The sequence below is a fragment of the Pseudomonas sp. GL-R-19 genome (assembly GCF_019956375.1).
Taxonomy (GTDB): domain Bacteria; phylum Pseudomonadota; class Gammaproteobacteria; order Pseudomonadales; family Pseudomonadaceae; genus Aquipseudomonas.
In genome coordinates this window covers 57,672-115,342 of the sequence record NZ_JAHBDJ010000001.1, presented here as the reverse complement: position 1 = coordinate 115,342, position 57,671 = coordinate 57,672, and the positions used below count along the sequence as shown (strand labels likewise).

Annotated in this window: 47 protein-coding genes and 1 pseudogene (1 of these 48 only partly in view); 26 read left to right on the top strand and 22 right to left on the bottom strand. The window is 56.2% G+C overall.

Annotated features, from left to right (window positions below; genetic code table 11):
- Window positions 1–147 precede the first annotated feature (147 nt).
- The 11 genes and pseudogenes from KGA83_RS00455 to adeC all read left to right on the top strand — a co-directional run bounded on the left by KGA83_RS00455 (window position 148) and on the right by adeC (window position 13,792).
- Window positions 148–1,197: an NAD(P)-dependent alcohol dehydrogenase gene (locus tag KGA83_RS00455; RefSeq protein WP_223527567.1), complete on the top strand. Its 1,050-nt coding sequence runs from the start codon at window positions 148–150 to the stop codon at window positions 1,195–1,197.
- 131 nt (window positions 1,198–1,328) lie between these two features.
- Window positions 1,329–2,525, top strand: a complete 1,197-nt coding sequence (locus KGA83_RS00450; protein WP_223527660.1) for an MFS transporter — start codon at window positions 1,329–1,331, stop codon at window positions 2,523–2,525.
- A gap of 23 nt (window positions 2,526–2,548) precedes the next feature.
- Window positions 2,549–3,085 (top strand): annotated as a pseudogene (locus KGA83_RS00445) (cyclophilin-like fold protein).
- A gap of 588 nt (window positions 3,086–3,673) precedes the next feature.
- Window positions 3,674–4,171 carry a hypothetical protein gene (locus KGA83_RS00440; protein WP_223527565.1) on the top strand — a complete coding sequence of 166 codons (498 nt, stop codon included), beginning with the start codon at window positions 3,674–3,676 and terminating at the stop codon, window positions 4,169–4,171.
- 38 nt (window positions 4,172–4,209) lie between these two features.
- Entirely contained in the window at window positions 4,210–4,914 is a 705-nt protein-coding gene (locus KGA83_RS00435) for a DUF4405 domain-containing protein (RefSeq protein WP_223527563.1), read from the top strand.
- Between the two features lie 124 nt (window positions 4,915–5,038).
- Window positions 5,039–5,392, top strand: a complete 354-nt coding sequence (locus KGA83_RS00430; protein ID WP_223527561.1) for a cyclophilin-like fold protein — start codon at window positions 5,039–5,041, stop codon at window positions 5,390–5,392.
- Between the two features lie 105 nt (window positions 5,393–5,497).
- Window positions 5,498–6,403, top strand: a complete 906-nt coding sequence (locus KGA83_RS00425) for a LysR family transcriptional regulator (RefSeq protein WP_223527560.1) — start codon at window positions 5,498–5,500, stop codon at window positions 6,401–6,403.
- A 51-nt stretch (window positions 6,404–6,454) separates the two neighbouring features.
- On the top strand, window positions 6,455–7,633 hold the full coding sequence (locus KGA83_RS00420) for an XdhC family protein (RefSeq protein ID WP_223527558.1): 1,179 nt from the start codon (window positions 6,455–6,457) through the stop codon (window positions 7,631–7,633).
- Window positions 7,634–8,063: 430 nt separating this feature from the next.
- Entirely contained in the window at window positions 8,064–9,212 is a 1,149-nt protein-coding gene (locus tag KGA83_RS00415) for an efflux RND transporter periplasmic adaptor subunit (protein ID WP_223527659.1), read from the top strand.
- Between the two features lie 3 nt (window positions 9,213–9,215).
- On the top strand, window positions 9,216–12,371 hold the full coding sequence (locus tag KGA83_RS00410; RefSeq protein WP_223527556.1) for an efflux RND transporter permease subunit: 3,156 nt from the start codon (window positions 9,216–9,218) through the stop codon (window positions 12,369–12,371).
- Window positions 12,368–13,792 carry an AdeC/AdeK/OprM family multidrug efflux complex outer membrane factor gene (gene adeC, locus KGA83_RS00405; protein ID WP_223527554.1) on the top strand — a complete coding sequence of 475 codons (1,425 nt, stop codon included), beginning with the start codon at window positions 12,368–12,370 and terminating at the stop codon, window positions 13,790–13,792. The genes KGA83_RS00410 and adeC overlap by 4 nt, the downstream gene beginning before the upstream one ends.
- Before the next feature lie 124 nt (window positions 13,793–13,916).
- Here adeC and KGA83_RS00400 read toward each other — a convergent pair whose 3' ends face one another.
- From KGA83_RS00400 to KGA83_RS00345, 12 genes are all read right to left on the bottom strand, one after another.
- The gene (locus tag KGA83_RS00400; RefSeq protein ID WP_223527552.1) at window positions 13,917–14,312 is read right to left on the bottom strand and encodes a hypothetical protein; all 396 of its coding nucleotides are present in this window, start codon (window positions 14,310–14,312) and stop codon (window positions 13,917–13,919) included.
- A 411-nt stretch (window positions 14,313–14,723) separates the two neighbouring features.
- Complete coding sequence (gene pqqE / locus KGA83_RS00395) at window positions 14,724–15,896, bottom strand: pyrroloquinoline quinone biosynthesis protein PqqE (RefSeq protein WP_223527550.1); 1,173 nt, start codon at window positions 15,894–15,896, stop codon at window positions 14,724–14,726.
- Entirely contained in the window at window positions 15,868–16,143 is a 276-nt protein-coding gene (pqqD, locus tag KGA83_RS00390; RefSeq protein ID WP_223527549.1) for a pyrroloquinoline quinone biosynthesis peptide chaperone PqqD, read from the bottom strand. The genes pqqE and pqqD overlap by 29 nt, the downstream gene beginning before the upstream one ends.
- On the bottom strand, window positions 16,140–16,892 hold the full coding sequence (gene pqqC, locus KGA83_RS00385) for a pyrroloquinoline-quinone synthase PqqC (RefSeq protein ID WP_223527547.1): 753 nt from the start codon (window positions 16,890–16,892) through the stop codon (window positions 16,140–16,142). Before pqqC ends, pqqD begins: the two co-directional genes overlap by 4 nt.
- 83 nt (window positions 16,893–16,975) lie before the next feature.
- A complete protein-coding gene (gene pqqB, locus KGA83_RS00380) occupies window positions 16,976–17,887 on the bottom strand; it encodes a pyrroloquinoline quinone biosynthesis protein PqqB (protein ID WP_223527545.1) in 912 nt (303 codons plus the stop codon).
- A 72-nt stretch (window positions 17,888–17,959) separates the two neighbouring features.
- A complete protein-coding gene (pqqA, locus tag KGA83_RS00375) occupies window positions 17,960–18,034 on the bottom strand; it encodes a pyrroloquinoline quinone precursor peptide PqqA (RefSeq protein ID WP_020295432.1) in 75 nt (24 codons plus the stop codon).
- A gap of 337 nt (window positions 18,035–18,371) precedes the next feature.
- Complete coding sequence (locus KGA83_RS00370; protein ID WP_317850577.1) at window positions 18,372–19,703, bottom strand: carbohydrate porin; 1,332 nt, start codon at window positions 19,701–19,703, stop codon at window positions 18,372–18,374.
- Between the two features lie 384 nt (window positions 19,704–20,087).
- On the bottom strand, window positions 20,088–21,245 hold the full coding sequence (gene tcuB, locus KGA83_RS00365; RefSeq protein WP_223527543.1) for a tricarballylate utilization 4Fe-4S protein TcuB: 1,158 nt from the start codon (window positions 21,243–21,245) through the stop codon (window positions 20,088–20,090).
- Window positions 21,232–22,686: an FAD-dependent tricarballylate dehydrogenase TcuA gene (gene tcuA / locus KGA83_RS00360; protein ID WP_223527541.1), complete on the bottom strand. Its 1,455-nt coding sequence runs from the start codon at window positions 22,684–22,686 to the stop codon at window positions 21,232–21,234. Before tcuA ends, tcuB begins: the two co-directional genes overlap by 14 nt.
- Before the next feature lie 323 nt (window positions 22,687–23,009).
- Window positions 23,010–25,445, bottom strand: a complete 2,436-nt coding sequence (locus tag KGA83_RS00355) for a pyrroloquinoline quinone-dependent dehydrogenase (RefSeq protein WP_223527539.1) — start codon at window positions 25,443–25,445, stop codon at window positions 23,010–23,012.
- Between the two features lie 58 nt (window positions 25,446–25,503).
- Complete coding sequence (locus tag KGA83_RS00350) at window positions 25,504–26,745, bottom strand: SMP-30/gluconolactonase/LRE family protein (RefSeq protein WP_223527537.1); 1,242 nt, start codon at window positions 26,743–26,745, stop codon at window positions 25,504–25,506.
- Window positions 26,746–26,890: 145 nt separating this feature from the next.
- Entirely contained in the window at window positions 26,891–27,448 is a 558-nt protein-coding gene (locus KGA83_RS00345; protein ID WP_223527535.1) for a hypothetical protein, read from the bottom strand.
- Window positions 27,449–28,003: 555 nt separating this feature from the next.
- Between KGA83_RS00345 and KGA83_RS00340 the strand changes: the two genes are divergently transcribed.
- From KGA83_RS00340 to KGA83_RS00315, 6 genes are all read left to right on the top strand, one after another.
- Window positions 28,004–30,118, top strand: coding sequence for an acetate--CoA ligase family protein (locus KGA83_RS00340; RefSeq protein WP_223527533.1), 2,115 nt, complete (start codon window positions 28,004–28,006; stop codon window positions 30,116–30,118).
- A gap of 68 nt (window positions 30,119–30,186) precedes the next feature.
- Window positions 30,187–31,227: a CDP-6-deoxy-delta-3,4-glucoseen reductase gene (locus KGA83_RS00335; protein ID WP_223527531.1), complete on the top strand. Its 1,041-nt coding sequence runs from the start codon at window positions 30,187–30,189 to the stop codon at window positions 31,225–31,227.
- 57 nt (window positions 31,228–31,284) lie between these two features.
- The gene (locus KGA83_RS00330) at window positions 31,285–32,016 is read left to right on the top strand and encodes an enoyl-CoA hydratase/isomerase family protein (RefSeq protein ID WP_223527529.1); all 732 of its coding nucleotides are present in this window, start codon (window positions 31,285–31,287) and stop codon (window positions 32,014–32,016) included.
- 64 nt (window positions 32,017–32,080) lie between these two features.
- A complete protein-coding gene (locus tag KGA83_RS00325) occupies window positions 32,081–32,875 on the top strand; it encodes an enoyl-CoA hydratase/isomerase family protein (protein ID WP_223527527.1) in 795 nt (264 codons plus the stop codon).
- 55 nt (window positions 32,876–32,930) lie between these two features.
- Window positions 32,931–33,863: a LysR substrate-binding domain-containing protein gene (locus KGA83_RS00320; protein WP_223527525.1), complete on the top strand. Its 933-nt coding sequence runs from the start codon at window positions 32,931–32,933 to the stop codon at window positions 33,861–33,863.
- Between the two features lie 193 nt (window positions 33,864–34,056).
- On the top strand, window positions 34,057–34,809 hold the full coding sequence (locus KGA83_RS00315) for an IclR family transcriptional regulator (protein WP_263292449.1): 753 nt from the start codon (window positions 34,057–34,059) through the stop codon (window positions 34,807–34,809).
- A gap of 121 nt (window positions 34,810–34,930) precedes the next feature.
- Here KGA83_RS00315 and KGA83_RS00310 read toward each other — a convergent pair whose 3' ends face one another.
- From KGA83_RS00310 to KGA83_RS00290, 5 genes are all read right to left on the bottom strand, one after another.
- Window positions 34,931–36,883, bottom strand: a complete 1,953-nt coding sequence (locus KGA83_RS00310; RefSeq protein ID WP_223527522.1) for a methyl-accepting chemotaxis protein — start codon at window positions 36,881–36,883, stop codon at window positions 34,931–34,933.
- A 172-nt stretch (window positions 36,884–37,055) separates the two neighbouring features.
- Window positions 37,056–38,426, bottom strand: a complete 1,371-nt coding sequence (locus KGA83_RS00305; protein ID WP_223527520.1) for an MFS transporter — start codon at window positions 38,424–38,426, stop codon at window positions 37,056–37,058.
- A 566-nt stretch (window positions 38,427–38,992) separates the two neighbouring features.
- Window positions 38,993–40,333 (bottom strand): NAD(P)-dependent oxidoreductase, encoded by a 1,341-nt coding sequence (locus KGA83_RS00300; protein WP_223527518.1) that lies wholly within the window; start codon window positions 40,331–40,333, stop codon window positions 38,993–38,995.
- 109 nt (window positions 40,334–40,442) lie between these two features.
- Entirely contained in the window at window positions 40,443–41,219 is a 777-nt protein-coding gene (locus tag KGA83_RS00295; RefSeq protein WP_223527516.1) for an SDR family oxidoreductase, read from the bottom strand.
- Window positions 41,220–41,222: 3 nt separating this feature from the next.
- On the bottom strand, window positions 41,223–42,338 hold the full coding sequence (locus KGA83_RS00290; RefSeq protein ID WP_223527514.1) for a CapA family protein: 1,116 nt from the start codon (window positions 42,336–42,338) through the stop codon (window positions 41,223–41,225).
- Between the two features lie 362 nt (window positions 42,339–42,700).
- Between KGA83_RS00290 and KGA83_RS00285 the strand changes: the two genes are divergently transcribed.
- The gene (locus KGA83_RS00285; protein ID WP_223527512.1) at window positions 42,701–43,540 is read left to right on the top strand and encodes an SDR family NAD(P)-dependent oxidoreductase; all 840 of its coding nucleotides are present in this window, start codon (window positions 42,701–42,703) and stop codon (window positions 43,538–43,540) included.
- A 51-nt stretch (window positions 43,541–43,591) separates the two neighbouring features.
- Here KGA83_RS00285 and KGA83_RS00280 read toward each other — a convergent pair whose 3' ends face one another.
- From KGA83_RS00280 to KGA83_RS00270, 3 genes are read right to left on the bottom strand one after another with little or no spacing between them, the layout of a single operon-like run.
- Window positions 43,592–44,764, bottom strand: coding sequence for a lactonase family protein (locus KGA83_RS00280; RefSeq protein WP_223527511.1), 1,173 nt, complete (start codon window positions 44,762–44,764; stop codon window positions 43,592–43,594).
- Window positions 44,765–45,178, bottom strand: coding sequence for a Zn-ribbon domain-containing OB-fold protein (locus KGA83_RS00275; RefSeq protein ID WP_223527510.1), 414 nt, complete (start codon window positions 45,176–45,178; stop codon window positions 44,765–44,767).
- A 4-nt stretch (window positions 45,179–45,182) separates the two neighbouring features.
- Entirely contained in the window at window positions 45,183–46,352 is a 1,170-nt protein-coding gene (locus KGA83_RS00270) for a thiolase domain-containing protein (protein WP_223527509.1), read from the bottom strand.
- A gap of 283 nt (window positions 46,353–46,635) precedes the next feature.
- Between KGA83_RS00270 and KGA83_RS00265 the strand changes: the two genes are divergently transcribed.
- The 7 genes from KGA83_RS00265 to KGA83_RS00235 all read left to right on the top strand — a co-directional run bounded on the left by KGA83_RS00265 (window position 46,636) and on the right by KGA83_RS00235 (window position 54,708).
- The gene (locus tag KGA83_RS00265; RefSeq protein WP_223527508.1) at window positions 46,636–48,747 is read left to right on the top strand and encodes a 3-hydroxyacyl-CoA dehydrogenase NAD-binding domain-containing protein; all 2,112 of its coding nucleotides are present in this window, start codon (window positions 46,636–46,638) and stop codon (window positions 48,745–48,747) included.
- A 188-nt stretch (window positions 48,748–48,935) separates the two neighbouring features.
- Window positions 48,936–49,115 carry a rubredoxin gene (locus KGA83_RS00260; RefSeq protein WP_343226763.1) on the top strand — a complete coding sequence of 60 codons (180 nt, stop codon included), beginning with the start codon at window positions 48,936–48,938 and terminating at the stop codon, window positions 49,113–49,115.
- A gap of 87 nt (window positions 49,116–49,202) precedes the next feature.
- Window positions 49,203–50,675, top strand: a complete 1,473-nt coding sequence (locus tag KGA83_RS00255) for an NAD-dependent succinate-semialdehyde dehydrogenase (protein WP_223527507.1) — start codon at window positions 49,203–49,205, stop codon at window positions 50,673–50,675.
- A gap of 275 nt (window positions 50,676–50,950) precedes the next feature.
- Complete coding sequence (locus KGA83_RS00250; RefSeq protein ID WP_223527657.1) at window positions 50,951–52,042, top strand: MFS transporter; 1,092 nt, start codon at window positions 50,951–50,953, stop codon at window positions 52,040–52,042.
- 554 nt (window positions 52,043–52,596) lie between these two features.
- Window positions 52,597–52,821: an antibiotic biosynthesis monooxygenase gene (locus KGA83_RS30010; protein ID WP_223527506.1), complete on the top strand. Its 225-nt coding sequence runs from the start codon at window positions 52,597–52,599 to the stop codon at window positions 52,819–52,821.
- Window positions 52,811–53,095: a LysR family transcriptional regulator gene (locus tag KGA83_RS00240; RefSeq protein WP_223527504.1), complete on the top strand. Its 285-nt coding sequence runs from the start codon at window positions 52,811–52,813 to the stop codon at window positions 53,093–53,095. Before KGA83_RS30010 ends, KGA83_RS00240 begins: the two co-directional genes overlap by 11 nt.
- 584 nt (window positions 53,096–53,679) lie before the next feature.
- On the top strand, window positions 53,680–54,708 hold the full coding sequence (locus KGA83_RS00235) for an alpha/beta hydrolase (RefSeq protein WP_223527502.1): 1,029 nt from the start codon (window positions 53,680–53,682) through the stop codon (window positions 54,706–54,708).
- A gap of 172 nt (window positions 54,709–54,880) precedes the next feature.
- On the opposite strand, the gene KGA83_RS00230 is transcribed toward KGA83_RS00235, so the two are convergent.
- Window positions 54,881–55,780, bottom strand: a complete 900-nt coding sequence (locus KGA83_RS00230; protein ID WP_223527500.1) for a LysR family transcriptional regulator — start codon at window positions 55,778–55,780, stop codon at window positions 54,881–54,883.
- 173 nt (window positions 55,781–55,953) lie between these two features.
- Window positions 55,954–57,036, bottom strand: a complete 1,083-nt coding sequence (locus KGA83_RS00225) for an AbrB family transcriptional regulator (protein WP_223527498.1) — start codon at window positions 57,034–57,036, stop codon at window positions 55,954–55,956.
- Between the two features lie 129 nt (window positions 57,037–57,165).
- Between KGA83_RS00225 and KGA83_RS00220 the strand changes: the two genes are divergently transcribed.
- On the top strand, window positions 57,166–57,671 hold the 5' portion of the coding sequence (locus KGA83_RS00220) for a LysR family transcriptional regulator (RefSeq protein WP_223527495.1). Its footprint extends 391 nt past the window's final position; only the first 506 of its 897 coding nucleotides appear in the window; the start codon lies at window positions 57,166–57,168; its stop codon lies off the right edge, out of view.

The window sequence follows — 57,671 nt, the reverse complement described above, 5'->3', positions numbered from 1 at the left end:
TATTGACCGAACTCTAATCCGCTGAACAGGCGTTTCCTATCCACCACCTTGCATCTCCATAGGATTAGGCAAGCATTCAAGCGGAATGCACTAGGGCAGAGGCGGATCGACCGGGAGAATGTGTCGAACTGTTACAGGAGAGCCTCAATGCAAGTCTTCGCTTATGGCGCCCATGCGGGCGACAAACCGCTTGAACCCCTGCGCATCACTCGTCGCGATCCCGGCCCGGAAGATGTGCAGATCGAGATTGCCTATTGCGGTATCTGCCACTCGGACCTGCACCAGGTGCGCGCCGAATGGGAGGGTACGAAATTTCCGTGTGTACCCGGTCACGAAATCGTCGGCCGTGTCGCAGCCGTAGGTCTGAAGGTCACCGGGTTTGCACCGGGTGATCTGGTCGGAGTGGGCTGCATCGTCGACAGCTGCAAGCATTGCGAAGAATGTGATGAAGGCCTTGAGAACTACTGCGACGGCATGATCGGCACCTACAACTTTCCGACTCCGGACGCACCCGGCTGGACACTCGGTGGCTACTCGCAAGCGATCGTTGTGCATCAGCGCTACGCACTGCGTATTCGCCACCCCGAGGCACAGCTGGCTGCCGTTGCGCCGCTGCTGTGCGCGGGCATCACCACCTGGTCGCCGCTGCGTCACTGGAACGCGGGCCCCGGGAAGAAAGTAGGCGTGGTGGGCATCGGTGGCCTGGGTCACATGGGCATCAAACTGGCCCATGCGCTGGGCGCGCATGTGGTGGCTTTCACCACGTCCGAATCGAAACGTGAGGCTGCCAAAAGCCTTGGCGCCGATGAAGTGGTGGTCTCAAGCGATGCGCAGCAAATGGCCGCGCACCTGAAAAGCTTCGACCTGATCATCAACACAGTCGCCGCCCCTCACGACCTGGACGCCTTGCTGGTACTGCTCAAGCGGGACGGCGCGATGACACTGGTGGGAGCGCCGGCCTCGCCGCATCCATCGCCCAACGTGTTCAACCTGATCATGAAACGTCGCACCCTGGCTGGATCGATGATCGGTGGCATCCCGCAAACCCAGGAGATGCTCGATTTCTGCGCGGAACACGGCATCGTTTCGGACATCGAGCTGATACGTGCAGAGCAAATCAATGAGGCTTACGAGCGGATGCTCCAGGGTGACGTCAAATACCGTTTCGTGATCGACAACGCGACACTGGCGGAGTGAACAACGGCACGTCCGGGCAATCGCCCGGACGTGTATCGACTTCGGCGGTTCGTGTAAACCGAAGCGATCGACTCATGCTTCATTTGACAGCACGCAACACCAACACGCTTTTCGCACCACAGGTAGATCCAATGACTTCTCGCTCTACAGAAAAACGCGGCTGGAGCGCCGTGCTGGCCATGTCGTTGGCCGCATTCGCCTTGGTCGCTTCAGAATTTATGCCCGTCAGCCTGCTAACCCCCATTGCGGCAGAGCTGCACATCACCGAAGGCCAGGCAGGCCAGAGTATTTCCGTGTCCGGTGCATTCGCACTGGTCACAAGCCTGGTCATTGCAGCGATCGCTGCTCGCGTAGAACGCAAGAAGCTGCTGCTGTGTCTGACCTTGCTGATGATCGTGTCAGGTACGGTCGTCGCGCTCGCGCCGGGCTACCCCTCATTCATGCTTGGGCGTGCCTTGATTGGCATCGCTATCGGCGGTTTCTGGTCATTGTCGGCGGCGACCGCAATGCGTCTGGTGCCGCCTGATCAAGTTTCCCGAGCGCTGGCCATTGTCAATGGTGGTAACGCTCTCGCTACGGTAATCGCAGCCCCGGCGGGCAGCTTCCTTGGCTCGTTGATAGGCTGGCGCGGTGCATTTTTCTGTGTTGTTCCTGTCGCAGTGCTGGCTGCCGTGTGGCTGCTGATAAGCCTTCCGTCCTTCAAGGCCGATCGCCACGTAGGTAGCGGCAACGCCCTGCGGCTGATGAAGCAGTTGCCAGTAGCATTGGGGATGGTAGCCGTCAGCGTATTTTTTATGGGGCAGTTCATGCTGTTCACTTACCTGCGTCCATTTCTTGAGGTCGTCACCGGCGTCAGCGTTTCAACATTGTCTTTCATGTTGCTGGGTCTGGGACTTGCAGGTTTCATCGGGACCTTTCTGATCGAAAGATTCATTGGCAATTGGCTCTACCGCACGCTGACGGTTATACCTCTGATAATGGCTGTCATAGCGCTGGCTCTAGTGGAGTTCGGCGCATCGCCTTTGCTGACTGCAGTGCTGCTCGGACTATGGGGGCTGGTCGCTACTGCTGCGCCCGTTGGATGGTGGACATGGCTGGCTCAAACGCTTCCCGATGATGCAGAAGCCGGAGGAGGCTTGCTCGTGGCCATTGTCCAACTGGCTATCGCAGGAGGGGCAGTCATCGGCGGCCTGGCATTTGATCTGAGCGGTTATAAAGCCACATTCGAGCTGAGCGCAATCGTATTGGTCGCGGCGTCTGGGCTCGCTTGGCTAGCTGGTCGCAGTGCCACTGAAGTTCATCTCCTCGAGTCGAACGCGACAGCCTGACGAGATCAGAAAACGCTCAGCGCATGAGGTATGGACATGAGAAAAATAACGCTCGATCCACTGTGTGGCTGAGCCTCTCTACGATTTTAATCTTTGCATCGATAAGCCCTGCTGCCATGGCCGAGCGCTCATCGTTGCACGAAAGCCCTGATCAGAAAGGTACGAGCAAAGAGGTGCCTATCATGCCAAACCGATCAACCTCGCTGACCAAGGTCAGACTCGAATTTGAAGGCCATGACGCGGTGGTGGAGCTGAATGACAACCCGGCCACCTGCGATCTTGTGTCCATGCTGCCGCTCACGTTGAAGTTCAGTGACTAAAACAATGTCGAGAAGATCGCTTATCCGCCTCGTAAGGTCTCAACCGATGCGGCTCCGTTCGGATTAAAGCCATCCGTGGGAGATTGTGCGCTCTATGCGCCATGGGGCAATTTGGTGGTGTATTACCGAAGCTTTCAGAGCTCCCGAGATCTGGTTCATTTGGGCCGTTTTATTTCAGGGATCGAGCAGCTTGCAGCGATGGAAGGGGAGTTCAGTGTCCGTTTAGAGGTGAGCGAGTAATTTGGGTATTGGCGTTTCGGCTTATTTATTGGGATTCAGAAGCGGTCAGTCCAATCGCCATATGCACTACCAAACGTCGCCGGCTCGCTGGCAGTGGAACGCTTCGCTTGGTTCGCCCATTCCACGGATCGAGCATCTGCTATGGGGTAAAACTTCCTAATTCCAGAGGGCATGAGCTGTAATCCCCATTCTGATCTGGTGCGGCCATGGCTATCGGCCGGGGCGTGCCGTGTATCTGCGCGCCTATGGGAGCTTTCAGGTCATTCAAAAAAGCCTTATGGCCTCTATCCGGATGGGCGTGGAACCTCTTGACGATAAGGCAGGGGACTGCGCAACCGTGGCGTGATTTTACGACAGGGATGACGAAGAGCTAGCTGCGTGACCGCATATAGCCATGAGCTGGATTGATGGCCGGGCGCGCCGCCGGTGAGATTGATAAGTCTCATTCATGGCTTCAATCGCTGCGACGTATTTCAGTTTTGCTGTCAGCTGATACCTTCTTGCTGGTAATCAATTTTGGCGACGTCAGCTTTGAAAGTAAGGCGGCTCGTGACGTCGACAGACGAAGTAAGCAAAGAGATCTGACGGATGAAAAGAGCGGTTTGGCAGTTGGGGTTCGGCACGCTGCTTCTAACCTTCGGGTTTTCCCCGGACGGAGCAGGCCCGATGTCGGCCCTGGCCGAACCGAATGCCGTGACGTTTCCACCACTTGATCAACTTGAGCATTACACGACTGTACGACGTGGTGTGACCAGAGAGCACATGCTCACTAGCCAGGCTGCGCTTGATGCCCTTCAGGCGGGCCAATCTGTTCCTACCGGGTCACATGTCGTTTTGGTGGATTACCAGAGTGATGTCCTCGAGCGGTATCTGGTCGCGCAAAAAATGGGTGACGGTATCGACGACTGGGCGTACCAATGGTTCTGGCCAGATCAAACGGTCAAGGTCGATGAGAAAGTTGGCCAATGCTATGCCTGCCATCAGCGGTCGCGTAGGGAACAGAGTTACATGTTCACCTTGGACGACGCACTGAGTTTCAAAGTATCTACTGTCCACGAAAAACTGCAGTCGAGTACTTCACCTTGAAAAGGGGCCTCATCAAACGCCTCGTGCTTGCGGTCGTGATGGCTACGCTGCTGTTGTTTTCGCTTGCCTACTGGTGGCTCGATAATCTTGCGCACGAAATCTTTGGAACGGTCCTGTTCTCTTTGATCGGCTGGCACATAGCCCGGAACCGGAACGGGCTTAAAGCGTTGTTTAGATTCCCCTGCGACTTGAGTGGCGCCATCACGCTCGCATTACATCTATTCATGATCGTTGCTGTCGTTGCTTTGCTGTTGACGAGTCTTCTGATTTCAAAATCGGTTTTTAGTATTTTTGCCCTCCAGGAAAGCTTTTACCTCCGCGACATCCATTGGTTCGTGGGTTATTGGGTGGTGATCCTGGTGGGCGTTCATGTGGGAGTGCACTGGACGCGAGTCATGGCAATGGTGGGTTTGGTCTTGAAGGTTCCTTACCAAAGCATGATCAGAACAATGGGACTTCGGATTGCTGCGGTATTGATGGCGGAGTACGGGGTGTGGAGCTTCTCGGTGCTGGGGGCCTGGACAAAGTTAACGTTCAATTACAGCTTGGACTTCTGGGATTTTACGGTCGCGGTTATTTCGTTTTTTGCCCACTGGGTTGCGGTCCTCTGCCTTGCGGCGATCATTGCTCATTATGTGATGGTGGTTGCGCGACTGGTCGCTCGGCGCCCAGCGTTAACGAGTAAAGCGACTTTCCCAGTGCGCAACGGGTCACCCCTGGATCGTCAAACTCACCAGCTTTAGGGAGTAGTAACCACGGCAACCAACAAGCGAGCATCCTGGTTTTTCACAGTTCTGTAGCGGTTAGTCCAAGTCAGGTTAGCGCCCAGGCGTGCCCCGCAGCCCATCGGACCAAAGTGGAGCAATTATGAAAATACGCATCGATGTCTCAGGCGGTCCGGTTACGGCAACGCTCGACAACAACGATTCCTCCAGAGATTTCGTTAAACAGCTGCCGATGAAACTGACACTGGAAGACTACGCCTCGACCGAGAAGATCAGCGACCTGCCCGAGCCATTATCGACACAGGGCGCGCCAACTGGCTTCACGCCTTCAGCGGGTGACGTCGCTTTCTATGCGCCTTGGGGAAATCTCGCCATTTTTCATAAAGGCTTCAAGTATTCGAGTGGCCTTATCAAACTCGGCAGGATTGATTCCGGTCTGGAAATACTCGCGCGCCCGGGGCCCCTTAAAGTGACGATCACCTTGGTCGATGAGTGATACCCCAAAGCAATCAGAACCAGGCCGGCAAAACTGTCTGTCTGTGGCGTAGGGGGCGGTGCGGTCCTTTTCGTTTATACGTTTCACACTAATGGCAGAGAACTAATGCAGCTGACTCGTGCCAACTTTGGCGATTTTATCTACTTTTTAGCCGTCGCCCGCCATTCAAGCTTCAGTCGTGCGGGTGTTGAAGTAGGGATAAGTGCATCTGCGCTGAGCCATGCGATCAAGGGGCTGGAGGCGAGATTGGGTGTTCGTTTGCTCAATCGCACGACCCGCAGCGTCACCCTGACGGCAGCCGGTGAGGAGCTGCTGGCATTGATAAGCGAACCTGTCGACAAAATCGACCAGGCCATTGAGCTGTTGAATAAGTTCCGTGATGAACCCACTGGTCGCATACGGCTGAATGTTTTCAGTGACGCGGCGCTCCTTCTGTTGGCACCCGTTTTATCGACATTTGCTCATCGTTATCCCGATATCGAAGTGGAAGTCTCAATCACCAATAGTATGGTGGACATCGTTGAAGGAGGCTTTGACGCTGGGATCAGGTATGGCGCTACCGTACCTGAAGGCATGATTGCCCAAAGCCTTTCACCCTCTGTTCGATGGGTCGTGGTAGGAACACCCGATTACCTCGACAGATGTGGCATGCCGCTGCACCCAGAGGATCTGAAGCAGCACAGTTGTTTAAGGTTTCGGCTAGGCAACGGTCGGATGTACAACTGGGAGTTTGAGAAAGAGGGTGAAAAAGTAGAGATCCCAGTGTCCGGTAATGTCGTGCTGGATGAGACGCGGATGATGCTCGCCATGGTCACCCAGGGGGCTGGGTTGACTTATTGTGCCGAACCCATAGTCGCGCCGCTTGTCGCGGAAGGGATTTTACAAGTGGTTTTGGAGGATTGGGTCAGTGTCGGTCCAGGCTTTCATATCTATTACTCAAGCTACCGGCAGGTGCCGATCACGCTACGTTTGCTGATTGACTTGATCAGAGAGTTGAGCCCGCTTGGATAGTTGACGGTCGACAGCAGTTTTGCCGGATTCGCTTTGGGAGAGAGATCTAATATGTCCAGCTTGAACGCATTGCTTGACGCCATCCACTCCGAACAGATCGAGGGTCGAGAGTCTGTACTCGCCACTGTTGTGAAAGTCGAGGGTTCGGCGTATCGCCGTCCGGGGGCGCGCATGCTCGTTTCACAATATGGACGTCCGGAGGGCACCATCAGTGGTGGCTGTCTGGAGGATGATGTGGTGCGAAAGGCCTGGTGGTTAAGTGAGTCGGGCCCGGTGATTCGTACCTACAGTACGGCTGAGGCCACAGACGAAGAGGGTGGTGAAGAGTCCCTTAGTTTCGGGCTGGGCTGCAACGGCAAAGTGTATGTGTTGTTCGAGCGAATACCAGCCAGCAAACAATGCGCTCTGCTTGATGCGTTACGCAAAGTAAGGAGCAAGCAGAGACCCGTAGCGATCGCAACGGTAATAGCGTGCTCGCGCAATAGCCGTGCAGATGTTGGAGACCGAGTTTTCCTGGAATCTGGCGCGGCGCCCCTCGGGGGGTTCTACCATCCTGCACTGAGCGAGCGAATTACCGCTGATCTGCGTCTCACTTTGGACCAGCAAAAATCTTCGCGGCAACACTATGCCGAAGGCTTTGCAGACGTAGAGGTTTTTCTAGAATACGTCGCGCCACCACCGCGCCTAATGATCTTTGGGGCGGGTCATGATGCGCAGCCGTTGGTACGGATCGCAAAAATCTTGGGGTGGCATGTCACCGTTGTTGATAGTCGCCCGCATTTCGCCCGTCCGGAACGTTTTCCCGAAGCGGATCTGGTATTGAGCGCCGATATCGGCGGGCCTTTCGAATTTCGAAAGTTCGTGGAGGGGGCGTGTGTCGCGGTAATGTCCCATAGCCTGAGCCAGGATGCGCATTGGTTGAAAGGCGCGTTGCAAGGTAACCCTCGTTACATCGGTCAGCTCGGGCCACGTGATCGGACCGAGCGTCTGCTTGATGAAATAACGCGACAGACAAACAGCCTGCCCGCGCTGGACCGATTGCACTATCCAATGGGTTTGGACATTGGTGGAGACAACCCGGAAAGTGTAGCGATGGCGGTGCTTGGGGAGATCGAGGCTGTCATGAATCGGCGAGCGGGTGGAAGTTTGAAGTTGCGGGCATCGGCGATTCACGAAACTTACCAGCTTGAGCCCAGTTGTTCCCGTAAATTCTCCATGGCTGAGTCGTAGAAGACTTGAGTTGGAAGCTCTGCGGGATATTGGACTCGCCGAAGCGCAGCACGCATCCGAGGGCAAAACTGACCAAAACTCACTAATCGAGATGCCGTCCCTCGTTAATCGCTCGATATAGAGCGCTGTGAATAATCTGAAAAATCCTGAAAACATTTTATTGCTGAACATCTCTCATTGGTGATTTCAGTAAAGTTGGGCTAATCCCCAGGCATCTCGATTGTTAGCATGCCTACATAACAATCCAATGCGCAGCGCATTGGCTCGTCGGGTTTATTTAGCCCGGTCAATAAGCTTGATCTTCGCACCGCGCCTCTTGCGCGTACTTGCCGAACCCTTTCTCCCATTGCCATCAGCAGCTGTTTCAGCCTGTGCTGCGGCAGTTTGCAAACTCATGCGCGCATTTTTCAGCGCTGTGTTCGAGGACTTTATGCCATTCAAGCCCGTCTTTCCTGCTTTGGTAACCGCCATTGCTTTTGCCACGATGCTCAGTGGATGCAACAAGGAGCAGGCTGCTGCTACCCCGGCGCAAGCCCCCCAAGTCAGCGTGGTGACCCTGAAACCTCAGGCTGTGACCTTGTTCAACGACCTGCCCGGGCGTACCAGTGCTTACCGCCTTGCCGAGGTTCGGCCGCAGGTGGATGGCATCGTCCTGAAACGCTTGTTCCAAGAAGGGGCTGATATCAGGGCTGGTCAGCAGCTCTATCAGATCGATCCATCAACTTACGAGGTAACACTCGCCAGTGCCCAGGCCAGTCTGGAGCAATCTCGCTCGCTAACAACTCGGTATCGGCAACTGATTGACGAGCAGGCGGTGAGCAGGCAGGAGTACGACACCGCTCGAGCTCAGCAGATGCAGGCGGAAGCCCAAGTCAAGGGCGCTCAGATCAACCTGAGATACACCAAAATGTTTGCTCCCATCAGTGGACGGATTGGACGTTCTGCTGTGACCGAAGGTGCGCTGGTCTCTAATGGCCAGGCAGCCCCGCTTGCGATTATCCAGCAGCTCGATCCCATCTATGTCGATGTCACTCAGCCTTATGGCGAGGTGCTCAAACTGCGTCGGGCTCTTGAAAGCGGGCAGTTGCAGAAAGCTGCTGACAAGGCTGCGAAAGTTAGCCTGACACTTCAGGACGGTAGCCAATATCCCCTGCAGGGCTCACTGGAGTTTTCAGAAGTTTCAGTCGACGAAGCAACCGGCTCGGTCACCCTGCGCGCGGTATTCCCCAACCCTGATCACCTGCTGCTGCCCGGGATTTTTGTGCATGCGCGGTTGCAGGAGGGGGTTGCCGAGCAGGCCATTCTTGCTCCGCAGATTGGCGTGACCCGGGATCTCAAGGGCACCCCGACCGCCATGGTCGTTACCGCTGATAACAAAGTCGAGCAACGTCAGCTCAAGGTTGGCCGCACCGTCGGTGCGAATGTACTGGTGGAAAGCGGCTTGAGCGGCGGAGACAAAATTATCGTCGAAGGGCTTCAGTTCATTAAGCCGGGGATCCCCGTGGTCGCTCAGGAAGCGATGACAGACGAGGCGAACAGAGCCCCTGTAGCGGCAAACACCAGCGCTAAGTCGGAGTAGACCATGTCGAAGTATTTTATTGATAGACCGATCTTCGCGTGGGTGCTTGCACTGATCATCATGCTCGTTGGGGCATTGTCGATTCTCAATTTGCCGATCAATCAATACCCTGACATCGCACCACCCGCTGTCGCGATTCAGGTTTCATATCCCGGTGCTTCCGCGCAGACAGTGCAAGATACGGTCGTGCAAGTGATCGAGCAGCAGATGAACGGCATCGACAATCTGCGCTACATCTCTTCGGAGAGTAACGCCGATGGCAGCATGCGAATCATCGTTACCTTCAACCAGGGCACGAACTCTGACATTGCCCAGGTGCAGGTGCAGAACAAGCTGAACCTGGCCACGCCGCTGTTGCCGCGGGAAGTGCAGCAGCAAGGGCTGCGCGTCACAAAATTCCAACAGAATTTCATGATGTTCATCGGTCTGGTTTCCACTGATGGCAAACACACCAAGGAGGATCTATCCAACTACATCGTCTCAAACATCCAGGACCCGATTTCGAGGACTTCAGGCGTCGGTGACTTTCAGATTTGGGGCACGCAATACGCAATGCGAGTCTGGCTGGACCCGGCCAAACTGAACCAGTTCCAGTTGACTCCAGTCGACGTGACCGAGGCGATTGAGGCGCAGAACGTACAGGTGGCTTCGGGCACGATTGGTGGTCTTCCGGCGCGCAAAGGTACGGTGTTTACCGCAACTATCATCGGCAAGACGCGACTGCAGACCTCCGAGCAATTTGGTGACATTTTGCTTAAGGTCAATAGCGACGGCTCCCAGGTGCGCCTGAGTGATGTGGCTGATATCAGTTTGGGCGGCGAAAATTACAGCATCAACGCCCAAGCCAATGGCAAGCCTGCCTCGGGTATCGCCATCCGCTTGGCCACAGGCGCCAACGCCCTTGATACCGCCAAGGCGATTCGCGCCACGGTGGACCGTCTGAAACCATTCTTCCCGGCCGGGATTGAAGCGGTGTACCCGTATGACACGACGCCGGTGGTCACCGAATCCATCAGCGGGGTGATGCATACGCTGGGCGAGGCGGTGGTTCTGGTCTTTCTGGTCATGCTGCTGTTTTTGCAAAACCTGCGCGCCACCATCATTACGACTTTGACAGTGCCCGTTGTGTTGTTAGGTACGTTCGGCGTCCTTGCCGCGGCCGGCTTCTCTATCAATACGTTGACCATGTTCGGGATGATCCTGGCGATTGGATTACTCGTCGACGATGCGATTGTGGTGGTTGAAAACGTCGAACGGGTGATGGCGGAGGAACACCTCTCACCCAGGGAGGCAACGCGCAAATCGATGGGGCAGATCCAGGGAGCGCTGGTGGGTATTGCCTTGGTGCTCTCGGCGGTGCTGTTACCTATGGCTTTCTTTGGTGGTTCTACTGGCGTGATCTATCGGCAGTTCTCGATCACTATCGTATCGGCCATGGCGCTTTCGGTATTTGTTGCCTTGGTATTCACCCCGGCACTTTGCGCCACGCTGCTCAAGCCAATCGATCCGACAAAACACGGCCAGCCCAAGCGCGGTTTTTTTGGATGGTTCAACAGAGGGTTCGATGCCTGCATCAACGGATATGAGCACGGCGTAGGCCAGATCATTCGGCATAAGGTGCCGGGCTTCGTTGTTTACCTGGTAATCGTCGCCGGCATGATCTGGATGTTCGCCCGGATACCGACCTCGTTCCTGCCCGATGAAGACCAGGGTTTGATTTTTACGCAGGTGCAGACGCCGGCCAACAGCTCGGCTGAGAGCACTCAAAAAGTGCTTGATCGCATGACTCAATACCTGTTGGACAAAGAGCACGGAGAAGGTAACGCCGTTGCTACAGTTTTCACCGTTAATGGTTTCAACTTTGCGGGTCGCGGGCAGAATTCTGGGATCGCTTTCGTCAACCTGAAGCCATGGGATGAGCGAGACAGTGACAATACTGTGTTCAAAATTGCACAGCGTGCCCAGCAAGAGTTCCTGAAGTACCGCGACGCCATGGTATATGCGGTGGTTCCGCCATCGGTACTGGAATTGGGTAACGCCACCGGCTTCGATTTCTACCTGCAGGACCAGGATAGCGTGGGCCATCAAAAACTCATGGAGGCGCGCGGCAAGTTTCTTGAACTGGCTGCCCAGAGCCCGGTCCTCGCCGGTGTACGCCCAAATGGCTTGGCCGACGAGCCGCAGTACCATCTGACCATCGACGACGAGCGCGCCAGGGCGATGGGCATTTCTCTGACCGATATCAACACCACGCTGTCGGTGGCATACGGCAGTAGTTATGTGAACGATTTCGTTGATCGCGGCCGAGTTAAACGGGTTTATGTACAGGGCCAACCTGACTCGCGCGGCACCGCAGAGGATCTGAGTAAATGGTACGTGCGTAACAATCAAGGTCAGATGGTCCCGTTCTCGGCATTTGCGAGTGCCGAGTGGGTCTTTGGCTCACCAAAACTGTCGCGCTACAACGGCGTTCCTGCCGAGCAAATTCTCGGGACTCCCGCCCCGGGTTACAGCTCTGGCCAGGCGATGGCGGAAGTCGAGCGAATTGCAGAACAACTGCCGCCCGGCGTAGGCATCTCCTTTACCGGGTTGTCCTATGAAGAGCGTCTTTCTGGTTCACAAGCGCCGGCTTTGTACGCTCTGTCGATTCTCGTGGTGTTTCTGTGTTTGGCGGCACTGTATGAAAGCTGGTCAATCCCGATCGCTGTCATTTTGGTGGTGCCCCTGGGAGTGATTGGCGCGTTGATGGCCACGGCCTTGCGAGGGCTGTCCAACGACGTGTTCTTCCAAGTGGGCCTATTGGTGACGGTGGGGTTGGCGGCGAAGAATGCGATCCTGATCGTCGAGTTTGCCAAGGAGCTGAATGAGAAGGGGAAGCCGCTGCTTGAAGCAACGGTCGAGGCTTGTCGCATGCGTCTGCGTCCGATTGTGATGACATCCCTGGCCTTTATTCTCGGCGTGCTACCGCTGACCATCTCCAGCGGAGCGGGCTCAGGCAGTCAGAACGCCATCGGTACGGGCGTGATCGGCGGCATGATAACAGCCACCGTTCTGGCGATTTTTTGGGTACCCCTATTCTTCGTTTCCGTTTCATCCCTGTTCAAAAGCAGACGCAAGAAGCAGGGCGAAGCCGCTACACCTGTTGAGGCAAGCCAATGACCAAATCCCTAATCAGCCTCGCGATCACCGCAGTGGTGGTCAGTGGTTGCTCATTAATTCCTGAGTATCAACGGCCGCAGGCACCGGTTGCGGCGCAATACCCGCAAGGCCCTGGCTATCAGTCAGCCAGCGCTGCCGACCAGGCCGCCGTCGAGCAGGGGTGGCGCGAGTTTTTTCACGATCCGGCGTTGCGACAACTGATCCAGACCGCCTTGAGCAACAATCGCGACTTGCGGGTCGCAGCACTAAACGTTGCGGCTTACCAGGCGCAATTTCGCATCCAACGGGCCGACCTGTTTCCGGCGGTGAGCGCCAATGCCAACGGGACGCGTCAGCGACTGCCGAGCGATCTGTCGCAGTCTGGACAGGCCGGTATTTCCAGCCAATATGACGTCAACCTGGGAATCAGTTCGTACGAGTTGGATCTGTTTGGTCGCATCGCCAGTCTCAGCCAGCAGGCACTGGAAACTTATCTGTCTACCGCCCAGGCCCGACGTTCGACCCAGATCAGCACCGTTTCGAGCGTGGCCAATGCCTACCTCACCTGGCAAACCGACCGTGAATTGCTCAAGCTTACCGAGAACACGCTGGGTGCCTACGAGGAGAGCTTGCGTCTGACCACCCGGAGCAATCAGGTGGGTGTGGCTTCGGCGCTTGATCTCGCACAGGCGCGTACTTCGGTGCAAGGTGCGCGGGCGAGCCTGGCAAACTACCAGCGCCGAGTGGCCGAAGATGAGAATGCTTTGGTGCTTCTTCTTGGCACAGGACTGCCCGCCGATTTGCCGGAGCCGCAGTCCTTGGATGGCGATCTGCTCGCTAACGTACCGGCCGGTCTGCCAAGTGATTTACTCGCCCGTCGCCCCGACATCCTAGCCGCCGAGCATTCGCTCTTGGCCGCTAACGCTAATATCGGCGCGGCGCGGGCGGCGTTTTTTCCTAGCATCAGTCTTACGGCAAATGCTGGCACCTCGAGCGCGAATCTGGATGGGTTGTTCAAGAGCGGCTCAGGCAGCTGGGCGTTTTCCCCTACCATCAGCTTGCCGATTTTCAACGCTGGCGCGTTACGCGCTAGCCTGGATTACTCAAAGATCCAGAAAGACATTGGTGTGGCCAACTACGAGAAAGCTATCCAGACCGCTTTCCAGGAGGTCTCCGATGGGTTGACTGCACGTAAAACTTACGTCGACCAGTTGCAGGCACAGAAGTATCTCGTTAACGCCAGCCAAGATTATTATCGGCTTGCCGAGCGTCGCTATCGAATCGGCGTGGACAGCCATCTGACCTTTCTGGACGCGCAGCGCTCGCTGTTTAGCAACCAACAAGGGCTGATCAACGATCGTCTTGCGCAGTTGCAGGCTGATGTGACCTTGTATCGTGCACTGGGTGGCGGATGGAACGAGCGGGGCGAGCACAAACTCTGAGGACGACGACTAAACAAAAACGCCCGGCGATAGGCCGGGCGTTTTTGTTTTAGCGGTGACTGATACTATCATGATCGCTACGTACTGAGTGGTGGTGTCTTGCTGTCACTTGCATCGCGGGTAATTACAGGCAGGGTACCTTGTCAGTTTGAGCCAAGGTGTTACCTTTACTGTCGATAAGTTCAACCTTCACTTCCTTGCCGGCACTGCTTTCCATCAGGGTGTAATGCTCATTCGGTAAAAACTTATCATAGGAGAGGGTCGCGATACAGCGGTGTTGGCTTTCCTGATAGCTCTTTGTAACAATACCGAGCTCCATCGAATGCGCACCGGGCGATACTTTGAAGTAAGTCAGGTTTTCAGCACGCTGCGTATCCAGGCGCCTGGCCAGCATCTCGTCGCCGATCTGCTCGTGAAGATTGACAATGGATTCACCTTCTTTCAGCTCCGGAAGCTCAGTCGCACAGCCAGCCAGTCCAGTGATAAAGATGAGAGTAGCGGTAAGTTTTGCAAGGTTCATAAGTGTCCTGAGTTCTTTTGGGGGTCGAGAATAGTTATAAGCTTGTTCTGAACCGTTAAATAAGGAAGGGTTAAACGAGATGTTCAAGCCTAATGAAGCATTGGCTTGGAAACGTGCGCCCGTTTTGTTTCTGCGGATGATGCAAGATGATCGAGGGTGGCAAGGATTAAATGCCTGCTCGATATCCAAAATGATTTTGTTGTCGGTATGGGGATATTCTACAGGCTAATTTTTAATTGATTAGCCTGTTAGCTATTGATGCAGTGCTGAGCTTTATTCACCAATGATGCGCCATCCACGCTGCCGGGCGCCTGAATCCCTCAGGTATCGCAGGCGGTATTTTCTGCGCGTCGGACGTTACCGTTATCGAATCGATCGTCGATCAGTCAGTCATTTCTGTCGCTGAGACGATCAGCCCTTAACGATGAGGCGCGAGTTTCGTTCATTGCGAAAGGCCAATTGTTCAATGGTTTGCGTGGCGTGCTCGGCGTCTTCACGAGCCTTAAGAATCACCCCGTGATGTTCGGACTTGCTGCACACCGGGTCGGCGTTGCTGGCGTCCCCCGTGAGCATGAACGCCTGGCAGCGACAGCCGCCGAAGTCCTTTTCTTTTTCATCGCAGGAGCGGCACGGTTCAGGCATCCAGTCATAACCGCGGAAACGGTTGAAGCCGAACGAGTCGTACCAGATGTGCTGCATGCTGTGGTCGCGCACGTTGGGAAATTGCACCGGCAGTTGTCGGGCGCCGTGACAGGGTAATGCCGTGCCGTCCGGCGTGACGGTCAGGAAAATGCTGCCCCAGCCGTTCATGCAGCCCTTGGGGCGTTCTTCATAGTAGTCCGGTGTGACAAAGATCAGCTTGCACGGATTGCCTTCAGCTTCCAGCTTGGCGCGGTATTCGTTGGTGACGCGCTCGGCACGCACCAGTTGCTCTCGGGTGGGCAGCAGGCCGACGCGGTTGAGTTGCGCCCAGCCGTAGAACTGGCATGTGGCAAGCTCAACGAAGTCGGCCTCCAGGGCGATGCACAGCTCGATGATGCGGTCGATCTTGTCGATGTTGTGCCGATGGGTCACGAAGTTCAGCACCATCGGATAGCCGTGGGCCTTCACCGCCCGGGCCATCTCCAGTTTTTGCGCGAAGGCTTTCTTCGAGCCGGCCAGGAGGTTGTTCACCTGCTCGTCGCTGGCCTGGAAACTGATCTGGATATGGTCCAGGCCGGCCTTCTTGAAGTCGCTGATTTTCTGCTCGGTCAAGCCGATGCCGGAGGTGATCAGGTTGGTATAGAAACCCAGCCTGCGCGCCTCGCCGATCAGTTCGGCCAGGTCCTGGCGCACCAATGGCTCGCCCCCGGAAAAACCCAGCTGCGCGGCGCCCATCTCGCGGGCTTCGCGAAAGACCTTGAACCACTGCTCGGTGCTCAGCTCCTGGCCCTGCTCGGCGAAGTCCAACGGGTTGGAACAGTATGGGCATTGCAACGGGCAGCGATAGGTCAGCTCGGCCAGCAGCCACAAAGGCAAGCCGATTTCGGGTTTTGGCGACAACTTGACTGATGAATCAGGCAAGTTCGATCCAGTGCTGAGCACGTGCGACCTCCATGAATTGCTCGATGTCGTCACCGAGTTCCGGCACATCGGGAAACTGCTTCGCCAATTCGCCGATGATAGCCGCGACATCCCGTTCGTCGTCGATCAGGCCACCGATCAGCGCAGCGCTGTCGTTCAGCTTGATCATGCCTTCAGGATAGAGCAGCACGTGGCCTTTCTGGGCCGGTTCGTACTGGAAGCGATAGCCGGGGCGCCAGCGCGGGGTTTTGCTGCGGTCGAAACTCATAAGGTGATCCCTTTGTGCCACACCCGTTGCCCGGTCACGCTGTGGTAGGGCGGGCGATTCAATTCGTAGGCCATGCTCATGGCGTCGAGCATGCTCCAGAGGATGTCGAGTTTGAATTGGAGAATTTCCAACATGCGCTCTTGGCCTTCGCGGGTGGTGTAGTGCTGCAGAGTGATGGCGAGGCCATGTTCCACATCACGACGGGCCTGGCCCAGGCGAGTGCGGAAATATTCGTATCCGGCCGGGTCGATCCAGGGGTAATGCTGCGGCCAGCTGACCAGGCGCGACTGATGGATCTGCGGCGCGAACAGTTCGGTCAACGAGCTGCTGGCGGCTTCCTGCCAACTGGCCCGGCGGGCGAAATTGACATAGGCGTCCACCGCGAAGCGCACGCCCGGCAGTACCAATTCCTGGGAACGCAACTGATCGGGGTTCAGGCCCACCGCCTGGCCCAGCCGCAGCCAGGCTTCGATGCCGCCGTCTTCGCCGGGAGCACCGTCATGGTCGAGCAGGCGCTGGATCCACTCGCGACGGATCTCCCGGTCCGGGCAGTTGGCGAGGATCGCGGCGTCTTTGAGCGGGATGTTCACCTGATAGTAAAAGCGGTTCGCCACCCAGCCCTGGATCTGCTCGCGAGTGGCGCGGCCTTCATACATCGCCACGTGATACGGGTGATGGATGTGGTAATACGCGCCCTTGGCACGCAGGGCCGCTTCGAACTCGGCGGGGGACAGGGGGGTATCAATCATTTGGGCTCTCCGGAACAGCTCTGGCGGTGGAGGTGGAGGTGGCTGGCATTTAACGCAAACGCTTTCACAGGGGTTGCGCCTTCCTACAACTCGATACTCATCCCGTCGTAGGCCACTTCAATCTTTCGACGTACAAGCTCGGCCCGCTCGGGAGAGTCTTCGTCCAGGATCGGATTGGTGTTGTTGATATGGATAAGCACCTTGCGCGGCGCGGGCAGTTGCTCCAGCACTTCGAGCATGCCGCCGGGGCCGTTCTGGGCCAGGTGGCCCATTTCCCGACCGGTGCGGGTACCGACGCCACGGCGCTGCATTTCATCGTCGTCCCACATCGTACCGTCCACCAGCAGGCAATCGCTGCCGGCCATGATCGCCAACAATGACTCGTCGACCTTGCCCAGGCCCGGGGCATAGAACAGCTTGCCACCCGTGCGCAGGTCTTCGACGATCAGCCCGATGTTGTCCCCCGGGTGCGGGTCGAAGCGATGCGGTGAATAGGGCGGTGCGGCGCTGCGCAGGGGCAGCGGGGTGAAGCGCAGGCTCGGGCAGGCTGCGATGGTGAAGCGCTGGTCAAGTTCGATGCGATTCCAGCTCAACCCGCCGTTCCAGTGGGTCAGCATGTTGAACAGCGGGAAGCCGGTGCTCAAGTCTTCGTGGACCATGTCGGTGCACCAGACCTGATGCGGGCAACCTTCACGCAGGCTGAGCAGGCCGGTGGTGTGGTCGATCTGGCTGTCCATCAGGATGATCGCGCCAATGCCGGTGTCCCGCAGCGCGCGGCCAGGCTGCATCGGAGCAAAACTCTGAAGCTGGGCGCGAATGTCTGGCGAGGCGTTGCACAGCACCCAGTTCACACCATCATCGGAAATCGCGATGGACGATTGGGTGCGCGCCTGGGTCCGCAGGCTACCGTTTCGAAAACCCGCGCAGTTGGCGCAGTTGCAGTTCCACTGGGGGAAACCGCCACCAGCGGCGGAACCTAGAATCTGGACAAACATGGTTTCTCCATCATTTTGAAACTGAAAATAAAGCGCCTCGGCAAACCGAGGCGCTGTACCGCAAAGACAAACTTACCGGTTTGCGAAGTACATAGTGACTTCAAAGCCGATACGCAGGTCGGTGTAAGCAGGTTTGGACCAGGACATGGGAATACTCCTTTCAAGTGGGTGGGACGTTTGTCAGGGATACATCTGTAGATTTGGTCGGGATCATTTTACCGCTTGCCAAGTCGAGCCCGACCTACCGCCGCCGTGCTTCAGTTGTTATACCTCGTCCAGTGCCGCCGGACGATCGGACAACAGGATCGCTTCAGGAAATTGCTCTAGGTGCGAGAAAGAGTGACTGGACAATTTGCATGTAAGAGCCGCGACGCAATTGCCCAGTAATCGAACTCGATCCTGCAGAGTGCGAAACTTCATTGTCATTTTCTCCCATTGTTGGGGCAAATTTACGCTGACGGTAAATTGCATCGGACTAGTCCCCTTACAAGCTGGTCTCGAATTTCAAACCTGCGACCCACGCATCCTTAACCTCACTGACACCACCGGGGTTGCCAACAAACTGGAGGTTGGGGCGCACGGTCAGCCATTTGGTCACGCCAAACCCGTAGTAAATTTCCATGTTGGTTTCTGAACCTTGCGTCGGCGTGAAACGAGGGTCGTCGTAATCGCTGACGCCCGCCACGTTGTTCAGTTGCTGCTGATGATCTTTGAAACGTTCATTCACGTGGATGTTGGAGATGGCGACGCCGATCTCGTCATTCGGCCGGGATTTGAACGGCGCCGTGTAATAGACGCCTGCTTGCACAGAGCGATCAATCATATTGGTGGCCTTGTCATGCACCGTAGCATAGGCAAATACCGACAGGCCGCGAGCGGCGAAGTCCGGGTCTTTCCAGACTTGCTGTTGCGCAGCAATCCATGCGCCGTGTTTGCTGTCTCGGGATTTGGCTACGCCATTTTCTTCAGTGTTGACGTCGTTTGCGTTACGGCTGCTGTAATACGCACCCACGCGATATTCACCTGGCAGTCGCCCGGCTCCCAGGGACGTGGTATGGACCAACTCGATGGGTACCAGGGTTCCTTCATTGCCGCTGCCGCTGAGTTTGAAGCCGTTACCTATTTCCAGGTAGGACGGGTTCTGCTCGTATGCACCGATTTGCGCATAAGTGTTATCGCTCAATGCGACCTTTACCCGGCCCGCCCACTGAGTGATTGGCCAGTTATAAATGATATCGCCGGCCCAGTTGCCTGGTTGGGCGCCGCAGAACGCCAGGTTCTGGAATTTACAGGGGAAGCTGCCGAAATCCTCGCCAAAGTTCATGCGCCCCAGCTTGATATCCAGCCCGCCGTCAAAGAACTTTTGGCGGTACCAGAGTTGCGTAAGGCGCCAGGTCTGACCGCGCCCGTATACCTCTTGAACCTGACTGATACCCCCCACCCGCGGGTCGACGATCACGTCATTGGTGAGATTGCGCCCGTTACGATCCGATATCGTGAATTGGAAATCTGCGCCTTGCCAGCCGAATATTTTTTCAAGGTCCAGATTGCTCATCAGCGCAAGTTGGTCGGTATAACGTGCCGTGGTGTGCGAATCATAGCCCCCGGCAAGATTCGTCGCGGCGTCGCCCGTGTAGAGCACGTTAAAGGTATAACCTTTCTCCAGTAATTCTGAGCGTAGACCGCCCCAGTCTCCCAACATCCAGGGGGACTCAGGATTAAAGGCTTCTTGTGCGTGGCTGCTGGCGGCTCCGCAAAGTAGCAGCATTGCGACGGACGTTTTAGTAAGTGTGTTGTGGTTCAAGTGAGCGGTCATGATAATCTCTGTTTTTTTTATTAGTCAGATAATCGAACATCTTCAGATAGATCCTCCACCGGAAGAGTGCTAAAAGGATGTTTTGCAACCGGTTGACGAACGTGGGTAGTCCAATAGACGTCGATATTTTTCACAAGGATGCTCGAGGGTTTTTATCCCGCGTGTGAAGTATTGAGTTCTGCGTCTATGGAGGCGTTGGTAGTGATGTAGCGCACGTCAAGTTGACGGGCGCAGACGGCGATCGATGTAACGGCACGCCTGTTTCTTGCGTAATCATCTAAGTACTTCAATTCGAACATCGGTAACGCTCCCCTTGTGATTGTTATGGAGGTAGCTTCAACTTAACGGCGGCGCGATTACATCGACACCTTCTTGAAATACTGGTCAGTCACTGCCGGCGCTGATCGGGTTGGGCTGGCGTTTTTCAATGGTGTATTTCAGCAGCGCGGCGCTGCGGAATATGCCGTGGGCGAATTTGCTGTAGGGCATGGTCAGGAAGAACGCCATGACCAGGCCCAGATGGATCGCGAGCAACAGGCCTAATGCGCTGGTTTCGCGCCAGGCAAGCAATCCCAGCCCGCTGGCACTGACCAGGAACAGAAGCGCGATGAAGCCACGATCCATGGGTTTCTGGTTCTCGTCACCCTGTTGCGGGTTACGACGCAGATTCATCCAGAGCAATCCAGCAGGGCCAACCAGCAGGCCTACACCGCCGAAAATGCCGAGCAGCACCGGCAGGCTGAAAATCGGGTAGGGAGCCGACCAATCCAGCAAAAAGTGATAAAGAGTGGCAACGCCCGTGGCTGCGAAGCACAACATGAACCCATAGAAGGTGAGGTGGTGAAAGCGGCGGCGCCATAGGGTGAATTCGTCGTCGGCGTTGTTGCAGCCTTCCCCATGTCCGCCATCCAGGTACTTGAGTTGCGCGACGTTGGCGCCGGCCTCCAGTACTGCACTGGTTTTCAAGGGTAGCGGTGCCTCGGCGGGGGAGATTTCGCGCCAGAATCGACGCACGCCGATGCCCAGGGCCAATACGGCAAAACCGAACACCGCGCTGAACATCAGTGCCAACGTGTTGTGTGGAAAAATCCCGTAGAAGTTACCGCCTGGCATGGCAACGAACAGGTTGCCCATGATCATCAAGGTAAGCGACAGGAACAGCGCCAACCCAGCGCCTGAAGCCAGCCCCAAGGTGAGGCCGTTGCGTTGGTACAATTTACCCAGTGGCTGCGGCCAGGCGTAATTGGTGTAGGTTTCCAGCCGCACCTTGGCCATGGCTTTGGGTACGTTGACTGCAAATTCGTGCGGGGCAGCGTATTGGCAGGCCGACAGGCACGCGCCGCAGTTGTGGCAAAGGTTCGCCAAGTAATGAATGTCGGCCTGACCGAATTCCAGATGCCGGGTCATTGCGGGGAATACGGCACAGAAACCTTCGCAATAGCGGCAGGCATTGCAAATGGTCATCTGCCGTTCGACTTCGGTTTCCTGCAGGTTGAGGACCGGGATCAGTTGTCTGGATACCTGGGGATTAAACAGCTGCATGTTGAAGCTCCGAGTTCACAGGAGAAAGACCAAACCCTGCACAAAGCGCGGCCTGTACGCCGGCGATTCGTCCGAAGGCGGTACCGATGGCCATGCCAATACCCGCGGTATAACCCTTGCCCAGTACGTTGCCAGCCATCATTTCTCCGGCGACAAACAGGTTCGGGCTGGCCTTGCCATCAAAGTGCACGGCGGCCGTTTCGTCGGTCGCCAAGCCGAGATAGGTAAAGGTGACACCTGGCTTGAGGGGGTAGGCGTAGTAGGGTGGTTTGGTGAGCGGCCTTGCCCAGTGAGTCTTGGCGGGAGTAAGCCCTTCGGTATGGCAGTCGTCGAGCGTGGTGTGGTCGAACGTGCCGACATGGCAAGCGTTGTTGTAGTCTTCGATGGTTTTAACGAACTGCGTTTGCGGCAAGTTCAACAGGCGAGCAAGTTCTGGCAACGTCCGGGCTGTGGTTCCAGGGAACACCGGCGGCATGAAGCGGCCAAGCGCCTGTTGGTCGATAATCGAGTAGGCCTGCTGGTTGGGTTGTCCCGCAACCAGACGGCCCCAGATCGCATAACGTTTGGGCCAGAAATCCTCACCCTCATCGTAAAACCGTTCGCCATCGCGGTTGACAACCACGCCCAGGGACACGCAGTCGATGCGGGTACATATACCGCCGTCGTAAAGCGGAGCCCGGGCGTCGATGGCAACCATATGTGCCTGAGTCGGGTCGCCGACTGCATCGGCGCCAAGATCGAGCATCCGTCGCAACAACACACCGGTATTGAAGCGAGTGCCGCGAATCAGAAAGTTGTCCGATGGCCATTCACCACGCTCGTTTTGGCCCCAAGCCTCCCGTAACCATTCGCGGTTGGATTCAAACCCGCCAGCAGCCAGGACGCAGGCGCGTGCTTCGATACGCTCCGCTGGGAATCGTTGTCCATCTACCTCGCGTTCGGCCAGGTGAGCTGCGACGAAAGCACCGTTTTCCAGTTCTATGTCGGTGACCTGAGCGTCATAACGGATCTTCACGCCCAGGCGTTCGGCGCTGCGAAAGTAGGCATTGACCAGTGCCTTGCCGCCGCCCATGAAAAAAGCGTTGGTGCGAGCCACATGAAGAGCACCCGACAAGGGCGGCTGAAAGTGCACGCCATGTGAACGCATCCAATCACGGCAAGATGACGAGGCGCGAATGGCGATGCGCGCCAGTTTCTCGTTGGTAAGACCACCGGTGACTTTAAGCAGATCTTGCCAATATTCTTCTTCGGGATAGGCATCGACCAGCACATCCTGAGGTGCATCGTGCATGCATCGCAGGTTGCGCGTGTGCTGCGAATTTCCGCCGCGCCAGACTTTCGGCGAGCCTTCCAGCAGCATCACGCTGGCGCCTGCCTCTCGTGCCATTAATGCGGCACATAACGCAGCGTTACCGCCACCTATCACCAGAACGTCGACCATCGTATCTCCTCGATTCACTGGCAGGGCGAAGTGACTGCCGGCCAGTGGATTAACCATAGGGATGGGCGTAGCGCGGCGAAAGGCGGATTTAGAGGTGAGGGCTTCAGTTTTAGTGAAGGGTGATGTTTCTGTGCAGAGCGGTATGTGGCAGGAGTTACCACGCTCCCAGAAATACAAAACGCCCGATGCAAGTGCACCGGGCGTTTTGATACTGAAATGGATATAGACCCATTTCAGAGACAGGCAGATTTGCCCAGTTCAAGACTTTGGAGACAGGTCACGATGGACTGGCTCCTTAGTCGATCAGCTATTGTCAGCGGCCATCACTTGCTGCCTGGAATTGCAAAGGCAACCAGCTTCGAACCAGGCTTCGTACGATAATGCGGGCGCCCACCCTCGGCGACCACTACAAATTGCCTTCCGCTGACCGGACTGCGATAGGTCATGGGCGTGGCATTTGCGCTGGTGGCCAGGCGGCTGCTCCACAGCTCCCGGCCGGTGGCGGCATCCAGGGCACGGAACGTATGCTCTGCTGCACCACCGATAAATACCAGGCCGCCACGGGTCGTCACGGCGCCACCGGCGGTCGGTGTACCGATCGGGATGGAGACCAGGGTCGGCAGACCGAACGGGCCAATGTCACGCGGTGAGCCCAAGGGCTTGGACCAGATGAGCTTGCCACTGACAAGATCAACAGCGCCAATCAGGCCCCAAGGCGGCGCATTGCAAGGAATGCCAAGCTGCGAAAGGAAGTTGACCCGATAAGCACCGTATGGCGTGTCAAGCATAGGCTGCTCGGCTTGTCCCCCAGCGTCCAGACCAGGTGCAATCCTGAAATTGCGTTGCGTTGCTTCTTCGCGTGTCACCAGTTCGATTCGGTCAGGGACCTGAGTCCAGTTGACAATCATCAGCCCGCGATCAACGTCCAGCGAGATGCCATTCCAGTTCACACCACCCATGGAACCGGGATCGATCAAGACATTCTTGTCGAGCGTGATGGGCGTGAACTGGCCCTCGTAGCGCGATTGCTTGAACATGATCCGGCAGACCATCTGGTCGATCGGCGTTGCACCCCACATGTCTTTTTCGCGCAGTTGAGGCCCCCGGAAAGCAGGGAGGTCGACAGAGGCAGGCTGGGTTGGGGACAGCCATTCGCCTTTCGCAATATCACGCTGAGGCACAGGCTGTTCTTCCACCGCCTTGATCGGCTCGCCAGTCTCGCGGTCGAGCACGAAAATCTCGCCGCGCTTGGTCGGTTGGATCAGCGCTGGCCGCATGCCCTTTGCGGTAGGCCAATTCAACAGAGTGGGCTGAGAAGCGACGTCATAATCCCAGATGTCGTGGTGCGTGGCCTGGAATTTCCAGCGCAGTCGACCAGTCTCCGCGTCGAGAGCGATCACCGCACTAGAGATATCCTCGTCATAGGGACGGCGCTGTCCACCGTAAGCATCAGGTGTCGCGTTGCCCACTGGCAAATAGATAAGACCGAGCTTCTCATCCGCGCTGATGGGGGCCCAGCTATTGGGCGTGGAGGGCGTGTAGTACTCTCCTTCAGGTGGTAGGCCGAGGCGATTCGGCGCGCCGGCATCAAAAGCCCAGGCGAGCTCGCCTGTCACCGCATCAAAAGCTCTGATAACGCCGGACGGACCACCCCAATATTGCCCGTCGGGAATGCCGCCACCGACGACAATCTTGCCGCGGATGACTTGCGGTGCCGAGCTGACGTAGAACAAGCCATGTGGGTAAGGTGCGACGCCCTTTGTCAGATCGACCGCGCCGTTGTTACCAAAGCCTGGGCAATACTCACCGGTTTTCGCATCCAGTGCCACCAGCGTGGGGTTGTGGCTGGGGGCGTAGATGCGCTCCGAGCAAAACCCATTGGCGTCAGGCACTTTATAGTACGCCACGCCCCGACAGGGTTTGCCCGACTGCGGTACACCGTTGGAAATGTCGCGGCGCCACAATTCTTTGCCGGTTTCCGCATCGAATGCATGGATGCCGTTATTGCCATCACACGCGTACAGGGAACTACCCATCATGATGGGGGTGCCTTCGATCGCGTTGAGATCGCCGTTAACCGGCGCCATGTCGACTTCCCAGACTTTGACCAGCTTCGAGACGTTGGTTGTGTCTATGTCGGCAAGCGGGCTGAAGCGGGTCCCGCCCTGGTCATTGCCGTAGGCTTGCCAGTCGGTACGTTCGTTGTTGGCCAGTGGCTCAGGCAGTTTCGCTGGCGCCTGCGATTGCAAGCCGCGTCTCAACATCGGAAAGTCCGGTGCATCGGGTCCGAAAGCGTGACTGACGCTCCCCAAGGCAATTGCAGCTACGAGGCCGCCGGCAAACGATGGCCAGCCGCGTGGAAGCTTCCGGGTGTTTGGCAAAGGCTTGAGTCGGGTGAAATGCGGTAGCAGAAGTACTGCTCCGAGAACGAACGGACCAATGAGCCGGGGCGCCAGTTGCCAGCCGTTGTAACCCACTTCCCAGAGGCTCCAGGCCGTGGTCCAGACCAGCGTCGCGGCATAGACCCAGACGCCTCGCGCATCGCCGCGCCAGAGAAATACACCGCTTGCGATGAAGGCCAACCCGGTTATCAGGTAATACGGAGAACCTGCGTCCGCAACCAAGATGACACCGCCAACGGAAAGGGCCAGGCCGAGTATCAGTAATACAATGGCAAAGATACGACATACCCATCGCGAGGCTTTCGTCGTATCGCGCTTGGCATTCAAAGAGCCAGGCTCTGCGCCAATAGGGGTCATAAGGGTTTCTCCATGTGATCAATAGGACACACGTGTGGGGAACAAGCATTGAGACGGCTCATTTGAATGACGCCGGAGGCAAGCCATGGGTAAACACCTTGGCGTTGAATATTGTTGCTCCTTGCCCCTTATCTCCATCACTGGTGACGGAGTACAAGGTGTTCGTATTGGGATCAATGGCGAGGCTGGTCGATAGCAGGTTGTGCCCTTGTTCGCGCCCCGGCAGCAGCACCTGGCCAATAGGGATACCGATCTGGTTAAAGACCATTACACGACCTTGACCATAGATCGCCACATAGACATTGCCATCGGCGTCGACCCGCATCGAATCGGGGGAGGGCCCCGTGAAACGGTAGGGGATGGACGAGCTGATGGTGGCGATGGTAGTAGCGTTGGCCAGGTCGATGCGATGCAGAAGATTGCGCCCAAATTCGGTTGCCCACAGCGTTTTTCCGTCTGGACTTAGCGTAACGCCGTTGGCCATTGAGAGATGCGGCAAAACGACAACGGGAGGAGAAAGATTGGGAGAAACGTAATAGATGCCGCCCTTTGGCTCGGTCGAAATACCTTTGAAGTCACTGAAGTAAAAACCACCTTGCGTATTGAACACCAGATCGTTAGGCATGTAGCCGGCGTCTGGAGTAATGATGGTTTGCATTCCTGTGCCGTCTGGCTTGACCGCGAAAATCGCTCCCAGGTTGCGGTTCAGATCGAGAGCCGCGATGAACAGACGTCCGTCGGGATGAAATGCCAGTCCGCCTGGGAAAAGGTTCTCTATCGTGGCTACGATTGAAAGCTGTTTGGTCGGTGACAGGCGAAGTACGCGTTTACCCGAAACATCACAGAAAAGCAGATTGCCATCGCGGTCAAATATGGCGCCTTCCAGTACCCGACCTTCGTTGGATGCTTTGAACCAGGTTTGGGCGGTAACTGTTGAAAGGCCTCGTTCCGATACTGGGATGGGTACGGGGCCTTGGGTCTGCTTATCGTAGGCCAATGCTGAAGAGGAGGGGAGTTGCTCGGCGTATGCGCCTGTAGTGACTCCGGCGCTAATGACCAGACAGGCCAGCAGGCTGCGGAGCTGGAGTTTTTTGAGCGCTCCATGAACACTGGCGCTGCTTCTTCGATCCGAACGATTCCTACAGGCATGAATGCTTGTCGCGTTTATCGCCGTGTGCGGCGCAGACATGTGAAGTTGTGTCAACGTGGGTAAAGCTGTCGTAGCGAATAGCCGGCTGGGGGGCGCGCCGGATATCGGCGCGACCAACCCTTTGAAATTGAACGTTACGCCAATGCTCATAACGAACTCCATTGTGCAAAGCCTTTTACTCCCCCTCAGGGGCGTAGACTTGTTTATTGTTTGATAGGGTGAATCTGTGTTTCTTGCGCGGTAACGTCGGGTGCACGAACCAGCGAATGTCAGTCCGCCAGAGGGGATCCGTACTTCAAATCTGTTCCCGAGGGTACTGGAGCACGAGGACCTCGGCACCTTCGCCGCCTGCATGGATCTCGAACTTTTCCTCGGTCGATTCCACGACGATCATGGACCAGAGAGGAAGCTCCTCTTCGCCATGCAACACGCTGCCGTTTCCGACGAAAACGTAATAACCCGATGCAATACCAGGGGGCGGACCGTCCACCTTCATACCAGCGCCCAGTCGTAATACCTGAGCGCGCAGCCCATCTGCTTCATCTTCAAAAAGTAGTTCCCAACTCGCTTCTTCACGGGCTTGCATCACAGGTGCAATGGAGAACTTGATGGGCTCGGACGTCAGGTGCCGGCGTTTGCTGGGACGCAGCTGCTCCCGATAGCCAGGTTCACTCAAATAGACCGGTTGGGAGTTTCCGGTGTACATCCGCATGGCGACGAAGGACAGTCCTTGCGGACCCGCCACGATCGGGCCGTAGGCAGTGTGATGGTCTTTGAACTGAACGGTGAGCGGCTCAAGCACCTGACCGCGATTCCCCAGTGTGCCGCTACCGGCGATGAACAACTGAAACATCGACACCCCGTGGAAATGGGGCACTACCGCTTCGTGTGCTCTCAGTTCAGACATTGTTGCCTGAGGGCCTGGGGCCCGCTCTTGGGAGCTCCGCGGGCCAAAGAAGGTCGTTCCCCAATGCTGGTTTCCGGTACCGGGCGAAACGATAACGCTCCGATTTGCAAGGGCGTCTGCCCCACTGCGCGTGTAAATCATCACCAATGCTCCTATTGAATCTGCATGTATGCAGGACAAATCAACCGTCCATACGAGGCAGTTACATGCCCTCGGTCGACGCAAAATCATACTAGCATGTGTTTTGATAATTAGCACAAGTTTCATTGGGTGAAACTTTTGTATCGCTGGAGAATGCTTGGTGAGCGGTAGTGCAAGCTTCTGTCTGGTCGTGCTTTCAGTTTCATTCATCGAAACCTATTCCAAAAATAATTGACTTTCGGCTGGGTGCGGACGACAGTGCGTCGTGGCAGCTCTGCTTTTGGGGAGAGCAGAGAAACGACTGCATCTCTTTACCTCGTCTCCCGATTTTCGATAGCGATCAAGGGCTTCAGTACCGATATGAATAATTACAAATACTTGCTTGAACCACGTTCGATTGCGGTTGTAGGCGTGTCGGAGGATGCAGGGCGTCCCGGCTCTCAGGCAGTGAGAGCCCTGATGAGCAACGGATATACCGGCACGATCTATCCGGTGAATCCAAAATACGAAACCTTTGAAGGTTTGAGGTGCTATGGATCCGTTGCGGAGATCGAAGGTGACGTAGACCTCGTAGTGATCGGCGTCCCGGCGCAGGGTGTTTTAGCCGTGCTGGAATCGAGTGCACAGAAGAAGGTTCCTTTTGCGGTGGTCCTTAGCGGTGGCTTTCGAGAAAGCGGTCCGGAAGGAATCCTTCGGGAGGAGAAAATGCTCGCGATCGCCCGGGCGGCGGGCATGCGTATCATCGGGCCCAATTGCCTCGGTTTTGCCAACATCCATTCACGTGTCTACGCCGCATTCGGCAGCATTACGCGTGAACCGAAACTCGAGAAAGGATCGGTATCGCTGGTGACGCAGAGCGGAGGATTCGGCTATAGCATCGCCCTTGCATGCGCCGAGGCCGGGATTGGTTTCCGTCATGTCATCGCGACGGGCAACGAAAGCGATGTCAACTCGGTACAGCTGATTGAAGCGCTGCTTGACGATGACGAGACACACACCATCGTCGCCTATATCGAGGGAACCAACGACGGTCGTGCCCTGTTGGAAATCGGCCGCAAGGCAACGGCGCGTGGCAAGCCGATCCTGCTCTGGAAGGGCGGCGTCACCGAGCAGGGCGCATTGGCGGCCGCATCGCACACCGCCAGCATGACGGGTGTTTATGATTTCTACCGTGCCCTGTTCAAGCAGACGGGGATCGTCGAGATTAGAGAGATCCATGAAGCAGTAGATTTTCTCAAGGCATTGGAAAGCAAGAAATACCCGGACAACGGTGGTGTCGCGGTGATGGGGGTGTCGGGCGGATCTGCGATCGTATTTGCCGATGCGGGTGAGCCTGAAGGTCTGACCTTGTGTGAACTCGGTAACGATACCCAGCAAAAGTTGCTGGCGGTCGTGCCTAACATCGGGGCCGTCCATAATCCTATCGACCTTACCGCAGGGTATTTTTCTGCGGCCAATGCCCAGAAATTGGAAGCCGCTGTATGCGCGACGCTTGAAGACCCCGCCGTTGGATCGCTTTGCATTAACCTAGCAACCACAGGCGCCTCTGGCAGCCTGGCGGCAGCCCAGGTATTGGCCCGAATTGCCGCGTCGGCGCCGAAACCGATTCTGGTTTTTTCCTCAGCCCCCAACGTTCAGATTGCAGAGGCGCTGCGTGTATTCGCTGAGGCGGGTATTCCGGTGTTGCCTTCGCCTTCGAGAGCCGCCAAAGCCATTGCAATGCTGATGCGATTCAAGCGAACTCAATCGCGCATTCTGCATAAGGAAGGGAATGAGGTGCTCGAAGTTGAGCGAGCGCCTTTACCGCTCAGCAACGCCATCGGCAGTCGAGCATCGTTGTCCGAGGTAGAGTCCAAGGAACTGCTGCGTTCCATAGGTATCCCCGTCACAACCGACCTGATCGTGAAGGGTTTTGACGCTGCGCTGTTCGACAAAGTCAAAGCTCCCCTTGTCGTCAAGATCGTCTCTGCGGACATCGCGCACAAAACTGAAATTGGCGGCGTAAAGGTAGGCATTCGTACCGCCCAGGAGCTGGAGTCAGCGATCGAGCAGGTGTTAGCCAATGCGCAGCAACACGTGCCTGCTGCCCACATTGAAGGTGTTCTCGTTTCTGAGATGGTAACGGGTGGCTTCGAACTGATTGCCGGCGTGGTCAAGGACCCTTCATTTGGTCCAGTGGTTGTAGTCGGAGCGGGTGGGATTTATGCGGAAGTACTGAAGGATTCCGCATGTCGAATCGCCCCTTTCGGCCTGCCGACCGCTATGGAAATGCTCGATGAATTGCAATGCAGTGTGATCATGCGCGGCGTTCGGGGCGCACTTCCCCTTGATGTAGATGCTGTTGCCCACGCGTTGGTGGCGTTATCGCAGTTTGCCTGGGAGCAGCGCAGCGATATAGCCGAAATCGACATCAATCCAATGTTTGTATTGCCCCACGGTGTGATTGCCGCGGACGCCTTGATTGTGCGCGGTTAATGAACTGCCCCCAAGCTTGTCGCGAGAAAGAGCAATGTACAAAACATTTTGTAAAGGGGTGAATCAGTATGAATGACAGCCTGTCTGCCACATTGACGCATCGGGTCAATGTGAAGCCTATCGACCGCACGTTCGAGGCGCAGCAAGACGATACGATACTTGCCGCAGCCCTTAAAAGCGGGTGTCAGCTGCCCTACAGTTGCCAGAATGGCATCTGCGGCACCTGCCGGGCAAAGGTGCTCGACGGAGTGGTAGATCATGCGGAGTCCAGCATGGCGATACTTTCCAACGAAGACCGGCAGCAGGGATACGCGCTCCTGTGCCAGGCAAAAGCTTTAACCGCGTTGACGATCGCCTGCGAGGTGGTAGAAGCAACACAGGACATCCCCATTCGACGGCTTGTTTCCCGCGTCGATCGTCTCGAGCGCCTGGCCGAGGATGTGATGAGAATTCGCCTGCGGCTTCCTGCCAAGGAGTCTTTCAGGTTTTTGCCGGGGCAATACATCAACGTCGTCATGCCTGGTGGCATTCGTCGCAGCTTGTCGCTGGCAAACGTACCCGACGATAACGTATTGGAATTACATCTCAGAAATTACGGTGGCCCGTTTAGCCAACACGTTTTCAATGTCATGAAAGAGAACGACCTGGTGCGCCTTGAAGGCCCGCTAGGTACTTTTTTTGTGCGTGAAGACAGTAGCAAGCCAATGATTTTCGTTGCCAGCGGCACAGGGTTCGCACCGATCAAAGCCATGATCGAACGCGAGCTTGAAAAAGTATCGAGTCGTGAAATAACGCTCTATTGGGGCGGGCGAAGGGCCTCGGATCTGTATTTGAGTTCCGTTGCCGAGGCTTGGACGAAAAATCACAACATCACGTTCATACCTGTCTTGTCAGAAGCACACCCCGACGACCTATGGGAAGGTCGGGTCGGCTTTGTACACCGCGCGGTCATGGAAGATTACGAGGATCTTTCCCAGCATCAGGTCTATGCCTGTGGCGCGCCCGTCGTCGTGCAATCGGCAAGGCAGGATTTTGTGGCGTTACGCAACCTCCCCGAGGAAGAGTTCTTCGCGGACATGTTTGTGTCGGGACAGAAAACGGCCCAGTAGGAATCGTGTCGTGTGTCGCGATTGAAAATAAAAACAAGCAGATAGAGGAATATGTCCGTGAATGAACTAGCCAGCGAGTTAACGGTTGAGCGACATGAGTCGCTCCTGTGGATCACACTGAATCGTGCCGCCAAGGCGAACGCCATGACGGTGGATATGATGGAGCGCGTGACTGCTGCACTGCATGCCGCCGCTGATGACCCGCAGATAAATGCGGTGATGCTGACCGGCTCTGGCGAGCGCGTTTTCTGCGCAGGGGTCGATATTCGTGAACAACCGGCGGACGGTGATACGGCACGCCAGCGAGAACGAAGGTCGTTGGCGTTGGCGGCGCTGCAGGACGCCGTGATGGACTACCCCAAGCCAGTTGTCGCGGTGCTCAATGGTACCGCGACGGGAGGCGGCGCGATGCTTGCGCTCCTGGCGGATGCCTGTGTCGCAGTCGATACCGCGAAGCTGTCGCTTCCCGAAATTGATTTGGGTATTGCCACTTTCTCGGGTGCGAACATTCTGGAGGTCATCGGCGGACGCGCTTTGGCTCTTGATTTGATTCAGAGCGGCAGGGCAATGAAGGCTGCCGAAGCATTGGCGAGGGGGCTGGTTTGCGCGGTGGTCCTTCGAGACGAACTCCTTTCGAAGGCTTTAGCACTGGGGCAGGCGTTGGGAGCAAAGAACCCGCGCACATTTGCCGAAAACAAGCGGTGGCTCAATCGTTCGTTGAGAGCTGCATTGTTGCAGGCTCGAGATGAGCATGCACGACACCGTGCGTTGACTCGAGCCGAGCAATAGCGCAGCGCGCAATAAGCGTGGCGTTGCAACTGGCGGCGTGTCCATATCGAACTGAGGGAATATGATGTCTGATCTAGAAGTCAGTACCGTTGGCCGGGTAATGGTAGCCCGGCTAAACCGGCCCGAAAAAAAGAACGCCTTGAGCGAGAGTATGCTGGATTCACTTCGCACTGCATTGCTGGCTGCCGATGAGAATGATGACATCGGTTGTTTCGTCATCACCGGTTCCGGTGACGCCTTCTGCTCCGGAGGAGACCTTGGCCGTCGCGCCGCGGAAAGCGCAGAGGGAGACCCGACGCCGCTCGAGCGTAAAATCAGATTGCAAAAAGTCACCCACCAGGTGGCATTGGCGATCGAGAACTTCGAAAAGCCACTCATCGCGGCGGTAAACGGCGCCGCAGTAGGCGCGGGCATGGATCTTTCGTTGCAGTGCGATTTGCGTTTCGCAGCAAAGTCAGCTCGATTTGCTGAAGCTTATATTCGCGTTGGCCTGATCCCTGGAAATGGCGGCTGCTATTTGCTGCCGCGCATAATAGGTACCGCAAAAGCCCTGGAGTTGTTATGGACGGGCGATTTCGTCAGTGCTGAGGAAGCGTTGGCATTGGGCATCGTCAACCGAGTATTCAATGATGACGAGCTCATGCGGGAAACGCTGGATTTTGCTACGCGCCTGGCGGATGGCCCTCCCATCCAGCAACGCAGCATAAAGAAGCTGTTATACCAATCGCTGCGGACTGATTTGCGGACGAGCTTGGAGTCGGTGGCTGCGCAGATGGCCGTGGTGCAATCCACGGATGATTACAAAGAGGCCATCAAAGCTTACAAGGAAAAAAGGAAACCGCGGTTTATCGGCAAATAGCGTGTCGTGCCTGGACCGACCGGTCCAGGCATCGTGGTGATAGTGGAGGTATCCGATGGAACTGCGTCAACTGCGCTACTTTGTCCGGGTAGTTGAGTGTGGAAGCATGGGGCGAGCAGCGCTTGAACTCGATGTTGTCACCTCGGCCCTCAGTCAACAAATAAGCCGACTGGAGAATGAACTGTCCGTTCGGTTGTTGCTAAGAAAGAAGAGCGGCGTGCAGCCTACCAGCGCCGGATTGGCATTCTGGCATCGAGCACAACTGGTGTTGCGCAACGCAGAAGATGCGGCCCATGCGGCCAGGACTGGACGGTTCGCCGGGCATGTCACAGTGGGATTGGCTCCAACGACCTCAGGCGTGGTTGCACTGCCGTTCATGGAGGCGATGCGAGAAAGGTACCCGGATATTTCCCTTCGTATTGTCGAGGCGTTATCGGGCAACCTGGAGCGGATGCTGAGCGCTAGACAGATTGATCTTGCAATATTGTTTGGCGCTGATCATGGGCGCAGATTCAGCACTCAACCACTGGTAAATGAACGTCTTTTCGCTATTTCCGCAGCTGACTTTTCCCTGGTCCGCAAGAGTGAAGCGCTGTCAATCAGTGAGCTTTCTAATGTCCCCCTCATATTGCCCGGCAGTACGCATGGTCTCAGGGCGCTGATAAACAATGCTTTTGAAAGAGAAGGCTGCACGATGAACGTCATCGCAGAGATCGACGGACTTGCGATACTCATGGACGCGGTGGGGGCGGGGCTGGGGATGACGGTGCAACCTAGCGCGGCACTTGCAAGGCATGACAAAGACCGTTTCGATACGGTACCCATTTCCGAGTTCAATTTTACCCGCTTGAATCAAGTCGCCAGTTTGTCGGACGATGAGTTGTCGCCGGCGGGTTTGGCAGCGCGTGTTGTTTTGGCCGACGTCGTTCGCACGTTGGTTTCGGATAAACATTGGCTGGGAACGCAATTGGTAACGGTGCCCGACTGAACAGGGCGCGGTCGCCAGCGGTCTCGATGTGCCTCCGTTCTCGAGTTCGGTGGGTGGAACTGAAGTTGGCGAGTGAAAAAGCGTCATGCTAGTATGTTATTTTGAGACTGATTCTCGTTTGTTGGCGAATGAAGCATTTCGTGTCGAGGAGGATCGTTACGATCAACGATTATGATGGGGTTTTTCAAGAATGATGCGCTCTGTGCAACGTATCTTGGCAGTTTTCGAAAGCTTTAGTTCAGACCGCAGCAGCCTTACACTTCAAGACATTGCAGACCGTATCGAGCTACCGAAGTCGACGACGTTTCGTATTGTCCAGAGTCTTGAAAAGGCTGGCTACCTGGTACGCCTCGAGCAGCAATATTGCTTGTCCTTCCGGTTCACGCGCTTGGCTGGCCTGGTAAAAAGTACCTTGGGTATTCGTGAGATCGCTCGCCCCGTATTGCAGGAACTCGCGGAGCAGACTGAAGAAACAGTCTCCATCCATGCGGTGAGTGATCGCAATCGAGTCTGTCTCGATTCGGTCACGACCAGTTCGGCACCGTTGCGCGCGGTGGTCCAGGCGGGTGAACAGATTCCCTTGTTGGTAGGGTCTGCTTCAAAGGTCCTGATGGCCTATATGCCCAAAGCCCAGCTCACGCCGTTAGTCAAAAATGTTGCCAAAGCGACGAAGCGCACAAATGGGGCGGTGCTCGAAGAGTTGGCCATGATCCGGGAGCAGGGTTACGCAGTTTCCCATGGGGAACGGCTGTTAGGCATCTCGGCGATCTCAGTGCCCATCAAGGATGTAAATCAAGAGGTGCACTATTGTTTGTCGGTGGGTGCGCCGACTGTTCGAATGAACATGAATGAAAAGGAGTTTATCGAATTGGCGGTCAAAGGTGCCGAAGTCATATCGCGACAATTCGGTGGAGAGGTGGCCTTGCCCGCGCCTACATCCGACTGATGATGTGCGCCTGGCCTCAAGCCTGGATGTCTCGACAGCGGCTCATCGCGAGAGCGAAACGCTCCGCTGATCACATCCATGCGAACAGGCCAGTTGCGACATCCGGGCGAACGACGACATTTCACGATTTGAAGCGCCCCACCAGCCCGTTCAGTTCATCTGACAGATTCGACAACTTGCCGGAGTCATCCTGTGCAGAGCTGGCCAAGCTCTCCACCAGCCGGGCCTCGTCATAAATTTGCTGGATATGCCGATTGATCTCTTCGGCCACGCTATGCTGCTCTTCAGCTGCGGCGGATATCTGCAGGTTTTGATCCCTTATTTCATTGACCGACAATTGGATGCCTTCAAAGCTGTCCCGAGTGCTCTCAATGGACGACACGCTGGCGTGCGAGAGCTCCAGGCAACTTCCCATTTTGCCCATGACCTCCTGGGTCTTGCTGCCTAGCGCGCCGAGCAGTTGCTCGATTTCACCGGTCGAATCGGATGTGCGCTTGGCCAGTGCTCTGACTTCATCTGCCACCACTGCAAATCCTCGGCCTTGATCACCCGCCCTGGCGGCTTCAATGGCTGCGTTCAGGGCCAGCAGATTGGTTTGCTCGGCAATGGCGCGAATGGTGCCAAGGATCTGGTTGATACTGCGGCTGCCGGCTTCGAGCTCTATCATGGACTGCGACGACTCGGTCAGACGGCGTCCCAGGCGATTCACGTTGTCCGTGGTGATCTCGATTTGCTGCTTGCCCTCCGCCACACGGCGATGCCCGTTCTCGGCGGACTCTGCTGCGCCGCTGCATGAGCGGGCCACCTCATTGGCGGTTGCGACCATCTCGTTGAACGCGGTCGACACCAACTCCACCGCTTCGCGCTGCCTCCCGGCGGCCTCGTTCATGTTGTTGGCAACCTCGCTGTTAACCTTTGAGGCGTTTTGCAGATTGCTCGATGCAGCGCCGATGTGTTGGATCAACTGACGTATGGCGGTGAGAAACCTGTTAAACCAGCCTGCCAGTTCGGCGGTTTCGTCGTTACCCTGAAACTCCAGCTCGCGACGTAGATCTCCCTCGCCCTGTGCGATCGATTGCAGTCCGCTGCTGACCCGGCTGATGGGCTTTACGATGGACTTGGAGAATGCCACGGCGACTAGCGCAAAAATAATAGTCAACCCTCCCACGATGAGCGACGTAAGGTAGGTCATGCGAGTGGCCGCGCTCATGACTTCACTGCGCTCGATCAAACCGATATAGCGCCAGCCAAGATCAGGCGACGTCCAGACGTTGGCCATGTAAGAGAGCCCATTGAGTTCAACCTCGGTTGATCCTTGTGAGGTGGCGGCCAACTTTGCATAGGCCGTGCCCAGGTCCTTGAGAGGCTTGAAGCTGTGCGTCGTGTCGCGGGGGTCGACCAGTACGATGCCGTCCTCGACCAACATCACGTAGCCGCTCTCTCCGAGCTTGATGCTCTTGACCTGTTCGGTGAGGTTTTTCAAAGACACGTTCACGGCTAATACACCTTTGACGATGCCATCGCTCGTGATCATTGCTCTGGCCGTCCCCACCAGCGCTGCATCTTCCTTGCCGTAATCATAAGCCGGGTAAAAAGCGGGTGTCCGTACGGTTTTGCCAGGGCTCGCCATCGCCGCTTTATACCAGGGGCGTGAACGTGGATCGTAGTTGGCCAACTGAGGGTCATCTGGCCATTTGGCATAGGAGCCGTCTTCCAGACCGATGGAGAGAATAGCCGCGGATGGGTGGGCTGCACCGTAATGCGCAAACCTTTCGATCAGTTGGTGGGCGGCAGGAGGCAATGGCCGGCTGGCGGCATCGCCGGTCTGGTAGTTCTTCAGTGCGCCAACCGATACATAAACTGGATCGGTTGCCATTTGATCGACATTTTGCTGGCTAGCGTCGAAAAACTGGCGAATGTTGCCATCGATCTGGCGTATTTCCCGCGTACTGCCATCCATAAACTGATCAACTGCCAGCGTTCGTGTGTTGGTAACCGAAATCACTGCGACCAGGCTCACGGGTATAAAAGCGACCAATACGAACGTAAGCACAAGCTTATTTTTTATTTTCATCGTGAAGCCCATAAACAGGGAGGACGGGCAAACGGCCAAATTGGAGCGGTAATCGCCTTTACACCCGATCCTGTTCGGGTGCGATATGTTCGGCGGCTGAGCCGATGAGGCGGACTGTTTCAGTCCGCGCACATCTTGAACCGCTCACCGATTAGTTGGCTGCAAAAAAGAGTTATGTGGAGAGTTCTTGCCGCATTGCCTTCTGGGGCTGCGGTAGTTCACTCGCCTTGCTGTCTGCCGTGTCGACCACCGAGGTGCGCAGGTTTATCCCACGAGTCTCAGGAACAAACTGAGTTGTGATCAGGCAGACCACTGCAATCAACGTAACGTAAAACGCCGGCGCCATCGGAGAGTCAAACGCCTGGGACAGGTACGCAGCGATCAATGGGCACGTTCCGCCGAACATCGCGACACTTGTCTGATAAGAAATTGCGTGTCCGGTTGCACGGAACGATGTCGGAAAAAACTCAGCTGCGGCGACAAAGCTGGCTGCGCCATAAATTCCCAATCCGATTGCGAGAAGTGTCTGCCCACCCACGGCGCTAGCGAAAGAACCCGAGGCAGCCAAATACATGGCCGGATATGCCGAGAGCGCAATCCATACCGCACCGAATGTCAGTACTCGCTTACGGCCATACCGATCGCTCAATAAACCTCCTAACGGAAGCAGGGCTGAAAGTACGATGACTGCGATGGCGTTTGAGATCAAAGCCGACGTGGAATCCAGCTTCCCGACCTTAATCAGAAAGGTGTACATAAAACCGAGCAACAGGTAAGCCCCTACCGAAAAAACCGGTTGGACCATGAATACGTGCAACATCCCCCTCAATCCACCGCAGCGAATGGCCGCTATCAGCGGATTCTTTTTTGTTTTGCTGGCTTTGCTGGCCTGGCGTGCTTGCTTGTACTCTTCAGGCTCATCGATGTTGCGGCGCAGCCAAAAGCCGACCAGTCCGATAATTCCCCCGAGGAGGAAAGGGATGCGCCACGCCCATTCCGAATACGCTTGATCTCCCGCTCCAAGCTGTAGTGCGACGACCAAACCGGCCACGACGGCGTTGGGCAGGTGAGAGAAAATCAGCGTGAAGCCAAGCCAGTATCCTCTGCGGTTCTCCGGCGCCGACTCGACGATGTAGCTGGTCGAGCCGGTCGTCTCGCCACCCAGTGCCAAGCCTTGTGCAATTCGACAGAGCAACAGCAATAACGGCGCGGCGATCCCGATGGTTGCGTAGGTCGGAAGCAGCCCAATAATCGCGGTACCCAGTGCCATGAGCCAAACGGTCATCGCCATGACCCTGATACGGCCAAGGCGGTCTGCTAGATAACCAAACATCAAGCCGCCCAGGGGGCGTGCAACAAAAGCCACTGCATAGACTGCGAACGTGCTTAGAAGCGCAGCAGTTCGATCAGATCCGGGAAAAAAATGGACGGATAAAATGGGTATTGAGAACCCGAATACAGCGAAATCGTAGATCTCACCGAAGTTCCCGATAGCGCCAGCGGCGAGCGATCGCCGAGAGCTAGTCGTTTTCGTCTTCGTCATGCGTCTTCTCCTGTGACAGGATGGTTTTTATTAGTTGATGCAAAGCGGATGCATCAAGACTGCAGGATGAAACAGTGTTGCTTCGCCATCAGGCCTTTAGAGATGTTCGAGGCGTGTAATCAATGTTGCGTTTTCGCCGGATGAATCTTGGTAGTCAGCGGGCGTAACATTTGGGAAAAGCGTTTGCCCGATGACGCAATCCGCTAACGAAGGTTATGTTAGAAAGACGCGTATTGCTGGGGTTTAAAAGCAATACGCGTTCACTATTTGTTAATAGGTTGGCAAGGCTTGCCGGGCCAAGCCGGTCGTGGGCTTGCTTCGCTGAGAAGGTGCCACTGGCATACAGCCGCATCAATACAGACTTGGTTTGCGTATAGTCTTCGATCGATTCCGCGCCCATTTATCGACCATTCAGACTGTTTGTAGCGGCCGATCGCGACATCCTCTCGACCTAGGTAAATGGGATGGACGTGGCGCTGTTTCAGAGGTGTTCTGATGAGTCGTATCGCCGCGAAGGGCGCGGGATCTGTGATGACTAGCGGGGCTATCTGCCCCGCCAGACCTGATCAACGTCTATTACAGTTGGAGGAGGGCTTGAGCTGAACTGCGGAAATAGAGCTGTAGAACGTGCTCAAGTCTTTTATCGGGACTGGATCGCTGATCTGGTGATCCGCTTGCTCGAAGAGGCTTCGTGCCGCATTGGCGATCAACATGGGAGCTCCCAGATCATTGCCGAGCAAACAGGCTGCTTTGAGGGTAGTTGTTTCGCTCGAAAGTGCCGTGTTGTCCAGAGCGTGATCGGATAACAATTGGGTATAAATAGAGCGAGAGGACTCACTCCATCCCGATGTCTTTTCCAGGACAAGTGCCATGTCTTCCAATGTCAGCCCATATCGCAGGCCTGCTGCCGTGCATTCATAAGTAATCGCGCTGCATAGCGATGCGATCGCACCTGTGACCAGCTCGATGGCGTCACCTTCAGGGCGCGCTTGAGGGGTGCTTACCGTATTCGGCGTCACGATATCGCCGTCGTACAGTTTTGTCGCCGCCATGTTTTCGATGAGCCCGACCATGTCTTCGAGCTGCGCGTTTGGCCCCAAGGTGTTGGTTCCGATTTGCAACAATGCCCTGACCAGAGCGGTTAGCGGCATCGGGACATCCCTGGACATTCCCAGCGCGACGGCTTGATCGACGTCTTTGAGCATCAATGCGAGGGCGAAATTGGTTGAAGGTTTTCCCTGTGCAAGCGCGGGTAGCATTCTGTCCGTGGTTTGATTTCGCGCTTTGTTGCGGTTCAACACGTCCGCCATAAGGGGCAGTGACAGGCCGGCTTTTTTTCCCATGGCGACGACCTCAAGGGTCCCGAGCCGGCAGCCGGCATTCATGGCGTTGTTGACCATTTTCATGGCTTGGCCATCACCGACCCTGTCGCCACAACGATATATCGTTTGGGTAATAACTTGTAAAACGGGGAGGGCGCGCTCGTAAACCGTATCCGAGCCCGCAACCATCAGCGTGGCTTTACCTTCGGCAACGACCAGGGGACTTGCAGACACCGCAGCATCCATCATGTCGATACCGCGTTCGGCCAGTTCCTCGGCCATACGTCTGGTCTCACCCGGAATGCCACTTGTTTGATCAATGATCAGCGTACCCGGCACCAACCCCGCCGCGAGTCCGTTTGGACCGAACAGCGCTGACCTGACGTCCGAGCTGCGTGGCAGGCACAGGAAGATGACGTCACACCGGCGAGCCAGGTCGGCCGCCGTGGGCGCGACGTCGGCGCCCAGTTTCTTGAACGTGTCGACGGCGGCCGTGTTGATATCCCACACGCATAACGAGTGAGACAGGAATCGACGAGCGAGTTGACTGCCGAGGGCACCGAGTCCGATGTATCCGATTTTCATTTCCTGTCGCCTCTCTTGTGACCATTCAACCGACGCACGCGACGTTTAGAGGGAATGGTGCAGATAGTTTTATTGTTATGGGTTGCGATGAAAGCGTATTGCCTGAACGCTAAAACAATGACCCGATCATGCCGCCATCAACGCTGATGCTCGATCCAGTGATGAAACCCGCCTGCGTGGATGCGAGAAATGCGACCACGCCACATACCTCGTCTTGCTCCCCCATGCGGCCGAGCGGCGTGAGTTTGCGGCGTGCCTCTGCCTGCTCCGGGGTGTACGCGGCGGTGCCGGTGCGGTGCGATGTGTCGATCAACGCCGGCGCTACGCAATTGACAGTTATGCCAGAGGAGCCCACCTCGTTCGCGAGATGTTTCATGTACGCGGTGACGCCGGCGCGAAAAACGGTTGAAAGGCTATGGTGCGGCATGGGCTGTTTTACCGATGCCGAGGTAATGGCGATGACGCGACCCCATTGCTTCTTGAGCATCTGAGGAACCATTTCCTTGGCTACCTGGATGGTCCCCCAGAGTTGATTTTGATAGGCCTCCTGCCACCGTTTCTCTTCAGTTTCGTCGAGTGTCGCCCGCAGCGGATTGGGGGCCCGTCCCGTGTTCAGGACGAGGATGTCGGTGCCGTTGAACATAGCGTTCACCGTATCGGCGAGGTGCTTTACATCAGCGGCGATTCGCATGTCGCCGGGAACGGCGACTGCACGCACGCCGTGCTTTGCCGTTATTTCCTGGGCGAGGGCGGCCAGTTTGTCCGCCGAACGTGCAAACAGCACCACATGAACGCCCTCGGCTGCCAGCGCGTGAGCAATGTTCTTGCCTAAACCTGCGCTGGCGGCGGTGATTACTGCCACTTTTCCGTTGATCTTCAGGTCCATGATTTACTCCGACACGATGATTTCATTGCCTTCGACGCTAAATCGATGTGGCATGTCTTCGGAGGCCCATTCCAGGTAGGAAAGCACTTCGTGGAATCGAGGATCGTCGTGATTCAGCACTTCAGGCCGATACCGTGCGTCCATGACCATCGGAAGGAACGAAACCTTTTGTATACCGTCTTTGGTCGCCACTGCTTTGGCGAGCAAACTCAACGTACAGGCCTTACCGTAGGGCATAAAAGGATATTCGGGATCGAGGTCCGCGTGATTGCGAACCGCACCGTGAGACCAGGCGGGCTCGCTCCATGAAGGCGCGGGAAACGACTTGGTCATTGCGAACACGCCGAGACTGTAAAAGATGGCCTTGCCCTTATACATCTCGATCGCTTTGGGGATATGCGGTGCGTGGCACACCACCATATCTGCACCTGCATCAATGGCAGCATGGGCTATGGTCACCTGGTAATCGGAGATCACGCGCGGCAGCCGGATGACGCCGGAATGAAAAGCCAGGATAACGACGTCCACCTCACCTTTTAGCTTCTCAATGTCCTCGACCAGATTCGCCAGGTCGCTGGAGTCAGGTTCCGTGCGAATGCGAACGGGTTGGTGGGGACCTCGTGTTTCGTAGGAGGTATTGACCTTGATACTGGTCACTCCAGGCTTTTGCGATCCTGCCTCGCTGCCGGCAGGGCCGAGCGAGGTATAGCCCAAGTAACCGACCTTGATACCGTCGTGTTCAATGATGGCTGGACGTCGTGCTTCTTCCAGATCCCGACCTGCGCCTGTCACCTGGATGCCGCGCGAGACGAAAAAGTCTCGGGTATCTACGAGGGCATCCGGGCCGCTGTCGTAGCTGTGATTGTTTGCCAGGGTCACCGCGTCGAACATGCCATTGGTGAAAATAGCAGCCATTTCAACGGGCTGACCGACCTGAGGTGCATGGTCTACGCGCACGGTGCGGTCCGAGTAGGTACGCATGCAATTGATGAAGCGCATATCGGCCGAGGCAAGAGTAGGCAGGACGAGCTCTGTATACCCTTGCACAGGGAAGCCGTCTTTTGCTCCATGCGTGGGCCCGCAGTCCCCGCCGATCAGTATGGTGGCGTTCGATGTCATCTTCCCTCCTATTATTTTTGTGGGAGATATACGGTTCCATTGATTGGAACGTATGCTGGTAGATAGAACTTATAATAACACTGCCAAAACCGCATGACCACGATTAGTAGAGATATCATGTCGTTGGATAATCAGCCATTCTACAAAGCTAGGTTTTACTGATCGGAACAGGTATCGATGAAAGGAACATGTGTTAATATCGATTCAGACATCCAAGCCGGGCGAGGGCGCTACCCGGTTGGGCGTTCCTGTGGTAGCTCGATGGCCGGGGGGGCTTCTCTAAATTCGACATTGGCGCCTGGCTATGATTTGAAATTAGTTATTTAATTCAATCGCTTACATCAAAATAAAAGAGGGCTGAAATGGCAGACTCACTGGATCAGACTCAAGGGTATACGCCGGCTGGGCGGCTTGCTGGGAAGGTCGCTGTTGTTATTGGTGCGGGACAAAGCCCGGGCGAAGGCATGGGCAACGGTCGGGCAGCGGCCATTCGATTTGCGCGTGAAGGGGCACGCGTCCTGGCCGTTGATCGGCAAATCGAGTCCGCTGAGGAAACTGCAGCGATGATCATTCAGGAGGGCGGCTCCGCCGCTGCCTTTTCTGCGGATGTGACCCGGGAGCACGAGTTGGCCATTGCCATGCAGATGGCGAAAAAACGTTGGGGGTCCCTGGATATCCTGCACAACAATGTGGGCGTCAGCCTCGCCGGTGGCGACGCCGACTTGATGGACATTACCGAAGATCAGTTCGACAACATTTGCCGTATCAATCTGCGGGGTACCGTCTTTGCTTGTAAGCACGCAGTAGCAATCATGCGTGAACAAGGGGGCGGGGTAATCGTCAATGTGTCATCCGCGGCGGCGTTGGGTAAGTATCCCTACGTCACGTACAAGGCTACAAAAGCGGGTGTTATTGCTTTTACCGAGCAGTTGGCGCTTCAAAATGCCCCTTATGGGATCAGGGCAAACTGTATCCTGCCAGGCTTGATCTCGACGCCAATGGCAGTTGAGGCGCGTATTCAAGCGTGGAATCAGACGCGTGAGCAGATCAGCGCGGAGCGCAACGCCAAGGTGCCTCTCGGCCGCCAGGGTACTGCTTGGGACGTTGCGAACGCGGCCTTGTTTCTTGCGTCCGATGAGGCCAATTTCATCACTGGGATCTCATTGGCGGTGGACGGCGGCCGGCTGCTCAATCGTATTTAATCGTAGTCCCCCACTGCCGGCAGTGGGGGCCATCGGTGCATTACCGCTCAATCAACGTAGCCCGACAATACCCATCCAGTACTGAAGTTGATTTCCTTGCGTCTCGACATCAACGCTTCGAACGTACTTGAGATGCCCGTCATCACCTATCCGGAATATCGACAGTGTCGCGGGCGTTACAGTCAGCCCTTTTTCATCATAGTATGCGGCCAAGGCCTTGATACTCGCCGTGACGAGCAAGCGGCCACTGGGATCACAGGCAAATGTTCGGACGTGAAAGGAGCGAGTGTCCACATGCTGAACGAGTGTGGGCTCGCCTGTTTCAGGGTTTATAGCGTAGACGGCTATGTTGTTTTCACCTCCGGAGAACACTTGGTGCCCCTGGTGGGGGTGCGTCGCATCTGCGCGATTTACCAAGTAAACAAACTTCCCGTTTGGATGGACATGGATCGCACCGGCGAGTTGTCGCGGGTGCACGTGCTCAGGGGTTCGCAGCGTTCCCCGCGTGAAGGCTGGCTCGGCCTCGATCCGGTCACCGTCATGTCGGAACATGTAGAGGTGGTTGGTTCGCTCGTCGGCTGCGTAAAGCCACGGATGCGTCGGATGAAAGTCGACATGCCGCGGGCCGAAGTCATGGCCATGATTCGGCGCAACCACATCGTTCATTTGGAGATGCTCTTCAGTTAGCCGAAATGAACGGAGTGCCCCGGGATCTTCCAGTTTGTCTGTCGTTGCGTTGTTGCCGCGGTCAACTACCAGGACGTGTTTGGCGGATGGATAAAACATGACCTGGTGCGGATAGACTCCAAAGTCGGTGTTTGGATCCTGGGCCAGGCAGTTGCCAATGGTGTAGTCCGCGTTGATGCGGTGCACGGTCAATGCGCCGCGCTTGAAATTATGGGCATTGACGATAAACCGTCCCAGGGGGTCGATACACAAATGTACCGCTCGGTAGGGAAGTCGCGCAGGTAAGCCGTGAGTATTGAGTTGCCCATCAGGTCCCAACGAGTAAGCGCTGACGTGATTGTGATGGGACTCCACCCTCGGGCCACCGTCGCTTGTTGAGACATACAGGAAGCCGCCGGATGGATGAGACCATGCGTATTGCACCTTTGAGGCCACAGTGATGCTTTCCATCCTGCGAAGCGTTGCGCTGTCTACGTCAATCATATAGCGCGTGATGACATCATCTACGGCGCTATAAAGTACGGCGCGGCTGCTCATTCAAGCCTCCGGATGGTCAATTGTGAACATGGGAACGGACATGCCGCTTTCTGATTCTTTAAACACGACCCTGACCCGCTGCCCTATGCGAACACTGTCCAGATCAACATCGACAATATTCGTAAGCATCATCAGTCCCTCGTCGAGGCGCACATAGGCGATGCAGTACGGTGCTGCTGCGCCACGTCGTGTGATGCTGAAGGTGTAGATCGCCCCGGTCCCGCTTGCGGTGATCCATTCGACATCGGTGCTCCAGCAAAACGGGCACAACGCACGTGGATAATGATGCGGTTGATGGCAGGCATTGCAGCTCTTCAAGAGCAGGCGCCCCTCGGCCGCAGCGTCGAAATAGGGTTCATCACCGGGGTTCAGGATGGGGTCGCTGATGGGGCGTTCTGTGTAGGGGGTCGACATGTTTTTACTCCCTTTCCATGATGACGGTGGCTGCACCGTGCCGATGACCTATCGCGCCGCCGATGCCGGTGGCGAGGGCCAGCGAACAATTGGGCACTTGCACCTTTGGATGAGCCTCGCCTCGAAGCTGTCGTACGGCTTCGATTATTTTTGTGATCCCGCCGCGATTGGCGGGATGGTTATTGCATAGGCCGCCGCCATCGGTGTTGAACGGCAACTTGCCGATGCCCGAAATAAGGTTGCCGTCCGACACGAATTTTCCGCCTTCGCCTTTTTTGCAGAATCCCAGGTCTTCAAGTTGCAGAATGACGGTGATGGTGAAGCTGTCGTAGATGGAGGCGTACTGGATGTCGGCCGGCGTCACACCCGCCTCTTCGAAAGCTCGAGGGCCGGTCCACGCGGCGCCGGTATAGCTCAAGTCGAGGCGTCCGCCCATCTGGTGTTTAGTGGATTCACCGCAGCCAAGTATCCGGACGAGTGGTCTGTTGAGGGCCTTGGCAATCTCCGGGCGGGCAACGATAACTGCGCCGCCGCCGTCGCTCACTACGCAGGAGTCGAGACGCCGCAGGGGGTCAGAAATCATCGGCGATGCCAATACATCTTCGACCGAGACCACTTTGCGCAGCATCGCCAGAGGGTTGTGTTGCGCATGATGAGAGGCGGCGACCTTGACCCACGCCAGTTGCTCGCTGGTTGTGCCGTACTCATGCATGTGGTGCATCGCACACATGGCATAGAGGTTCAACGTGACTGGGTTATAGGGCATCTCGAATGGCGCGTCCGGTAGATTGACTCCTCGTACGCGCGCCTGTATCCCTGAGATACCTTCAGAGTTGGGGCGACCGGCCAGTGTAATCAGCGCCACGTTGCATCTGCCCGCTGCTATTGATTCTGCAGCGTGGGCGATATGGGCGAGATAAGAGCATCCTCCCATATCGGTCGAATCGACATGCCTCAGCTTGTCCAGATTCAGGTAGTTGGCCATCGACCATACATTCCCACCGGGAGCATCGCCCGCGCAGAAATATCCGTCGATGTCATCTTTGCTTAATCCCGCGTCTTCAATTGCCCCTTTCGCCGCCTCCGCATGTAGCTGCGCCACCGAATGGTGGGGGGCCTTGCGTAGGGGATGCTCATACGCTCCGACGATGTATGCCCTGCCTTTTATTGTCATCTCTAGGGTTTCCTCAGTGCATGAAAATGAAGCTCGAATGTGCTTTCCGGCACCTTCGTTCAGGGGGATCGGTCCAGCGTCAAAGACAAAAGTAGCATGTCGCAGAGTTCCGATCAGTGAAATCTGTGCTGATTATCAAAACTCATGCTACCATCGATTCAACGTTGTTTGGAGCGCTGGATGGCGCTGCACTCAAATTACCGGGCCAAACCAGGATGCTCATTGGATGCGAGCGGTCGCGGGGTAGGGGCTGGCCTTATTTTTTTTGAGACAGGAAGATGAGATGAGCGAAAGCCTGATGGTCAGTTACGAAGTCGAAGGCGTTGTGGCCGTAATCACAGTCAACAATCCGCCCGTCAACGCCCTGACTCCCGAGATGAGAGGGAGCATCATTGACGCCGTTGCCCATGCGAACGCCGACCCGGCTGTCGCGGTGATCGTGTTGATGGGGGCCGGTCAGAATTTCATTGCGGGTGCTGATATTCGACAGTTCGGCAAGGCGAGAACAATCACTACCAGCATGAGTGCCGCGGCACTCGACGCCAGCGCCAAGCCGACTGTCGCGGCTATTCATGGATATGCGCTGGGAGGCGGTCTCGAGCACGCCCTCGCTTGCCATTACCGGATTGCATTGCCCGCAGCCAAGCTCGGATTGCCCGAGGTCGCTCTCGGATTGATACCGGGAGGCGGCGGTACGCAGCGTTTACCGAGGCTGGTCGGGGCGGCCGTAGCCACCGATTTGCTCGTCTCCAGCCGCCATGTCCATGCCCCCGAAGCATTGCAGGTCGGGCTTATCTCCCAGATTGTTCCAGGAACACAAAGCCAAGAGCTTCGTGACGCCGCCGTAAGCTATGCAAAAGCCGTGGCGCACGTTCAACCGCAGCGCGTACGCGATCTGGTGCTCGAACCGATGGATGCGACAACCATGGATGTGCTGCAAGCGGCACGCCGTGCAGCAGCCAAAAAGTCTCCTCACAACAAGGCGCCACAGTACGCGATCGACTGTATCGAAGCAGCCTTCAGCCTGCAGTTTGATGAGGCTCTTGAGGTTGAGAGACGCTTGTTTTCTGAGCTGGAGGGTTCTGATGTTGCCAAGGCACTTCGCTACGCATTTTTTGCCGAGCGCGAAGCTGCCAAGGTTCCGGATGCGCCCCCGGGTTTCAAGCCTGCTGGTGTGACGTCCGCTGCGGTGATCGGCGCGGGAACAATGGGCGCGGGTATTGCCATTTGCTTCGCTGATGCAGGCATTGTGGTGAAACTCCTGGAAGCGAGTGCCGAAGCACTGGACAGGGGCCTGCAGCGCATACGTGACATCTACGCCGTAAAGGTCAAGCGCGGACGCATGACCGTGGAAGAGATGGATGCGTGCCTTCAGTTTGTCCAGCCTGTCTCCCACTACGAAGAGATCGGCGACTGCGATGTCGTGGTCGAAGCGGTGTTTGAACGGATAGATCTGAAGAAGGACGTATTCACCAGACTCGATGCCGTGATGAAGCCTGGCGCGCTGTTGCTGACGAACTCGTCCGCGATTGACATCAACGTCATGGCCAATATGACAAGCCGACCGCAGTACGTCGCCGGCGCTCATTTCTTCGCTCCCGCGAACGCGATGAAACTGTGCGAAATCGTGAAGGGCGATCAGACCTCGATCGAGACAGTTGTGCGGGCCATGAAGATGGGCCGTGATCTTAAAAAAGTCTGTGCGGTCTCCGGGACGTGTGATGGCTTCGCGGCAAATCGCAGCCGCGCGCCGCTGGTCACGGAAATGATGCTACTGCTTGAGGAGGGAGCACGCCCTGAGCAGATCGACAGGGTCATGGTTGAATTTGGCTATCCGATGGGACCGTTCGCAGTGAGCGATCTTTCCGGTCTCGATGTCAGCTACGACACGCGCAAGCGCCGCGCGGCGGCTGACCCTCAATACAGGAAGCTCCATGTCCCGGATCGGATGGTCGAACTGGGCCGCAAGGGCCAGAAAAATGGTACCGGTTGGTATCGCTATGAAGAAGGTGACCGCACACCTCGTCACGATGAAGAAGTGATGCGGATCATCGCGACCGTCGCCCATGAGCTTGGCACGCCTCAGCGTACCTTTACCGACAGTGAAATCCTCAAGCGTCTGTTGTTCGCCTCGATCAACGAGGCCTGCAAGATCCTGGATGAAGGCAAGGCATATCGAGCCAGCGACATTGATGTCATGTGGTTGTACGGCTTTGGATTTCCTCGCCATCGAGGTGGGCTGCTGTACTGGGCTGACACGATCGGGGCCAAGCAAATCCATCTGCAAGTGCAGCAATGGCATGAGCAATACGGCAAGCGTTGGGCACCTAGTCCGCTGCTGTCGAAAGCGGCCAATGAAGGGCTGTCCCTGAGAGAGCTGAAATCAGTCATATGAAAAGCACGGCAACGATGGCCGTGTGCGGCCGGTAACGGCTGTTCTGGCAGATAGGCATTTTAATGAAAGCAACGCCCTGGTTGCTGTCCCCCAAGGGTTACGAAACGCTTCCCATGGTCGGCAAAGGGGCCAACAAGTAGAAACGAAACGGAAGAAAAATCATGAGCAGTGACACGTCCACACAAGCCTTGTCCGAGGGCGAATTCAAAATTTGGCAATGCATTTTATGCGGTTTCATGTATGACGAAGCCGAAGGTATTCCAGAGGAGGGCATACCTGCTGGAACTCGGTGGGAAGATGTTCCCCAGGATTGGATTTGCCCTGAGTGTTCGGCGACGAAGCTGGACTTCGAGATGGTCGAGATTTGATTAATAGCCTTTCCGGCACAGTGTTTTTTCGGTGATTGAGGGCGATATCAACCGAGCCCCTTGGCGCCAAATGTAGAGGGAATTCAGATGTCCATTGAAACCAATAATAATGTCATCGCCGACGCTGACCATCCGCGCGTCGGCCTATTCATCGACGGTGAATGGATTTTCGACCGCCCCTCTTGCTTTGAAGTGTTGGACCCCAGCACCGAAGCATCGCTCACCAGCGTTCCCGGGGCCACGACCGCTGACCTGAAGCGCGTGTTGGCCGCCGCTGAGCGGGGGTTCAAGATCTGGCGGGACACACCACCGGCTGAGCGCAATATTATCATCAGTCGTGCCATCGCAGGCGTGCATGCACGTTCCGAAGAAATCGCGCAGATCATCACCCGAGAGAACGGTAAATTAATTGCAGATGCGCGTGCCGAGGTGGAGCGTTCGGCGAGCTTTTTCGATTGGGACATGGCGCAGGCCCTGCGAGCCTACGGAACCATCGTTCCGGGCGAAGCCCAAATGCAGAAATCGATTCTTCGCCAGCCAATTGGTCCAGTCGCTGCGTTCACGCCATGGAATGTGCCGCTGAGCGCGCCGTCGCGAAAAATCAGCGGTGCACTGTGCGCCGGGTGCTCCATAATTTTGAAAGCGCCTGAGGAAACCCCTGGCGCGGCAGTAGCCATGGTTCAGTGCTTCGAGCAAGCCGGTTTGCCCAAGGGCGTATTGAATCTGGTGTTTGGCAACCCGGCGCTAGTGTCCTCGACCCTGATCGAGTCGCCAGTGACCCGCATGGTGACCCTGACGGGGTCGGTAGCAGTCGGCAAGCACTTGAGCCAACTGGCGGGTGCAGCCATGAAGCCGGTGCTTATGGAGCTCGGCGGCCATGCACCGGTCATCGTTTGCGAAGGGGTCAATGCGGCGGAAATCGGCAAGATGGCACTCAAAAGCAAAATTCGGATCAACGCTCAGTGGTGCGCTGCGCCAGGTCGTTTCCTGGTACACGAGAGTATTTACGACGAGTTCGTGGCGGCGTTTGTGGCAACCGCCGATCAGGTACGTGTGGCCGACGGCATGGATACGAAGGCAGACATGGGGCCGGTCACCAGTGCCCGGCGCCTCGTAGCGATGCAGCATTTTGTCGATGACGCATTGGTGCGTGGCGGCAAGGTTGCCGTGGGTGGGCATCGCGTAGGTGAGCGTGGCTATTATTTTGCGCCCACCCTGCTGGTCGATACCCCACTGGATTGCGCCATCATGACCGATGAGCCTTTTGGTCCGGTCGCTGTCGCGGTTCGTTTCTCAACCCTTGATGAGGCCATTGAGATTTCCAACAGTCTATCTGTGGGCTTGGCTGCTTTTGCGTTCACCAATTCACTGGAAGAGGCCGAACGATTGAGCCGTGAGCTGGACGTGGGGGTCCTGTCGATCAACCATTTCGGTGCGCCGGATCCTGACACACCGTTTGGCGGTGTGAAGGACAGTGGTATTGGTAGAGAGGGGGGGCCGTGGAGCCTGGACTCATACATGGTCAGCAAGACTGTGCTACAGAAAACTGCTCGCGTCTGACTAAGTGCCCCCAGATCCCGTGACGGGAGATTGGGGGCTTTGGCTTTATTTTCGATGATCAAGTCCAATCCGGTAACCACTTGGATTCATCGGAGCATTCACTGATATGGACATTTCCTGACGCACCTCCTGCTAACGTCGGAGTTTTTTTGATGCGCAAGGCATCAGTGCGCTTCGCAAGAGCACATCCGACTAAGGAATCTGCCCATGAGTGCCAATAATGGTCGCCTGCCTTTGATCGGGCTACTTGCCCTGTCCACTACAGCGTTCTCACCATTCTGACCGAGACGATGCCGGCAGCGGTTCTGCCTGCGATGGCGGAGAGTCTTGAACAACCCCCCGCTGGCATAGGTTTATTGGTTTCCATCTATGTATTGGCATCAGCTGCAGCCGCAATCCCCATTGTGGCACTCACTCGAGGTCTGCCTCGAAAATCGTTGTACATCACGCTCGTGCTGAGTTTTGCAGTGGCTAACGGAATTACCGCCATCTCGATGTCTTATGAGGTGACGGTCGCTTCACGGGTGGTAGCAGGTCTCGCCGCGGGGTTTGTCTGGCCAGTCATCTGTGGTTATGCCATCCGGTTGGTCGGTCGCAAAGACATGGGACGAGCCGTCGCGATTACCCCCGCTGGAAGCACCGTGGCCATGGTCGCCGGGTTGCCCCTGGGTAGCATGCTGGGCTCATTGCTGGGATGGCGTTTCAGCTATGGACTGCTCTCGCTCCTTGCGATGCTTGTCATCATTTGGGTCATGCTGGTCGTGCCGTCCATGCCAGGTGAGCAGCGCAAGGAAGGCACTTCGATTCGTGATGTCGTTCGCACCCCGGGGCTGAGAATGATCTTGCTGTCGGCTTTTTGCGCAATCCTGGCTCATTACATGTTGTACACCTACATGGCGCCGCTTGCGGAAAAAACAAAGCTGTCAGGCGGGACCGCTCAGGGCCTGTTTCTGTTTGGTACGGGCGCCATCCTGGGCGTACTGATCGCCGGACGTTTCGTCGATACAAGGCTGCGGCTCATAGCGACCGCCGCGTTGACCTGTACGGCGGCGACGATGGTTGTGCTGATCGCTGCTCCGTATCAGATGATCGCTTCGGCTGCGATCTTCGTGTGGGGAGCTTCGTTCGGCGGCATGCCAACCGTTTTCCAATCAGCGACGGGGCGGGTGGCAGAAGGTAATGCGGAGCTGGCAACGGCGATATTGACGACCTTCTACAACTTGGGGATTTTTGGCGGAGGCGCTTTGGGGGGGCTGTTGCTGAGCTATCGAGGGACAGCAAGCCTCGCGGGCTTTGCGCTAATCATCGTTAGCGTTTCCCTAGTGGTCGTTATGGAAGGGAGACGTCACGCCTTTCCGCGGCCGTAAATTATTGCGGGATATATCTCACTGAAAGAGCACGCAGCGCAGATGCAATCCTCACGACCGCGCTTCATTGCTGCCGAATGGTCAGTCGGCATTCACCGAATCGCGACCTGGCGATGTTCAAGGGATGCAATTCTGTTTGTCGCGATACCTCTTAACTCGTTGTTTTTAACGGGCGACTTCTTGATTCTGTGACATCTGTCTTTGCAGGACGTGCAGCTCATAGCGACGCCACAGTTGCTCAACGGGACTCGCGGCAGCGCATGATGGGCGAACACTGCTGAGAAATGCTCATTAGCGTATCAACAAGGTGCCGTATAGCCAGCGGCCAATGGCGGGGCTAGGTTTGTCTCGCTGGTGCAGAAGAAATGCTTTCGTTGGGTGCCGGATTTGATCGCGCACGCCACAGGCATTACATGCAGTTGTCATTTAACTTTTTTACCCAAGCAAAGCAGGGCCGGATATGAATATCACCGCAGTGAATACCTTGGAAATTCGGGTGATCGAAGAGGTTGACCAACACTTTGAACAGAGTTTGAAGGCGTACGCGGAGACTTTTGAAAAAAATACACGGGTGCCTGGGCTATAGCGTGATTCGCAGCTCCCGCGATCCTGGCTTGTGGGTCTTCAGTGGCTACTGGAGCGCGGCATCGATGATGACCGCGCACTTTGAAAGTGAGTCGATGACGGCGTTGGTCAATCATTTGGTGGCGTCATGTTCCAACTTGACGTTTGCGAGTTTCACGCCGCAAATCGGAAGGGGGCTGCAGGATGAAGCTTGATGAAGCGCTATTTACAGCGATCGATCTCAATGCCTTGTTCATTCTCTTGGTGGTCTATCGCGAGCGAGGCGTGACGCGGGCGGCCGAACGACTAAACGTAAAGCAGCCGGCGGTTAGCAATACGCTGGCGAAGCTGCGCGTGCACTTTAAAGACCCCTTGTTCATCCGACGTTCGAGGGAGCTGGTGCCCACGGCCAAGGCCAACGAAATCGTGCGGGGGTTGGCGCCGGCATTGATGAGGATCCAGGACGTTATACGCCCCTTGGAAGGATGATCGGCAGTGCTGAGCGCGACCTTGATGGCCTGAAGTTCGTTGGCTGGCCCCGGTTACTGGTGAGCAATACGGGCACTCGCGATGAAGCCGTCCAGGCATCTGCTGATCAACGCGGTCTAGTCCGAAACCGGTATGGAACAATCGACGATTAGGTTTGCATTATTCTGTTACATTGATGGTTGGGCGCAGTGGGTCGATGGAGCTTTTTCGTCATTGATTAAAGGGGCGATGCAATGAGCCTCCCGTACTCCTTGGGTAATCCCTGAGCTGTAGCTAATAAAATCGTCAACGCACCAATCCCTGGTCTCAGGTAATCCAACATCTATTAATTACTTTTATGCATGGCGCCATTCAGTTGGATGTGGTGTTTTCCGGGCTGCGCCTCGAATACATTGACGTCGACGAATTGATCCTTTGTGGGCTTGGACGTAATGCCATGAGGGGTAGTGTCCGGCGTCAAAGCCCAATGCTTCGTTCAGCGCAGCTGGCCAACTGGATTTGATTCTACTGGCGTTCATCGAGCCTGGGCCAGGCCGCAGTCGTTCTGAATGTCCACACATCGGTTCTTAATTAGGAACAACACTATGAAGAAATTATTTTTTACGCTGGCCCTGCTGGCTAGTTCGTTTACCGCGATGGCAGCCGATATGTCCAATGGCGCGAACAACTTTTTCAAGAGTGATAAGGTGACTGAGCAGAAGGTATCCTTCAATAATCAGTACCGAATGAAAGTCGTTGGGAACCTGTATGTCCCGAAGAATTTGAATAAGGCCAACAAAAGCCCTGCGATTATCATTGGCCACCCGATGGGTGCGGTCAAAGAGCAAAGCTCAAATCTTTACGCTCAGAAACTCGCTGAACAAGGCTTTGTGACCCTTGCGATAGACCAATCGTTCTGGGGCGAAAGCGAGGGGCAACCCCGTAACGCCGTGGCGCCGGATATTTACTCCGAAGCGTTCAGCGCAGCGGTAGACTACCTGGGAACCCAGTCGTATATCGATCGCAACCGCATCGGTGTTCTCGGCATCTGTGGCAGCGGCAGCTTTGTCATCAGTGCGGCAAAAATCGACCCTCGGATGAAGGCGATTGCCACGGTCAGTATGTATGACATGGGCGCAGCCAACCGCGACGCGCTCAAGCACTCGCAAACACTTGAACAGCGCAAGCAGATCATCGCAGAGGCGGCTGAGCAGCGTTATGTAGAATTCACGGGTGGCGAAACCAAGTACACCGGCGGCACCGTGCATAAACTGGACGCGAACACCCATCCCATCCAGCGCGAATTCTTCGATTTCTATCGCACGCCTCGCGGTGAGTTCACCCCGGTCGGGTCTTCGCCTGACGTGACGACGCATCCAACGCTGACCAGCAACGTGAAGTTCATGAACTTCTATCCGTTCAACGATATTGCGTCGATTTCGCCTCGTCCTATGCTGTTCATCGCTGGCTCTGAAGCACACTCGCTGGAATTCAGCCAAGAAGCCTTCAAGCTGGCTGGTGAGCCTAAGGAATTGTTCATCGTACCAGGTGCGGGCCACGTGGACTTGTATGATCGGGTGAATCTCATTCCGTTCGACAAGCTGACTTCTTTCTTCCGAACCAACCTGAAGTGACCCATCTTTGAAGCCGCAACTGCCCGGTTTGCACAGGATGTTGTGGCTTCAAGTCTGAACGTAGGTCGTAGTGCGCATCGCTCGACTTGCCCTTGGTGGGACGTTCATCCCTTGAGTCTTCATGGCTCTTTTAGGCCCTGCACGCTGTGCAGGGTCTTTTTTTTCGTCATGACTAGTGTCGCAAGGCGGCGATCAATAACGCCATAGCCCCGGAGGGTTGCCGACGGCTTGGGTAATAAAGATGAAGCCCTGTCCACAGCGGGCACCAGTCTTTCAGTACCGGAATCAGGTGGCCGGCCTTGACGTAGGGCTCGGCGATGTCTTCAGGTACATAGGCGATACCCAAGCCCGCAATGGCTGCATCAAGGCAATCATAAATACTGTTGTAAATCAGCTGACCGTCAACCCGTATGTTCAACTGCCGGCCATCTTCCTCGAACTCCCAAGGCCACAATCCACCGTGGGTGGGAAGACGCAGATTGATGCAATTGTGCTGCATCAGGTCTTCGGGCGTCCCTGGTTCAGGGCGACTGGCGAAGTGGCGCCTGGTCGCTACTGCGGTAAATCGCATGTCAGGACCGATGCGTACGGCGATCATGTCCTGGGCCACCGCTTCACCCAATCGAACGCCGGCATCGAAACGATCCGCAGCGATGTCGATGAGTCCATTGTCCGCGAACAGCTCGACTTTTATCCCAGGGTATTTCGGCAGGAATTTCTTTAGCTTTGGGGAGATGATCGATCGGATGGCGTGATCCGATGCGGTGATGCGTACGGTCCCGGTGGGGCTTTCGCCCAGCTCTGACAGCGCCAGTAATTCAGCGTCGATCTCTTCGAAGCGGGGGCCGACAGTTGCCAGTAACCGTTCACCGGCTTCCGTTGGCGAGACTGAGCGGGAATTGCGCGCAAGCAAACGCGTGCCCAGATTTCGCTCCAGTGAGCTGACGGCATGGCTGACCGCGGATTGAGACAGGCCGAGATGCGCTGCTGCTCGAGTAAAACTCTTTTCGCGGGCGACGGCGATAAAGGCCATCAATCCACCAAAGGATTGCTTAAGGATGTCATCTTGCATGGCTTGAATGATCTTCGTGAGTGCGCATGAACAATAACATTCCGGTACGCGGTACGCAGAGTTTACGGGGAAGTTTGCAGCGATGGTGAGTGACAGGGAAACATCGCCGAGTAGGGAGGCCTCGCAGTGGAGGACTGCCGGCGGCCATGGGAGATTTGCTCTGTGGCTTAAGCCTATGACGTTATCTGACGGTGCTCGGACAAGCGAATGATCAGTCGCGCTACAAAAGCCCCTGTCAGGATGACCGCGAACAACCGCAGGGTCTGCATTGCCAGCACCAATCCCACATCGGAATGCGTGTCCACCGCGATGATCGCCATCGTGTCGAGTCCGCCCGGGCTGGTGGCCAGGTAAAACGAGAGGAAATCCCTGTCCGATATTGAAGCCAATAGCCAGGCAGATAATGCGCAAAGCGCGATCAAAAGCGTCGCCCCCATTATCATCGCCGGCAGGCGCCGCCAGACGTACCCCAGCGTTGGGCGGTCAAAGCGCAAACCGACGTAGCAACCCAGTGCGCCGTAAGCGGTAGCGAGGAGCCAGTCGGGCAGCGCGATGTGCAACAGGCCGCTGATTTGCAAGGCGCCACCCAGCAGCAACGGCATCAGCAGCGCCCCGGCGGGCACTCGATTGCCCAAGGCAACACCGACAAGCAGCGTGGCGAGGGTCAGCCCTAGATTCAGTAACCCGAAGCTTTGCGGCTCGACGTTTGTAAGCTCCGTTTCGCCCCCGGTCGGAGCTCCGACCCAATGGCTCACCAGCGCGCCGATCATCACCACGCACACGACTCGTACGTACTGCATAGTGGCAACCACTCGCGAATCGGCGCCGTACTCATCCGCCATCGAGACCATTGCCGAGGCAGCGCCTGGAGCCGTTCCCCATGCGGCTGTGCTGGCCGGAATACCGGCCCATACCAACACGAGCCCGACCAGAGCACTGAGGCAAACCGTTGCTGCGGTTGCCAGCAGCATCATCGGCCAGGACTGGGCCATCGAGAGAAGCACTGCCAGCGTCATTGAATGGGCCGCCAGAATGCCTACACAACCCTGGCCCAGCTTGAAGGCGTAGGGATGGAGCTGGATGCTCGCACCGAACGTGCCAAATACGATGGCGACCAACATCGGCCCCAGGAACTGGCCGGCTGGCACCCCTAGGAACTTCAGCAACTGACCGGCTGCTCCGGCCACTAGCGCAAGCGCCAACCATTTGAATGGCGCGGGGTAGGCATGTAGAGAAAATCTGGCAGAAGAAGACAAGAGTCGTGCTCCAATCGCTGGTCGCCTTGAGGGCGTGGCATCGCTATCGATATGCTGATAATTATTGATAGCACCTTTGATAAAGTCTATTTTCTAATATCGATTGATTGATAACTTTGGTTGATAGATATGGACCTGCGTGACCTTGCCTATTTTGAAGTCATCGCCGAGCTGGGCCATCTGGGCCGGGCCGCACAAAAGCTCAACCGCAGTCAGCCGGCGCTGACTAAAAGCATCCAACGGCTTGAGGAGTCGCTAGGTGCCCGGCTGTTCGAACGCGACGGGCGTCGGATCAAGCTGACGGCAGTGGGGGAGTTGCTGAAGGTGCGTGGCAAACAGCTGCAGCAGAGCGTTGCCGAAACCCAGCGAGAGATACGTGATGTTGCCAACGGGGTGATGGGCAACATTCGCCTGGGCTGCGCTGCTTCCATGGCTGATCACCTGCTCCCGCACCTGACCGCGACTCTGCTTTCGCGTGCGCCGCAGATCACCTTGAACCTGGTGATTGGGCAGGACGATTTACTGCGCGAATCGCTTTTTTCCGGGCGGCTGGACATGGTGATCTGCCCGCAGTACGAAGCAGATCCTTTGTTGGAATTTCATGCGTTGTTTGACGATGAGGCGGTAGTGGTCGC

Excerpts from the sequence above, each read along its gene's own strand:
- KGA83_RS00350 (WP_223527537.1), bottom strand. The coding sequence starts at position 26,745 with ATGAGCATTGGCGTAACGTTCAATTTCAAAGGGTTGGTCGCGCCGATA.
- KGA83_RS00420 (WP_223527558.1), top strand. The coding sequence starts at position 6,455 with ATGTCCAGCTTGAACGCATTGCTTGACGCCATCCACTCCGAACAGATC.
- KGA83_RS00410 (WP_223527556.1), top strand. The coding sequence starts at position 9,216 with ATGTCGAAGTATTTTATTGATAGACCGATCTTCGCGTGGGTGCTTGCA.
- KGA83_RS00435 (WP_223527563.1), top strand. The coding sequence starts at position 4,210 with ATGGCTACGCTGCTGTTGTTTTCGCTTGCCTACTGGTGGCTCGATAAT.
- KGA83_RS00270 (WP_223527509.1), bottom strand. The coding sequence starts at position 46,352 with ATGACAATAAAAGGCAGGGCATACATCGTCGGAGCGTATGAGCATCCC.
- KGA83_RS00345 (WP_223527535.1), bottom strand. The coding sequence starts at position 27,448 with ATGTTTCAGTTGTTCATCGCCGGTAGCGGCACACTGGGGAATCGCGGT.
- KGA83_RS00300 (WP_223527518.1), bottom strand. The coding sequence starts at position 40,333 with ATGAAAATCGGATACATCGGACTCGGTGCCCTCGGCAGTCAACTCGCT.
- pqqB (WP_223527545.1), bottom strand. The coding sequence starts at position 17,887 with ATGTTTGTCCAGATTCTAGGTTCCGCCGCTGGTGGCGGTTTCCCCCAG.
- KGA83_RS00310 (WP_223527522.1), bottom strand. The coding sequence starts at position 36,883 with ATGAAAATAAAAAATAAGCTTGTGCTTACGTTCGTATTGGTCGCTTTT.
- tcuA (WP_223527541.1), bottom strand. The coding sequence starts at position 22,686 with ATGGTCGACGTTCTGGTGATAGGTGGCGGTAACGCTGCGTTATGTGCC.
- KGA83_RS00230 (WP_223527500.1), bottom strand. The coding sequence starts at position 55,780 with ATGCAAGATGACATCCTTAAGCAATCCTTTGGTGGATTGATGGCCTTT.
- KGA83_RS00305 (WP_223527520.1), bottom strand. The coding sequence starts at position 38,426 with ATGACGAAGACGAAAACGACTAGCTCTCGGCGATCGCTCGCCGCTGGC.
- KGA83_RS00235 (WP_223527502.1), top strand. The coding sequence starts at position 53,680 with ATGAAGAAATTATTTTTTACGCTGGCCCTGCTGGCTAGTTCGTTTACC.
- adeC (WP_223527554.1), top strand. The coding sequence starts at position 12,368 with ATGACCAAATCCCTAATCAGCCTCGCGATCACCGCAGTGGTGGTCAGT.
- KGA83_RS00415 (WP_223527659.1), top strand. The coding sequence starts at position 8,064 with ATGCCATTCAAGCCCGTCTTTCCTGCTTTGGTAACCGCCATTGCTTTT.
- KGA83_RS00455 (WP_223527567.1), top strand. The coding sequence starts at position 148 with ATGCAAGTCTTCGCTTATGGCGCCCATGCGGGCGACAAACCGCTTGAA.
- KGA83_RS00325 (WP_223527527.1), top strand. The coding sequence starts at position 32,081 with ATGTCTGATCTAGAAGTCAGTACCGTTGGCCGGGTAATGGTAGCCCGG.
- KGA83_RS00355 (WP_223527539.1), bottom strand. The coding sequence starts at position 25,445 with ATGACCCCTATTGGCGCAGAGCCTGGCTCTTTGAATGCCAAGCGCGAT.
- KGA83_RS00265 (WP_223527508.1), top strand. The coding sequence starts at position 46,636 with ATGAGCGAAAGCCTGATGGTCAGTTACGAAGTCGAAGGCGTTGTGGCC.
- KGA83_RS00295 (WP_223527516.1), bottom strand. The coding sequence starts at position 41,219 with ATGGACCTGAAGATCAACGGAAAAGTGGCAGTAATCACCGCCGCCAGC.
- KGA83_RS00340 (WP_223527533.1), top strand. The coding sequence starts at position 28,004 with ATGAATAATTACAAATACTTGCTTGAACCACGTTCGATTGCGGTTGTA.
- KGA83_RS00425 (WP_223527560.1), top strand. The coding sequence starts at position 5,498 with ATGCAGCTGACTCGTGCCAACTTTGGCGATTTTATCTACTTTTTAGCC.
- KGA83_RS00255 (WP_223527507.1), top strand. The coding sequence starts at position 49,203 with ATGTCCATTGAAACCAATAATAATGTCATCGCCGACGCTGACCATCCG.
- KGA83_RS00335 (WP_223527531.1), top strand. The coding sequence starts at position 30,187 with ATGAATGACAGCCTGTCTGCCACATTGACGCATCGGGTCAATGTGAAG.
- KGA83_RS00430 (WP_223527561.1), top strand. The coding sequence starts at position 5,039 with ATGAAAATACGCATCGATGTCTCAGGCGGTCCGGTTACGGCAACGCTC.
- pqqC (WP_223527547.1), bottom strand. The coding sequence starts at position 16,892 with ATGATTGATACCCCCCTGTCCCCCGCCGAGTTCGAAGCGGCCCTGCGT.
- KGA83_RS00275 (WP_223527510.1), bottom strand. The coding sequence starts at position 45,178 with ATGTCGACCCCCTACACAGAACGCCCCATCAGCGACCCCATCCTGAAC.
- KGA83_RS00440 (WP_223527565.1), top strand. The coding sequence starts at position 3,674 with ATGAAAAGAGCGGTTTGGCAGTTGGGGTTCGGCACGCTGCTTCTAACC.
- KGA83_RS00315 (WP_263292449.1), top strand. The coding sequence starts at position 34,057 with ATGCGCTCTGTGCAACGTATCTTGGCAGTTTTCGAAAGCTTTAGTTCA.
- KGA83_RS00290 (WP_223527514.1), bottom strand. The coding sequence starts at position 42,338 with ATGACATCGAACGCCACCATACTGATCGGCGGGGACTGCGGGCCCACG.
- pqqD (WP_223527549.1), bottom strand. The coding sequence starts at position 16,143 with ATGAGTTTCGACCGCAGCAAAACCCCGCGCTGGCGCCCCGGCTATCGC.
- KGA83_RS00400 (WP_223527552.1), bottom strand. The coding sequence starts at position 14,312 with ATGAACCTTGCAAAACTTACCGCTACTCTCATCTTTATCACTGGACTG.
- KGA83_RS00280 (WP_223527511.1), bottom strand. The coding sequence starts at position 44,764 with ATGAGCAGCCGCGCCGTACTTTATAGCGCCGTAGATGATGTCATCACG.
- tcuB (WP_223527543.1), bottom strand. The coding sequence starts at position 21,245 with ATGCAGCTGTTTAATCCCCAGGTATCCAGACAACTGATCCCGGTCCTC.
- KGA83_RS00285 (WP_223527512.1), top strand. The coding sequence starts at position 42,701 with ATGGCAGACTCACTGGATCAGACTCAAGGGTATACGCCGGCTGGGCGG.
- KGA83_RS00370 (WP_317850577.1), bottom strand. The coding sequence starts at position 19,703 with ATGACCGCTCACTTGAACCACAACACACTTACTAAAACGTCCGTCGCA.
- KGA83_RS00320 (WP_223527525.1), top strand. The coding sequence starts at position 32,931 with ATGGAACTGCGTCAACTGCGCTACTTTGTCCGGGTAGTTGAGTGTGGA.
- KGA83_RS00240 (WP_223527504.1), top strand. The coding sequence starts at position 52,811 with ATGAAGCTTGATGAAGCGCTATTTACAGCGATCGATCTCAATGCCTTG.
- KGA83_RS00450 (WP_223527660.1), top strand. The coding sequence starts at position 1,329 with ATGACTTCTCGCTCTACAGAAAAACGCGGCTGGAGCGCCGTGCTGGCC.